This is a genomic window from Sphingomonas montana, assembly GCF_001956315.1.
GTDB lineage: Bacteria > Pseudomonadota > Alphaproteobacteria > Sphingomonadales > Sphingomonadaceae > Sphingomonas_R > Sphingomonas_R montana.
Genome location: NZ_KV887143.1, coordinates 1 through 54996, shown reverse-complemented (window position 1 = coordinate 54996; position 54996 = coordinate 1). Strand labels below are relative to the sequence as shown.

Below are 54996 nucleotides of genomic sequence, written 5' to 3'. Positions count from 1 at the left end.
GTCATGCGGGCGGACGAGGATGGGTTGCAGGACGCCGCGGACCGCGATCGACTGCGCCAGTTCCTCCAGCGCGGTCTCGTCGAAATGGCGGCGCGGCTGGCCCGGATGCGGGTGGATGGCGGCGACGGCGACGGACTGGATGCCCGGCGACCGCTGGCCGTCGGCGGCGACCGGTGCCTCGCGCTCGACCTCGCCCAGCAGGGCGGAGAGCCCGCGGCCGAGGCCGCCGGGCCGTTTCCTGACGCCGATACCGTCCGCGCTCATCCGCATCCCTCTCAAGCCGCCTTGGCAGGCGCGGGCAGCCGCCCGATCAGTTCGCGGGCCAGCGCGATATAGGCTTCCGACCCGGAACAGCGATGGTCGTAGATCAGCGCGGGCAGGCCGTGGCTGGGCGCCTCCGACAGCCGCACGTTGCGCGGGATGATGGTTTCGAACACCACATCGCCCAGGCAGGCGCGGACATCCTGCGCGACCTGTTCCGACAGGCGGTTGCGCTTGTCGTACATGGTGAGCGCGACGCCCAGGATCGACAGGCCGGGGTTGAAGCGCGAACGGATCCGTTCGAACGTCTGGAGCAGCTGGCTCAACCCTTCGAGCGCGAAGAATTCGCATTGCAGCGGGACGAGCAGCAGGCGGGCGGCGACCAGCGCGTTGATGGTGAGGAGCCCCAGCGAGGGTGGGCAATCGATGATGCACACGTCCCAGCGGGCGGGCGGGGCGGCGTTGATCGCCGCATCCAGCCGGTGGGTGCGATGTTCGAAATCGATCAGTTCGATCTCCGCCCCCGACAGGTCTACCGTGGCGGGGACGAGATCGAGCCGCGGGACCTTCGTCGCGATCGCGGCGTCGACGAGCGTGCTGTCGCCGCGCAGGACCTCGTAACTGGAGGCGCCGCGTTCGTTCTGGTAGATGCCGAGACCGGTCGAGCAATTGCCCTGCGGATCGAAATCGATGAGCAGAACGCGCCAGCCCGACGCGGCCAGCGCCGTGCCGATGTTGATCGCCGTCGTGGTCTTGCCCACGCCGCCTTTTTGGTTCGCGATGGCAATGCGGATCATCGCGACTCCTTTCGGCGGGTGGTCTGGCGGACGTCGGTCGCCACGACGATCGCGGCATCGGCGTCGGTCCGGCTGGACACGACGCGAAAGGCACCCTGCCATGTTCCGCGCACCGCATCCAGTTCCGACGATGCGGTCCGGCCCTTCGGCAGGATCCAGACGGTAGCACGATCGGAAAAGCGCACCGCGGTATCGAGCAGCTTCGGCAGCGGGGCATAGGCGCGCGCGGTGATCCGGTCGAACCGTTCGGTCGGCATCGTCTCGATCCGCCCGGCGTGGAGCGTGGCGCGGTCGCCAAGATCGAGCGCGGCGATCACGTCGGCCAGGAAGGTGGCGCGCAACCGACGGCTTTCGACCAGCCGGACCTCCGCCCCCAGGATCGCCAGCACGATGCCAGGCAGGCCCGCGCCCGACCCGATATCGAGCCAGTGGCCGCCGGGCGGGGCGAGATCGAGCAGCTGCGCGCTGTCGTCGATATGGCGCGTCTCGAACGCATCGAGGCTGGCGGCCGAGACGAGGTTCTGGCGAGCGGCCTCGTCGCGCACCATGGCGGTATAGGCGGCGAGCAGCGCCTCGGTCGTGCGGGGGGCGGTCATGCGGCCCGGCGGGGCGTCGTCGGCGCCCGGCGCGCCTGGACGAGAATCGCGGTGAGCGCCGCCGGCGTGATGCCGCGGATGCGCGCGGCGGCCTGCAGATCGGCCGGGGCGGCCATGCGGAGCCGCTCGACCATTTCCGCCGACAGGCCGCCGATCGTGGCGTAGTCGACGGTGTCGAGCGGCAGGTTCGCGCCGCCGAGCAACCGCTTCGCATCGGCGCGCTGCCGCTCGACATAGGGCGCGTAGAGCAGGTCGGCGATGACTTCGGTCACGATCGTGGCGTCCTGCGCCTGCGTGGCGGGCACAAGGCTGTTGACGGTGTCGCGCGCATGGCCTTCCGAAAAGGACTGGCGGAGCGTGGCGGCGGTGGGCGGGTGCAGCATGGCGGTGTCGATCGCGGCGCGGGTGGCCCGGTGCGCGGCGCGGCGGCGGTCCAGCGCCTGGCGCTTGGGGGCGCGGACCGCACCGGCGGCGACCGCCTGTTCGCCCAGCCGCGCCTCGGCATTGTCGGCACGCAGGTGCAGGCGGTTGTCGGCGCGCGCGGTGAGCATGCGGTAGGGTTCGGTCACGCCCTGCAACGTCAGGTCGTCCACCATGACGCCGATATAGCTGTCCGCGCGATCGAAGGAGACGGCGTCGCGCCCGCGGGCATGGGCGGCGGCGTTGAGGCCGGCGACGAGGCCCTGCCCCGCCGCTTCCTCATAACCCGTGGTACCGTTGATCTGCCCGGCGAGGAACAGGCCGGTCAGGCCGGTGACGGCGAGGCGGGTGTCCAGCGCGCGCGGATCGACATAGTCATATTCGACCGCATAGCCTGCCTCCAGGATGGCGACCTGTTCCAGACCGGCGATCGTGCGCAGGAAATCCTGCTGGATCGCGGGGGGCAGCGAGGTGGAGATGCCGTTCGGATAGACGGCGCGCGTATCGAGCCCCTCGGGTTCGAGGAAGATCTGATGACCGTCGCGATCGCCGAAGCGGAACACCTTGTCCTCGATCGACGGACAATAGCGCGGGCCGGACCCGGTGATGCGCCCGGAGAACAGCGGCGATACGTCGAGCGCACCGCGGATCACATCGTGCGTGGCCAGGTTGGTGCGGGTGACGGCGCAGTGGATCTGCGGCAGGCGCGGGGTACTGCTGTCCGGCGACATGGTCCAGACTTCGGTATCGCTCGCCTGCCGGTCGAGCCGGGCCCAGTCGATCGTGCGCCCGTCCAGCCGCGGCGGGGTGCCGGTCTTGAGCCGTGCCACGGGCAGGCCGAGATCGCGGAGATGCCGGCCGAGCCGGGTCGCGGCGCGTTCGCCCACCCGGCCGCCGGTGGTGGCGGTCAGGCCGCTGTGCAGGATACCGCCGAGGAAGGTGCCCGCGGCGATCACCACCGCGCCGGCATGCAGCAGGCCCGCACTGGTGCGGACGCCGGTGATGCGGTCGGCGGTACGGGTCAGGTCGTCCACCTCCGCCTCGACGATCGACAGTGTCGGGTAGGCGGCGAGCGCGGCGCGCACGACGGCGGCGTAGCGGACCCGGTCGGCCTGGACGCGGGGGCCCTGAACGGCGACGCCCTTGCTGCGGTTGAGCATGCGGTAGTGGATCGCGGCGGCATCCGCCGCGCGGCCCATGATCCCGTCCCAGGCGTCGACCTCGCGGACGATATGGCCCTTGCCGATGCCCCCGATCGCTGGGTTGCAGGACATTGCGCCGATCCGATCGGCCTGCATCGTCACCAGCGCGACACGCGCGCCGGACCGCGCCGCCGCCGCCGCCGCCTCGCAGCCGGCGTGGCCGCCCCCGATGACGACGACATCATAAGCCTGATCCATACCGGTCGCGTAGCAAAGCCGGGTGGGATTTGCACGCCTGGTCCAGCGATGTTCCACGTGGAACGTTATTTTCCCAGACAGAATTGCCCGAACAGGCTGTCGAGCAGCTCCTCGAACCCCGAACGGCCGGTCAGCCGGTCGAGCGCAAGCCGGGCGCGGCGCAGTGCCTCGGCCTGCAGAACGGCGTCGTGCAGGTTGGCAGCGTCGCGCATGGCGCCCTGTGCCTCGGTGAGTTCGGCGCGTTGCCGGCGGGAGATGGCGTGGCCGGCGGGAGCGGGCAGCAGGCCGGCGGCTTCCTCATGCAGCCAGGCGATGAGCGCGGGCAGTCCCCGCCCCGTCGCGCTCGATACCGCCAGCCGACCGTCCGGCACGGGATCGGTGCGGATGTCGGCGCGCGGAAACAACCAGAGCGTGCGCGGATGCGGCGGCGGCGGATCGTCGCCCAGCCAGAGAAGTAGGTCCGCATCGGCGATCCGGCCGCGGGCGCGGTCGATGCCGATCCGTTCGACCATGTCCCCGCCGTCGCGCAAACCGGCCGTGTCGGAGAAGAGAAAGGCGGTGCCGTCGATCGCGACCGGCACCTCGACCACGTCGCGGGTCGTGCCGGCAGCGGGCGAGACGATGGCGGCATCGCGGCCGGTGATGCGGTTGAGCAGGCTGGACTTGCCGGCATTGGGGGGGCCGGCCAGCACGACGGCGATCCCGTCCCGCACCCGTTCCACCGCAGGCGCGGCAAGCGCCGTCGCGATGGCGTCGGCCAAGGCGGCGGCCTGCTGCGCGATCGTGGCCGTGTCGGATGCGACGTCGTCCTCGTCGCCGAAATCGAGGCTTGCCTCGACCTGCGCCGCCAGCCGGAGGATCGCGCGCCGCCAGTCGTCGACCTGTCGCCCCAGCGTGCCATCCGCCATGGCAAGCGCGGTGCGGCGTTGCTGCTCGGTTTCGGCAGAGAGCAGGTCGCCCAGCGCCTCGGCCTCCAGCAGGTCCAATCGGCCGTTGGCGAAGGCGCGGCGGGTGAACTCGCCGGGCGCCGCGATCCGACAATCGGGAAAGCCGGACAGGACGACGAGCATCCGCGCGACCACGGCCCGGCCGCCGTGCAGGTGCAGTTCGGCCAGATCCTCGCCGGTCGCGGTCGACGGACCGGGAAACCACAGGAGCAGGCCGCGGTCGATCGTCGCGCCCTGCGCGTCCCGAAAAGTGCGCAGCGTGGCACGGCGGGGCACTGCCGGGCCACCGGCGACCGCCCGGACAACGGTGGCGGCGGACGGGCCGCTGATCCGCACGACGGCGATCCCGGCCGGGGGCGCGCCGGACGACAGCGCGAAGATCGTGTCGGGCACCGTTATTTCTTGGTGGAGGCCTTGCCCATCTGATCGGACAGCTGCTTCCAGAGCATCATCCCGGCCTCCCCCATCGGGGCCCAGCTCTTGAGCATCGACTGGAGCGAGTCCGCAGTGATCCCTTCCTCGATGTTGCGCTTCATCCGGTCGAGATAGGTGGCGTGCAACGGTTCAAGGTCCGGCAGGCCCATGAAGGTCCGCGCTTCCTGCGGCGTGCAGTCGATATCCACGGTGATCTTCATGGTCGTCCTCTTGCCCAACTGTCGCCCAACGGCATCGCATCCTGCTCGACACCTGTCGAGGGCACCGCGCCCAGGGGATGGCAGCGGACCCCGCCCCGCCCTAGATAGGCGACGATCATAGAGTGGAGAAGAGCATGGGTGACCGGATCGAAATCGCGACGCTGGACGGGGCGGCCGCGATGCCCGCCTATCGGGCCATGCCGGAGGGAAGCCCCAAAGGCGCGATCGTCGTGATCCAGGAGATTTTCGGCATCAATGCCGGGATCCGCGAGAAGGCCGATCGCTGGGCGACGCTCGGCTATCTGGCGATCGCGCCGGACCTGTTCTGGCGGATGGAGCCGGGTGTCGAACTGGACCCCGACGTGCCGGCGGAGATGGAACGCGCGTTCGACTTCTACAAGCGGTTCGATCTGGATGCGGCGATGCGCGACGTCGAGGCGACGATCAAGGCGGCGCGCGGCGATGCGGAAAAGGTCGGCGTGGTCGGATATTGCCTGGGCGGGCTGATTGCCTATCTGGCCGCGACGCGGACCGATGCGGACGCCAGCGTCGGTTATTATGGCGGCGGCATCGACACGAAGCTCAGTGAGGCGCACGCGATCGGTAAGCCGCTGATGCTGCATTTCGCGGGTGACGATCACTTCATCGATGCGGCGGCGCGGGCGGCGATCGGTGATGGGTTGGGGTCCAATTCTCGCGTCACGATCCATGATTATGCGGGTGTGGATCATGGCTTTGCCGCGACGTCCGGATCACGGCGGGTGGATGATGCGGCGCGGCTGGCCGATGGCCGGACCGAGGCGTTCTTTGCGGAGCATATTGGGTAGTGCTTAGCCCTCCCCCCACCGGGGGGAAGGTTGGGTGGGGGGTTTTGGCTGGAGGCGACCTTACCCCAAGCCGAGCCCCCCTCCCCGGCCATCCCCCCGGTGGGGAGAGGGAGCTTCACCAACCATCTTCAGCAGACACAAAAAAGGGGGCGGTGTCTCGTGACACCGCCCCCTTTTCGTTAAGCTCAGCCGAAGAGGGTCAGGACCCCGACCTGGGGGTCGATCAGACCGTCGTAGATCATCTTGCCGGCGACGTAGACGATGACCGCAAGACCGATATAGGCGATCCAGCGATAGCGTTCGATGACGCGGGCCAGCACGTTGGCGGCGATGCCCATCAGTGCGACCGACAGGATCAGGCCGAGCACCAGGATGCCGGGATGTTCGCGCGCGGCACCGGCAACGGCCAGCACGTTGTCGAGGCTCATCGACACATCGGCGAGCGCCACGGCCCAGGCGGCCTGCGCAAAGCTGCGCGGCTTTTTGAGCGTCGCTTCGTTGGTGTCACCATCCTGGGCCGACGCGCCGGGCTGAAGCTCGCGGTACATCTTCCAAGCGACCCAGAGCAGCAGGATGCCGCCGGCAAAGACGAGCCCGACGAGGGCGAGCAGCTGCGTCACGAGCAGCGCGAAGACCACGCGGAGCACGAGGGCCGCCGCGATGCCGATCAGGATGACCTTGCGGCGCTGATCCGCAGGCAGACCGGCCGCAAGCGCGCCGACGACGATCGCGTTGTCGCCGGCCAGCATGATGTCGATCAGCAGGACCTGCCCGAACGCCGCCAGCTGCGACGGCTGGGTTATGTTCGAGAAGTCGCTGACGATATGACCCCAGAGTTCCATCATGGCGTTTGTCCCTGCCCTCTCGCTTAGCTGTTCATCGAATCGAAGAAGTCTTCGTTGGTCTTCGAATCCTTCATCTTGTCGAGCAGGAATTCGACCGCGTCGGTCGTGCCCATCTGCATCAGGATCCGGCGCAGGACCCACATCTTGCTGAGCTTGGTCTTGTCGACCAGCAGCTCTTCCTTACGGGTGCCGGACTTGCCGATGTCGATCGCCGGGAAGATGCGCTTGTCGGCGATCTTGCGGTCGAGCACGATTTCCGAATTGCCGGTACCCTTGAACTCCTCGAAGATCACCTCGTCCATACGGCTGCCGGTATCGATCAGCGCCGTGGCGATGATGGACAGCGAACCGCCTTCCTCGATGTTCCGCGCCGCACCGAAGAAGCGCTTCGGCCGCTGGAGCGCATTGGCGTCGACACCGCCGGTCAGGACCTTGCCCGACGAGGGCACGACCGTATTGTAGGCGCGGCCAAGACGCGTGATCGAGTCGAGCAGGATGACGACATCCTTCTTGTGCTCCACCAGCCGCTTGGCCTTTTCGATTACCATTTCGGCGACCTGGACGTGGCGCTGCGCCGGTTCGTCGAAGGTGGAGGAGATGACCTCGCCCTTCACGCTGCGCTGCATGTCGGTGACTTCCTCGGGCCGCTCGTCGATGAGCAGGACGATCAGGAAGACCTCCGGATGATTGTCGGTGATGGCCTTCGCCATGTTCTGGAGCAGCACGGTCTTGCCGACCCGCGGCGGGGCCACGATCAGCGCGCGCTGACCCTTGCCCTGGGGCGAGACGATGTCGATGACGCGCGAGGACTTGTCCTTGACTGTCGGGTCGTGCGGATCGAGCGTGAGCTTCGATTCCGGATAGAGCGGCGTCAGATTGTCGAAATTGACGCGCGTGCGGACGACATCGGGGTCGTCGAAATTGACCGACACAAGCCGGACGAGCGCGAAATAGCGTTCGCCGTCCTTGGGCGCGCGAATCTCGCCCTCGACCGTGTCGCCGGTGCGCAGGCCGAATTTGCGGACCTGGTTGGGCGAGATGTAGATATCGTCCGGGCCGGCGAGATAGCTCGCCTCCGGGCTGCGCAGGAAGCCGAAGCCGTCCTGGAGCACCTCGATCGTGCCGACGCCCATGATCTCCTCGCCGCGATCGGCAAGGACCTTGAGGATCGCGAACATGAGGTCCTGCTTGCGCAGCGTGGAGGCGCCTTCGACACCGAGTTCGTCGCCCATCGCGACGAGCGCCGCGGGCGGGGTCTTCTTGAGGTCTTTGAAATGCATGGTGCGTTGGTCCCGATGCGGATTGGCCCACCGCGCGGCGGATCGCCTGGCGTCGGAGTCCCGGGGAGGGAGCCTCGCACGGACGGGAGGCAGCGCGGCTCGGGTAGGCGGCCGAGAGGGCCCGAGTCAAGGTTTTACGCCATGACCGTCATCCTGACGGTCGATAGGATAGCTTCAAGCCCTCAGAACGGCTTCACGATCACCAGCACGACGATGATCGCGGTGGCGATGCCGGGGACTTCGTTCATCAGGCGGAGCGCCTTGCCGGTGACCGGGCGTTCGCCACGGGCGAGGCGCTTGCCGTAGGCGACCATGTAGCCGTGATAGCCGGTCAGGCCGATTACCAGCAGGAATTTAAGGTGGAACCAACCCATCGTCCACGCGCCGATCGTGTAGGCGAGGATCAGCCCGAACACCCAGACCGCGATCATCGCCGGCGTCAGGATGATCAAGCGGAGCTTGCGTTCCCGGTCGATCCAGCGCTTTTCCTCGTCCGATCCGGGTGCCGATTCCTGATGGTAGATGTAGTAGCGCGGCAGCATGAAGAGCCCCGCGATCCAGAAAATCACGAAGATCAGATGGGCGGCCTTGATCCAGAGATAGGTCATCGCAAAGGCCGTCCCAAAAGTCATCGGCGTCGCACCTGTTCCAGCAGCCGTTCGACATGCGCGATCGNGCGATCGGCGTGTCGGGCAGGATACCATGTCCCAGGTTGAAGATATGCGGCCGTTCCGGGAACGCAGATAGGATATGGCGGGTCGCGGTTTCAAGCGGTTCGCCGCCCGCGATGAGCGCCAGCGGGTCGAGATTGCCCTGCACCGGCAGGCCGGCGGGCAGTTCGCGGTCGGCCCAGAGCGGATCGACCGTCTCGTCCAGCCCCAGCGCGTCGACCCGCGTTTCACGCGCATAGGCCGGCAGCTTCCCCCCCGCCCCCTTCGGAAAGCCGATGATCGGCACGCCCGGCCGCGCGGCCCGGACGGCATCGACGATCCGGACGGTAGGCGCGATGACCCAGCGTTCGAACTGCGCGGGCGACAGACTGCCGGCCCAGCTGTCGAACAGCTGCACCGCGTGGACGCCGGCGTCGATCTGGCCGATCAGATAGTCGATCGTGGCGGTGACGATGGCATCGATGATCGCGCCGAATGCCTGCGGGTCGCCGTAGGCCATGCGACGGGCGGGTGCCTGGTCCTTCGACCCCTGCCCCGCCACCATGTAGGTCGCGACGGTCCAGGGACTGCCGGCGAAGCCCAGGAAGGTGGTCTGGGGCGGCAGGGCGGCCGCGACGAGGGACACGGTGCGATAGACCGCGTCGAGCCGCTCCGGCACGCGTGCCAGCGCCTCCAGCGCATGGTCGGCGAGCGGGGGCGAGAGTCTGGGACCCTCGCCCACCTCGAACCGCAGATCCTGGCCGAGCGCGTGGGGGATGACGAGGATGTCGGAAAACAGGATCGCGCCGTCGAATCCGAACCGCCGGATCGGTTGCAGCGTGACGTCGGCCGCCGCGGCGCTGTCGTGGACCAGTTCGAGGAATCCGCCGCGATCGGCCCGGAGCGCGCGATATTCGGGGAGATAGCGCCCGGCCTGACGCATCAGCCAGACGGGCGGGATCGGTTGCCGGCGGCCCTGCAACACAGCCAGAAGCGGACGATCGCCGGTCGGATCGGACTCAAAAGCGAGGTCCATCTAATATCCTTTAAGAGTCTTAAGAGAGTCTGGAGGGGTAGTAGGCCCTGCTTGAATCGGGGTTTATTCGCCCCGCCCCGGATTGCCAACAGCCGTGCGGCAAGCGACTCGCGAGTCGTCGGCGAGTCGATGACTCGGCCCCCGTTATCCACAGGCCGAGTCATCCGGTGGAGCGCCTGTGGATAAGCGTGGAGAACGCGCCGGGCCAGCGGGGATGAACGCGGACCTTGAAAGCATCCCCGACCCTGGCCTACCGCAACCCCCACGGTTTTCCACAGGATCCCCCCCATCATGCGCCTGCACGTCCATCTGCTGTCCGATTCCACGGGCGAGACGCTGGAAAACGTCGCCAAGGCGGGGCTGGCCCAGTTCGACGGGGTGGAGGCGATCAAGCATTTCTGGCCGATGGTGCGGTCCGAAGGGCATCTCGACCGGGTGATGGTGGAGATCGGCAAGCATCCCGGACTCATCATCTTCACGCTCGCCAATTCGGAGGTGCGGCGAAAGCTGGAGGCGCGGTGCCGGGCGGCGGGAATCCCGGCGGTGGCGGCGCTCGATCCGGTGACGGACGCGCTGTCGCGGCTGCTGGGGCAGATCGCGAGTGCCCGGCCGGGGCGGCAGCATAATCTGGACGCGGCCTATTTCGCGCGGGTCGATGCGATCCAGTGGACGATCGCGCATGACGACGGCATCGCGTCGGAAAACTGGGAGGAGGCCGATATCCTGCTGGCCGGCGTGTCGCGCACGTCGAAGACGCCGACGTCGATCTACCTGGCCAATCGGGGGTACAAGACCGCGAACATCCCGGTGGTGCCGGTGTCGCCACCGCCCGCCAACATCTACACGCTGGAACATCCGCTGGTCGTGGGGCTGACGACCAGTCCGGACCGGCTGATCGCCATCCGGCGGAACCGGCTGCTGTCGCTGAACCAGGCGCCGGAGACGGACTATGTCGATCAGGAAGCGGTGGCGGCCGAACTGGCGTTCGCGCGGCGGATCTTCGCCGACAATGGCTGGCCGGTGATCGACGTGACGCGCCGGTCGATCGAGGAGACAGCGGCGGCGATCATCAACCTGGTGAACGAACGGCGCGGTGACGCGAGCGTGCTGGCGTAGTGGTGCCGAGCCTGATCCTGGCGTCGCGGTCCGCGGCGCGGCGCGCGATGCTGACCGCGGCCGGCGTCGCGCACGAGGCGGTCGCGGCCGGCATCGACGAGGATGCGGCGAAGGCGGCACTGGTGGGCGAAGGGGCGGACGCACGGCGGCTGGCCGATGCGCTGGCCGAGCTGAAGGCGGTGAAGATTTCGCGGCGCTACCCGGATGCGCTGGTACTGGGGTGCGACCAGACGCTGGCGCGCGACGACGGGATATTGTTCGATCAGCCGCGCGACCGGGCGGATGCGGCGGAACAGTTGCGGAGCCTGCGCGGGCGGCGGCATCGGCTGACCAGTGCGGCGGTGCTGGCGACGGGCGGTGTGCCGACATGGCGGCATGTCGGGGTGGCGACGCTGACGATGCGTGATTTCTCCGATGCGTTTCTGGAGGCCTATCTCGACGCGGAATGGCCGGCGATCGCGGGGTGCGTGGGATGTTATCGGCTGGAGGGGCCGGGCGTGCAGCTGTTTTCCCGGGTCGACCGGGATCATTTCACCGTGCTGGGTCTGCCGTTGCTGGCGCTGCTGGATCAGTTGCGGGTGCTGGGGCTGATAACGAAATGATTGCAGGGACGACATAATAGACTGCGGCGTTCCCCGCGGATGCGGGGGTCCAGCTTGGACATGCGGGCTAGCTTTTCCTATGGGTCCTGGCTGGATCCCCGCATCCGCGGGGATATGTGTCATCCCGATATTGCGAGTTCGATCATGCCCGGAACGCCTTTTGCCGAAGTGATCGGCGACCCGATCGCGCACAGCAAGTCGCCGATCATTCACCGTTTCTGGTTGCAGGCGCTGGGGATCGAGGCGGACTATGTCGCGACGCGGGTGACGGCGGACGGTCTGGCGGCGCATTTCCGGTTGCGGCGGGACGATCCCGACTGGCGCGGGAGCAATGTGACGCTGCCGCACAAGCAGGCGGTGTTCGACGTGGTCGACGACCGGGCGGGTCTGAAGACGACGCTGGGTGCGCTGAACTGCGTGTTCGGGGATGCCGATGGCGGGCTGGTCGGCACCAACACCGATGCGGGCGGGTTCCTGGAACCGCTGGACGACGTGCCGCTGGAGGGCAAGGCGGTGGCCGTCGTGGGTGCGGGCGGTGCGGCGCGCGCGGTGCTGCTGGCGCTGGCGAGCCGCGACGTGGGATCGGTTACGCTGCTGAACCGCACGCCGGACAAGGGCCGCGCGCTGCTGAACCAGTTCGGGTTGCAGGGCGACGCGGTGCCGCTCGATACCGCGTTGCCGCCGGTCGACCTGCTGGTGAATGCCAGTTCGCTGGGGATGGTCGGGCAGCCGCCGCTCGCGCTGGACCTGACCCCCCTGCCCGCCGGCGCGATCGTGTACGACATCGTCTATGCGCCGCTCGAGACGCCGCTGCTGGCGGCGGCGCGCGCGCGTGGCCTTACGACGATCGACGGGCTGACGATGCTGATCGGGCAGGCGGCGCTGGCGTTCGAGATCTTCTTCGAAGCGCATGCTCCGCGCGACCGCGACGCGGAATTGCGGGCGTTGTTGACCGCGGCATGATCGTCCTGGGGCTGACCGGGTCGATCGGCATGGGCAAGTCGGCGGTGGCAGTCATGTTCCGCGACCATGGCGTGCCGGTGTTCGATGCCGATGCGGCGGTACACCGGTTGCAGGCGGCCGGCGGCGCGCTGGTGCCCGCGATCGAAGCGGCGTTTCCGGGGACGACGGGGGCGGCCGGTGTCGATCGCGGTCGGCTGGGCCGGGCGGTGCTGGGCGATCCGGCGGCGCTGGCCCGGCTGGAGGCGATCGTCCATCCGGCGGTGGCGGCGGCGCGGCGGGATTTTTTGAACGGGCAGTCCGGGTCGGACATCGTCGTCCTCGATATTCCATTGCTGTTCGAGAAGGGTGGCGCGGAGTCGGTGGACGCGGTGGTGGTGGTTTCCGCCCCGGCCGAGGTGCAGCATGCGCGCGTGCTGGCGCGGCCCGGCATGACGGCGGACCGGTTCGCCGCGATCCTGGCGTTGCAGATGCCCGATGCGGACAAGCGTGCGCGGGCGGATTTCCTGATCGATACCGGTATTCCGATCATCGATACGGCCGCGCGGGTCGGCGCGCTGGTCGCTTGCCTCCGCGACCATGGAGTCCGATACTGTGCCGCATGCGCGAAATTGTCTTCGATACCGAAACCACCGGCCTGAACCCCAGGAACGGCGACCGGCTGGTCGAGATCGGCTGCGTCGAGCTGGTCAACCGGTGCGAGACGGGGCGGACGTTCCACGCCTGGTTCAACCCCGATCGCGACATGCCGGCGGAAGCGGAGGCGGTCCACGGCCTGTCCGCCCGGTTCCTGAGCGACAAGCCGCGGTTCCACGAAGGCGCCGCCGATTTCCTGGCGTTCATCGGCGATGCGCCGCTGATCGCGCATAATGCGACGTTCGATTTCGGGTTCCTGAATGCCGAGCTGGAGGAGTGCGGACACCCGCAAGTGTGCATGACGCGGATGATCGACACGCTGGCGATCGCGCGGACGCGGCATCCGGGGGCCAAGCACAGCCTGGATGCGCTGTGTTCGCGCTACGGCATCGATCGCAGCCACCGCGTGAAGCATGGCGCGCTGCTGGATGCGCAGTTGCTGGCGCAGCTTTACGTCGAGTTGATGGGCGGCCGGCAGATCGGCCTGATGCTGCCCGCAGAAGAGTCCGGCGCGGATGCGGCACCGGTTGGGATGCGCGACGTTGTACCGGTGACGGTGCGGCCCATGCGGTCCTTCACGGCCAGTCCGGAAGAACTGGCGCGGCATGCAGCATTCGTGGCGAAACTGGTCGATCCGTTGTGGAGCACGGTCGACGCCTGAAGGGGTGTAAACAAGGGGAACCGCATCGGTTGACCCCGGAACGCCCCGGTTCTAAGGCCGCGGCGCCCGATCCTCGGGTGACCGGCCGCAAATTGCTCTTTTGAGGAGGTCATTACGATGGAAATCCGTGTCTCAGGTCATCAGGTCGACACCGGCGCCGCATTGCGGACGCATGTGAGCGAACGGATGCAGGCGATCGCCGACAAATATTTCTCGCGATCGATTTCCGCGCACGCGACCTTCGGCGTTGGTCCGCACGGTTCCTTCACCTGCGACATCGTGGCGCATGTGATGCAGGGCGTGATCCTGAAAGGGCATGGCCAGGGCAACGAGGCCCATCCCGCATTCGACCAGGCCGCCGCGCGCGTCGAGACTCAGCTGCGCCGCTACATGCGCCGGCTAAAGGACAAGCAGGTGACGACCAGCATGGGCGGTGCCGCCGCCTATGAGGACGTCCGCATCGACGAGAATGCCGGATACACGGTGTTCCAGCCTGCACCGGACGAGGAAGAGGTCGGCGACAATCCGGTCATCATCGCCGAGACGCGCGTCGACGTGCCCGATGCGACGGTGTCGGACGCGGTCATGATGCTCGACCTGCGCAACACCGGCGCGCTGCTGTTCAAGAACCTTGGCACCGGCGCGTTCAACATGGTGTATCGCCGACCGGACGGAACGATCGGCTGGGTGGAGCCGCAGCGCGCGGCCTGACCGGCCGTTCGCTTGATCCCGATGGACTCGCTCGTCGATATTCTCGCGCCCGGTGCGGTCGCGGCCGGAATGGTCGTGCCGAACAAGAAGGTGCTGTTCCAGCAGATGGCGGCAACGGCCGCACGGCTGGTGGATGTCGACGCGCGCGTCGTCGCGGACCGGCTGTCCGATCGCGAACGGCTGGGGTCGACCGGGTTCGGAGGTGGCGTCGCGATTCCCCATGCCAAGATCGATGGGTTGCCCGGTGTCGTCGGGTTGTTCGCACGGCTGTCGACGCCGATCGATTTCGCGGCGGTGGACGACATGCCGGTCGATATCGTGTTCCTGCTGCTGTCGCCGACCGACGCCGGTGTCGAACATCTGAAGGCGCTGGCCCGCGTCAGCCGGCGGTTGCGCGACCGGGTGTTCGTGGCGAAGCTGCGCGGGGCGGCATCGGAAGATGCGCTCTATGCGCTGTTTACCGGCGGCAATGGTCGTGACCCCGCCGGCTGACGCGCCTGACGCCGGTTCCGATACAGGGACCGGGGCGGTGCCGAGTGGTGCGGAGGCGCATTACCGCGCGCTGGAGTCGCTCTATGCCGCGGCGCCGATCAACCATGCGTTCGCATCGCGCCTGGAGATCATGTCGGCCGGCTTTGCCCGCATCCGGTTCCTGATCGACCCGACGGTGTATCATGCGGCCGGTGCCGCGCATGGCACGGTCTATTTCAAGATGCTGGACGATGCGGCTTTCTATGCGGCCAATTCACTGGTCAGCGACCGGTTCCTGCTGACGACGCAGTTCAACCTGTTGCTGACCCGGCCGGTGAAGGCGGGCGAAGTTGTGGCCGAAGGACGCTGGATCAGCGGGCGGCGGCGCGTGTTCGTGGCCGATGCCCGGCTGATCGATGCGGAAGGCGAGGAGATTGCGCGCGGGACGGGCACGTTCATGAAATCGCGCATCCCGCTGGCCACGCTGCCCGGTTATGCGACCGGCGCGGCCGGCCCCGGAATCGGGGCGTGACGGCGCGGCTGACCGCGGCGATGCTGGTGTCGGCGATGGTCCGGCGGGTGCAGGCCACCGGCGGCAATGCGGTGGTCCTGGCGAAGGGCGATGCGACCGCCGGCGCGATCCTGATCCTGCTGTCGGAACGCGGCGTGGCGGGCGGGATGGTCGAACGCGTGCTGGGGCCGCACGGCTATGGCCTGATGCCGACCGGGCCGGCGGATCCGAATGCGGCAGGCGCCGTATCGGACTATGTCGCGCGGCGGCGGCAGCGTGACCCGGACCTGTGGGTGGTGGAACTGGACGGGGCGGATGCCGCGCAGGTGGCGGCGGAGACGATGGGGTGAGGGTGTTCGGGTGACGGCGCGGCCAGAAGTTTGAATTGCCGCCGGGTTGGAGCTCGATAATTCGAGGGTAAGTCTTGATCAGCTTTGGCCAATCGTGATCCCGGATCGAGTCCGGGATCACGACGTGATGGTTGGACGTGATCCAAAACAGATTTTCGGCCTTGTCGCAGGAAGGCCGTGTTTGTGGGCGTGATGCGAGAGGGCTGAGGTCGCGCGCTTCTCCCTTTCCGGCATCGGCGCCTTCTACCCGGACCGGGCGCAGGCAAGTGTTGCGGCATCGATCGCGGTGGCGGCACCGTGGAGGAGGTAGCCGTCCACCAGGCGGCTGCCGTCGCGCGCACGGGTTTCGACCCGCATGCTGGCGGCGTTGCGCATGGCCGCGATGATCCGGGCGTCGATCGCCGCGTTCGGTGCCCAGGCATCGGCACCGCCCGCCACGAGCGCGAACCGCACGTCGCCGATCGTCAGCAGGACGGGTGCGCCGGGCAGCTTGGCCTTGCGCAGCCGGATATTGACCTGTGACCGGACACCGCGCGTCGGCCAGGTCGAGATCGCAGCGAACGGTCGCCAGGCGGCATCGCGTGGCCGGCCCACGGGTTCCGCGACGGCATAGCAGCGCCGCGGACGGGGATCGGAGAAGGCGCCCCAGCCCTCGAACAGGCCCAGCGTCTCGCGCGCGACGGTCGGCGCGGGCAAGGCAGCGAGCATCAGGGCCAGCAGCGCGGGGGCAGGCCACGCCGTTCGTCGCGACCTGTTCCCCCGGCCGCGTCCACAAGGCCATGTTGCAGATATACAACGCTTTTGGTTGTTTAGCTGAGGTTCATGCAACGCCATGCGATTTCATGCACTGAGCCCCCACGCCCCACAAGGGCATGTGTCACATGGAGTATATGACATGCGTAGCGTAGCTTTTGCCGCCATCCTCGGTTCCACCATGCTGGTCGCCGCCCCCGCAATGGCACAGGTCGCAGCGCCCTTCACCGGTGCGCGCGTCGAAGGGATCGTCGGCTATGACAATGTGAAGAACGGCGACACGGACGATGCGGTGGCCTACGGCGTCGCCGCCGGTTACGACATGCAGATGAACGGCCTGGTCGTCGGCATCGAGGGCGAGGCGGCGGACAGCGACGTGCGTCAGTGCGCCGGCCGCGAGACGGTCGTGTCGCCGCGCCTGTGCGCCAAGGCGGGCCGCGACCTGTACGCCGGCGCACGCGTCGGCACCGTGGTCGGTGGTCGCACCCTGCTGTACGCGAAGGCCGGCTACACCAACGCGCAGTTCAAGCTGACCAGCGACGACGGCACGAACCAGACCACGCTGGGCAAGACCAACCTGGACGGGATCCGTGCCGGCGTCGGCGCGGAATATGCGGTCGGCCCGAACAGCTATGTGAAGGCGGAATATCGCTATTCCAACTATCAGGACGGCTTCAGCCGCAACCAGGCAGTCGCGGGCTTCGGCTTCCGCTTCTGATCGCGGAACGACGCTAAATTGAGGACAAGGGGCGGGGGGTAACCTCCGCCCCTTTTTCCTTCCCCGAACGCGCGCCCACGCTATAACGTCCGTCGGATTGGTTTGTAGAGATTTGGGGCGGACATGAAGGCGACGATCGAGCGGACCATCCTGCTGAAAAGCCTGAGTCACGTACAAAGCGTGGTGGAGCGTCGCAACACGATCCCGATCCTGTCCAACGTCCTGATCGAAGCGGCGGCGGACGGCACGCTGAAGCTGATGGCGACCGACCTGGACCTGCAGGTGGTAGAAACGATCGCGGCGGCGGTGGACCAGCCGGGTGCCACGACCGTATCGGCGCACACATTGTTCGATATCGCGCGCAAGCTGCCCGAGGGTAGCCAAGTGCAACTGACCGCGGCCGATGGTAAGATGCTGATCGTGGCGGGTCGTGCGCGGTTCAACCTGTCCACTTTGCCGCGCGACGACTTCCCGATGATCGCGGAAGGCGACCTGCCGACGAAGTTCGCGTTGCCGGCCGACACGCTGAAGCAGATCATCGACAAGACGCGTTTTGCGATCTCGACCGAGGAGACGCGCTATTATCTGAACGGTATCTTCCTGCATGTGACCGACGGCGACAGCACGACCGGTCCGGTGCTGAAGGCGGCGGCGACCGACGGCCACCGGCTGGCGCGCGTCACGGTCGCACGGCCTGAGGGGGCCGAGGCGATGCCCGATGTGATCGTGCCGCGAAAGTGCATCGCGGAGCTGCGCAAGCTGCTCGACGAGGTGGACGGTGACGTGGACATCACGCTGTCGCCGACCAAGATCCGGTTCGGGCTGAACCATGCGATCCTGACGTCGAAGCTGATCGACGGGACGTTCCCGGATTATTCGCGCGTCATCCCGACTGCGAACGACAAGCTGCTCAGGATCGACCCGAAAAGCTTCATGCAGGGCGTCGACCGGGTCGCCACGATCGCGAGCGAGAAGACCCGCGCGGTGAAGATGGCGCTGGACCGCGACAAGATCACGCTGTCCGTCACCAGCCCGGAAAACGGGACCGCGGCCGAGGAAGTGCCGGGCGAATATACTTCATCCGGGTTCGAGATCGGTTTCAACGCGCGCTACCTGCTCGACATATTGGGGCAGGTGGAAGGCGACACGATCGAGGTCCACCTGGCCGACGCCGCCGCCCCGACTTTGATCCGCGAGAATGATACGTCGTCGGCACTGTATGTGCTGATGCCGATGCGGGTTTGAGGGGAACGCGCTGAACCCTTCACTTTCATCCTGACGGGGGAGGGGTGGGCGCCGGCTTCGACTTCGGCGTGTAGCGGCCGAAGCAGTCCTCCAGCGACCAGCCCTGTTCTTCGAGCGCGCGGAGGGTGAGGGTGCCGGCGGCGCGGGCGTCCTCCAGCGCGTCGTGGTGGCGGAAGCTCAGGTTGAAGACCTTGGCCAGGTTGGCGAGACCGTGGCCGCCGCCTTCACCCTTCAGATGCGGCCAGGCGCGGCGGGCTATGGTGACGCTGTCGAGCCAGCGGCAGGCGAAGGCGGGCAGGATGTGATGGTCGCAGGCGTTGCGGAGTGCGCCGCGATCGAAGTTCCCATGCGCCAGGACGATGCGGTCGTGGAGATGCGCGTGGAGCCAGGCATGAAGGTCCGGAAAACAGGCGGCGTCGGCGACGTGCGTGTCGCGGATGCCGTGGACGCGGATGTTCATCGATTCGAACGGTTCGCGCGGGTTGACCAGTACGACCTCCGACGCGACCTCGCGCCCGTTCTCGTACACGACGATGCCGATCTGGCAGATGCTGCGCGTGTTGCGATTGGCGGTTTCGAGGTCGATCGCGACGAAGCTGTGGCTCATGCAGCTCCGCGTAGCACCGCGAACACCGGTTCGGCCAGATCGGCACGGCAGATCAGCAGGTCGGGGAGCCAGGGGTCTGCCATGTTGTAGACGAGCGGACTTCCGTCGATCCGGCTGACGTGGAGGCCGGCGGCCTGCGCGACGGCGACGGGGGCGCAGCTGTCCCACTCATATTGCCCGCCGCTGTGGAGGTAGATGTCGGCCTCGCCACGCACGACCGCCATCGCCTTTGCGCCGGCCGAGCCCATCGGGATCAGTTCGGCGTCGAGCGCCTTTGCAACCTGCAACGCCTCGGCCGCGGGGCGCGAGCGGCTGACGACCATGCGGATGCGGCCGCCGGCCTGATCGGGTGCGGTGCAACCGGCCGTGCAGATGGTGTGCGATTGCGCGGGGAGGGCGACCGCGCCGGCGGTGGCGCGGCCATCGACAGCGAGTGCGATGTGGACCGCCCAATCGGCGCGGCCGTCGCCATATTCGCGCGTGCCGTCGAGCGGATCGACGATCCAGGCGCGGGTGTTGGCAAGGCGGGTGGGGTCGGCGGCTTCCTCCTCCGACAGGATCGCATCGTCGGGGCGCGCCTCCCGCAAGGCCGCCACGATGAAGGCGTTGGCGACCGCATCGCCGGCAGCGCCCAGCGCCTTGCCGCGGAACAGGTCCGACCCACGCAGCGTCATGAGGATTTCGCCGGCGGTTTCGGCCACGCGGCGGGCGAGGGCGGCGTCGCTGAGCTGCTCGGCGATCGTGCCGGGGGTGGTGGCGTCGGTCATGCGGGCATGCCCAGCAGGCGGTCAACGATCGCTTCGGCGGCCTGTTCGGGGGTCATGTCGATCGTGTTGACGCGGATTTCGGGGTTCAACGGTTCCTCATAGGGGCTGTCGATGCCGGTGAAGTTGGCCAGTTCGCCGGCGCGTGCCTTGGCGTAGAGGCCTTTCACGTCGCGCCTTTCGGCGACGTCGAGCGGCGTGTCGATATGGACCTCCATGAACTCGCCGGGCGGGAGCATGGCGCGGACCATGTCGCGTTCCGCGCGGAACGGCGAGATGAAGGCGGTGAGCACGATCAGGCCGGCGTCGGTCATCAGCCGCGCGACCTCGCCCACGCGGCGGATATTCTCGACGCGGTCGGCATCGGTGAAGCCGAGATCGCGGTTGAGGCCGTGACGGACATTGTCGCCGTCGAGCAGGAAGCTGTGATGGCCGAGTGCCAGCAGGCGTTTTTCGACGAGGTTGGCGATGGTGGACTTGCCCGCACCGGACAGCCCGGTGAACCAGAGCAGGCGGGCACGCTGGTTCTTCTGCGCAGCGTGCGCCTCGCGCGTCACGTCGATCGCCTGCCAATGGACGTTGGCGGCGCGGCGCAGCGCGAAGTGGATGAGACCGGCGGCGACCGTGGCGTTGGTGATCTTGTCGACCAAGATGAAGCCGCCGAGGTCGCGGCTGATCGCACCGTCGGCCGCGGCATAGGGTTCGAACACGATCGGTCGGTCGGTCGACAGGTTGGCGACGCCGATTGCGTTCAGCCCGAGCGTGCGCGCGGGCAGGTGCGCCATCGTGTTGACGTTGACCTGATATTTCGGGGCCTGAATCTGGGCCGAGACGGTCTGGGTCGCCAGTTTGAGCCAGTAGCCGCGGCCGGGGAGCATCTCCTCGTCCGCCATCCAGAGGATCGTCGCCTCGAACTGGTCGGCGACCTCCGCCGGGGCATCGGCGCGGACGATGACGTCGCCGCGGCTGCAATCGACCTCGTCCGCCAGCGTCAGCATCGCGGACTGGCCGGCGACGGCGTGCGGCAGGTCTCCGCCGGCCGTGACGATGCGCGCCACGGTCGTCGTGCGGCCGGAGGGGAGGATGCGGACCGGATCGCCGGGCGCGATGCGGCCGGCGGCGATCAGGCCGGAGAAGCCACGGAAATCGAGATCGGGGCGCGCGACCCACTGGACCGGCATGCGGAACGGGCGCGCCTGATCGGCCGTCACGTCGAGCGGGACGGTTTCGAGATGCTCCATCAGCGTGGGACCACTGTACCACGGCGTGTTTTCCGACCGGCTGGCAATGTTGTCGCCCTTGAACCCGGAGATCGGGATGGGGACGAAGTCGTCGATGCCGATCGAGCCGGCGAATGCGCGATACTCGGCGACGATCGCGTCGTAGCGCGTCCGGTCATAACCGATCAGGTCCATCTTGTTCACCGCCAGCACCAGCTTGCGGATGCCGACGAGGTGGGCGAGGTAGCTGTGCCGGCGGGTCTGGGTGAGGATGCCCTTGCGCGCATCGACCAGGATGACGGCGAGGTCGGCGGTGGAGGCGCCGGTGACCATGTTGCGGGTATATTGTTCGTGGCCGGGCGTGTCGGCGACGATGAACTTGCGCCGGTCGGTCGAGAAGAAGCGATAGGCGACGTCGATCGTGATGCCCTGTTCGCGTTCCGCGGCGAGGCCGTCGACGAGCAGCGCGAAGTCGATGTCCTGGCCCTGCGTGCCGACGCGTTTCGAGTCCGCCTCGAGCGCGGCGAGCTGGTCCTCGAAGATCATCTTCGAATCATACAGGAGCCGGCCGATGAGGGTGGACTTGCCGTCGTCGACCGAACCGCAGGTGATGAAGCGGAGCAGCGATTTGTGCGCGTGCTGGTCGAGATAGCTGTCGATGTCAGAAGCGACGAGATCGGGCGCGCGGTAGGCGGTGTCGGTCATGCGTATAGTCCCGAGTTCATGCGCTGCTCGCGAAGACCGTCATCCTGACGGATGTCAGGATCCATTATCACTCGGCTAGACGGTGGAGTGCCGTTCCGCACTGTCACGCTCCCCGAGGGAACGGAGAGATGACGGGGCGTGATGCGCGCGTTCCGGAGGGTGGCCGATCGTATCGGGGTCGCGTTTCCGGGTCCGGCGGCGTGATAATGGATCCTGACTTCCGTGAGGATGACGGGGAAGGGGGCGGGATGCGCCGGTGTTGTTGCGGCGGCATCGGGCATCCTGTGGTCGGGCAGAAGGCTTCTCATCAGAAATAGCCCTCCTGCTTCTTCTTCTCCATGCTGCCGGACTGGTCGTGGTCGATGGCGCGGCCCTGGCGTTCCGAGGTCGTCGTCAGCAGCATTTCCTGGATGACCTGGGGGAGCGTGGTCGCCTCGGACTCGACCGCGCCGGTGAGCGGGTAGCAGCCGAGCGTACGGAACCGGATCGAGCGGTCGACGGGCACCTCGCCCGGGGCCAGGCGGAAGCGGTCGTCATCGACCATCAGGAGCATGCCGTCGCGTTCCACGGTGGGGCGGGGGGCGGCGAAGTAGAGCGGGACGATGGGGATCGCCTCGGCCTGGATGTACTGCCAGATATCGAGTTCGGTCCAGTTGCTGATAGGGAAGACGCGCATGCTTTCGCCCTTCGCCTTGCGCGCGTTGTAGAGCCGCCAGAGTTCGGGGCGTTGCGTCTTGGGGTCCCAGCGGTGGGTGGCGGTACGGAACGAGAAGACCCGTTCCTTGGCGCGGCTCTTCTCCTCGTCGCGCCGTGCGCCACCGAATGCCGCGTCGAAACCATATTTGTCGAGCGCCTGGCGCAGGCCTTCCGTCTTCCACATGTCGGTGTGGAGGCCGCCATGGTCGAAAGGATTGATGCCGCGCGCCTCCGCATCGGGGTTTCGGTGGACGAGCAGTTCCATGCCTGACTCCGCCGCCATCCGGTCGCGCAGCGCATACATGTCCCGGAATTTCCAGGTGGTGTCGACGTGGAGCAGCGGGAAGGGCGGCGGCGCGGGGTAGAAGGCCTTGCGCGCGAGGTGCAGCATGACCGCCGAATCCTTGCCCACCGAATACAGCATCACAGGGCGTTCGGCCTCGGCCACGACCTCGCGCAGGATGTGGATGCTTTCCGCTTCCAGCCGCTGGAGGTGGGTCAGGGTCTGCGGTGCGGGTGCGGTAGCCATGCCGCTGTATCTAGGATGGGGGCGGGGACGGGGAAGCGGGATTTGCTTTCACACGGGATAGGTGGGGGTGTTGGGGGCTTGGATCCCCGCCTGCATCGTCATTCCAGCGAATGCCGGAGCCCATTGTCACTACGCTGGGTCCGGCCACGACCGGCGTGATAATGGATCCTGACGTCCGTCAGGACGACGGTGGGAATGTCGTCAAGATGACGGCGGAGCTGTGGTGCGCGTCCGTACCGCCTGAGCCTAGTCGCGGAGCAGTTCGTTGATGCCGGTCTTGGCGCGGGTTTGAGCGTCGACGCGCTTGACGATGACGGCGCAGTAGAGCGAGGGGCCGCCGGCCAAACCGGGAAGCGTGCCGGGGACGACGACGGCGTAGGGCGGAACTTCGCCGAGGAAGACCTCGCCCGTCGCGCGGTCGACGATCTTGGTCGACGCGCCGAGATAGACGCCCATCGACAGCACCGCGCCTTCGCGGACGATCACGCCCTCGGCGACCTCCGCCCGCGCGCCGATGAAGCAGCCGTCCTCGATCACGACCGGGTTCGCCTGCAGCGGTTCGAGCACGCCGCCGATGCCGGCACCGCCGGACAGGTGGACGTTACGCCCGATCTGCGCGCAGGAGCCGACGGTGGCCCAGGCATCGACCATCGATCCCTCACCGACATGCGCGCCGATGTTGACGAAGCTGGGCATCAGCACCGCGCCCTTCGCGACATAGGCGCCTCGGCGGACGATCGCGCCGGGCACCGCGCGGAAGCCGGCGGCGCGGAACGCGGCATCGTCCCAGCCCGCGAATTTCGACGGGACCTTGTCGAACCCGGGCGACCCGGCCGATCCGCCGTCGACGATGGCGTTGTCGTTCAGCCGGAACGACAGCAGCACGGCCTTCTTCAGCCACTGGTTGACGACCCACTGGCCATCGACCGGTTCCGCGACGCGGGCGGTGCCGGTGTCGAGCATGTCGAGCGCGGTATCGACGGCGTCGCGGACGGGGCCGCGCGTGGCGAGGCCAATGTTCGCGCGATCTTCCCAGGCGGCATCGATGATGGAGGCGAGATCGGTCATGCGGCGGGTTCCTGTATGGCATGCAGCCATTCGCCGACATCGGCGATGACATGGTCGATGGTGGCGGGGTCGGCCCCGTGGCCGGCGGATTCGGAACCGTTGTCGACCCATATGGTCGTCAGCCCGAGCGCCTTGGCCGGCACGAGGTTGCGGGCCATGTCCTCCACGAACAACGCGGTCGTGGGGTCGATATCGAACGTGGCGAGCAGCGAGGCGTAGCTTTGCGGATCGGGCTTGGGCTGGTAGGCGCAGGCGTGGATGTCATGGATCGCCTCGAACGCGTCGGTGAGGCCGATCCGGGCGAGCACGCGGGCCGCATAGGTGGCGTCGCCGTTGGTGAAGATGAGCTTGCGACCGGGCAACCGCGCCATCGCCTCGACCAGCCGGCGGTCCTCGGCGATGCGGTCCATCTCGATGTCGTGGACATAGTCGAGGAATTCGCGCGGATCGATCGCGTGGCTGCGCATGAGGCCCGACAGGGTGGTGCCATGTTTGAGGAAATGCGCTTTCTGCACGCGTCGCGCCTCGGCCGCATCGACGCCGAGCAGGGTCTGGATATACTGCCCCATCCGCACGTCGATCAACGCGAACAGGTCGGTCGACGCCGGATACAGCGTGTTGTCGAGATCGAAGATCCAGGTGCGGATATGGGCGAATGCGGGATGCATGGATGCGCCCTAGCGGGCCGCGCGGCGTGCGACAACAGCGGCGCTTGGGTCACCTGTTCCACGTGGAACAGTTTCGGCAGCGCCGGGTCGCTCCACGATCAAAGCGCGGGATAATGCCGCGTTTTGTTGAGCGGTCATGAACGGTTGGGGGTGTAGTCTGCGACGTGCGGCGCGGGCCGCGGGAGGTTTTGACGATGGTCCTGAAAGCATCTGCGCGGCATGCGACGATCCTACTGCTGCTGGCCACCACGGCATGCGGCGGGGCGACGGGTAGCGGCACGGTGAGCAGTACGCCGACGCCACCGCCGGCAACCCCGACTCCGACTCCGACCCCGACCCCGCCGCCGGTGACGCAGCCCGATCCGATCACCCCCACGCCGACCCCGCCCGCCACCGGAACCGGCGAATATCAGCGATCCGCCGGTGCGGTGCAGGCGAGTGCCGGCACCGCCCATGACCGCGGCATCACGGGCACCGGGGTGGTTGCGGGCGTGATCGGCAGCGGAATCGACCCCGACAGCGCGGAATTTGCCGGGCGGATCAGCGCCGCATCGCTCGACCTTGTGGGCGCGCGCGGGATACGGGACGAGGATGGGCACGGAACGGCGGTGGCCGGCGTGCTGGGGGCGGCCCGCAACGATATCGGCGCACTGGGCATCGCTTATGGTGCGACGCTGCTGGTGCTGCGGACGGATACGGCCGGAAGCTGTGCCACCGCTGATGGATGTTCGCACAATGATTCGGCGATCGCGCGGGGCATCGACGTGGCGGTGCAGAACCGCGCGCGGGTCATCAACATCTCGCTGGGGGGGACCGAGTCGGGCGGGGCGGCCTTCCGTGCGGCGGTCAATCGCGCGACGGCGGCGGGGGTGGTGATCGTGCTGTCTGCCGGGAACGACCCGACGCCCGATCCGGACGCCTTCGCGCTGATCGCCAATGGCAGCGAGGCGCGCGGGCTGGTGGTGATCGCGGGGGCCAGCGGGCAGGATGGCCAAATCGCGTCGTTCAGCGCGCGGGCCGGATCGGGCAGCGCACATTATCTGCTGGCGCTGGGCGAGCGGGTGCGCAGCGTCGACGAAGCGGGCGGTACGTTCCTATATTCGGGCACGTCCTTCTCCGCGCCGCTGATCTCCGGCGCGGTGGCGTTGCTGGCGCAGGCATTCCCGAACCTGAGCGGTCAGCAGATCGTCGATATCCTCTATGCCACCGCGACCGACCTAGGCGCGGGCGGGGTGGATGCGGTAAACGGGCGGGGGCGGCTGAACCTTGCGTCCGCGTTCCGGCCGATCGGCGCGACCGCGCTGGCCGGCAGCGGAATGGCCGTCGCGATGACCGACAATGCGACGCTGTCTGCGGCGATGGGCGATGCGGGGCGGAGCGGCGCGTCGGCGGGGGCGGTGATGCTGGATGGCTATGGCCGGGCGTTCACGATCGATCTGGCGCGCACGCTGGCTCATACCGCACCGGAGGGGCGGCTGTACCCGGCGCTGGCCGGCGGCGTGCGGCAGGTTTCAGGCGGCGTGCCGGGGGCGATGTTCGCGGTGACGATCGCATCGCGCGGGGGCGACGTGGCGGTGGAGCGGCTGACGCTGGCGCGGAACGATGCGGCGGCGGCGCGGGCGACCGCCGGCATGGTCGCGACGCGGATCGGCGTGGGGATGACGATGGGGCTGGGTTTCGCACAGGGTGCGGCAAGCGTGGCGCGCGCGATGACGGGGCAGGGCGGCACGCCGTTCCTGGTCGCGGGCGACCCGCGCGAGGCCGCCGGATTCCGCCAGCGCACCGGATCGAGCCTGGCGGTGCGGCGCGACCAGGGTGGGCTCGGCGTGACGGTGACTGCGGAAAGCGGCGACGCGCTGGTCCTGGGACAGCGGACAGGCACGCGGCGCGTCGGGCGTTATGACCGGCAGGGTTATGCGACGGTGGGTGTCGCCATCGATCGGTGGTTCGGGCCGTTGCTGTTCGGGATGGGCGTTTCGCGGCTGACGGAACGGGCGACGGTGCTGGGCGGGCGGTTTACGGCACCACTGGGCGCGGGGGGTGCGGTCAGCGATTTCGTGGATCTGTCCGCGCGTGCGGCGCCGGGCGGCGGCTGGACGCTGGCGGGGGTCTGGCGACAGGGCTGGACGCGGGGTGCGGCAGGTAGCGTCGCGCTGAACGGAGCGCGGCTGCGGACGGGCGCGTGGAGCGTGGAGATCGGCAAGGCGGGGCTGTTCGGCGGTACGGACCGTGCCGGCCTGCGCGTGGCGCAACCGTTGCGCGTGGCGCGGGGCGGCGTCGATCTGACGCTGCCGGTCGGCTATGACTATGCGACCGGGGCGGTCGAGATGGGGGTGCGGCGGCTGGGGCTGGCCCCGAACGGGCGCGAGCTGGACGTCGAGGGATCGTTCGGGCGGGCGGCGCTGGGTGGATGGATGTCGACCAACCTGTATTGGCGGCGCGATCCGGGCAATTTCGCGGATGGGCCGGCGGACGTCGGCGGGGCGGTGCGGTTTTCGGTGGCGTTGTGAGGGGCGGCGTGGCGTTCGGTCCATTGGGATTTGATGACCGGGAGGGAGATTGATTGGCTTTGACGTTTCGTCATCCCGGACTTGATCCGGGATCCAGAACCACAAAAGCTGCGCCCGCGTCCCTGCATCCCGGATCAAGTCCGGGATGACGGGATAGAGGCCGACTTCGGTCTACCGGAACCGTAGTGATAATGGGTTCCAGCCTTAGCTGGAATGACGGGCTGGAGGTTGCGCGGCCTGATCGATGGTCTGGCATTACGCAAGCCTCAGACGGTGAAGCTCTCGCCACAGCCGCAGGCACCCTTGGCATTCGGATTGGCGAAGACGAAGCCGGCGGTGAAGTCGTCCTCGACCCAGTCCATCGTCGATCCGATGAGGTAGAGGATCGAGCCACCGTCGACGTACAGATCGCCGCCTGGGGTGGTGATCTTCTCATCGAACGGGTCGGCGCTGAACACATAGTCGACCGAGTAGGCGAGGCCGGAGCAGCCGCGGCGCGGGGTGGATAGTTTAACGCCGATGCTGCCGTCCGGCGCGCGCGCGATAAGATCAGCGATGCGGGCGTGCGCGGTGTCGGTGAGGTTGAGTGCGGCCGGGCGGGCGCGGAGCGTGGTGGCCATTACAGCATTCCCAGTTCGAGTTTCGCTTCGTCCGACATCTTCTGCGGATCCCACGGCGGATCCCAGACGAGGTTCACCTCGGCCGAGCCGACGCCCGGCACCGCGCCGACGCGCATCTCGATCTCGCCCGGCATCGATTCGGCGACGGGGCAGTTGGGCGTGGTGAGCGTCATCGACACGACGACATGGTCGCCCGCGACGTCGACACCGTAGATCAGCCCGAGGTCGTAGACGTTGACCGGGATTTCGGGGTCGTAGATTTCCTTCAACGCCTCGATCACCATTTCGTAGAGCTGGCCACCGGGTTCGCCGGGGTTCAGTTCCGCGGGCTGCTGCGCCAGGAAACCGTCGAGATAATCGCGTGGGCGCGGGGCGGGCGCTTCGTCGAGCGTCGGCTCGTCGATCGCGTCCGACACGCGCGCGCGACGTGGCGGGGGCGGGGTGTGATCCAGCTGTTCGGTCGTGAAATCGTTCATCCGAAGATCCTCGTCACCCGGTCGAGCGCGCGGGCGAGCGCGTCGACATCGGCCAGGCTGTTATAGACGCCGAAGCTGGCGCGGGCGGTGGCCGTGACGCCCAGATGCGCCATCAGCGGCTGGCAGCAATGATGGCCGGCGCGGATAGCCACCTGCTCCTCGTCCAATATGGTGCCGACATCGTGCGGATGCACCCCGCCGACCGCGAAGCTGACGATGCCGGCACTGTCCGCAGGGCCGAACAGCGTGATGCCCTTGATGGCCGACAACCGTTCGCGCGCGGCGGTGACGAGCGCGGTTTCATGCGCGTGGATGGCGGCGAGGCCGATCTCTGTCACATAGTCGATCGCGGTGTGGAGGCCGAGCGCGCCGACGATGTGCGGGGTGCCCGCCTCGAACCGACCGGGGGCGGGGGCGTAGGTGGTGCCGGCGAACGAGACCTTGTCGATCATCGCGCCGCCGCCCTGCCATGGGGGCATGGCGGACAGGATATCGCCGCGCGCCCAGAGCACGCCGATGCCGGTCGGGCCGTAGAGCTTGTGACCGGAGAAGACGTAGAAGTCGCAGTCGAGCGCCTGCACGTCGACCGCGATGCGGGCGACGGACTGGCAGCCGTCGATCAGGATCTTCGCGCCGACCGCATGGGCGAGATCGGCGGCGCGGCGGGCGTCGAGGATCGAGCCGAGCACGTTGGAGACGTGCGACAGCGCCACGAGCCTGTGCGCGGGGGTGAGGATGGTGGCGACCGCCTCGAGATCGATCCGGCCGTCTTCGGTGAGTGGCGCGACATCGATGATCGCGCCGGTGCGCGCGGCGAGCAGCTGCCACGGCACGATGTTGGCGTGATGTTCGAGCTGGCTGAGCAGGATGCGGTCGCCAGCCTTGAGCGACTGGCCCCAGCTTTGCGCGACGAGGTTGATCGCCTCGGTGGCGCCGCGGACATAGACGATCTCGTCCTGGCTGTTCGCGTTGATGAAAGTGGCGATGCGAGCGCGGGCAGCTTCGTACGCCACGGTCATGTCGGCGGAGCGCTGGTACACGCCGCGGTGGACGGTCGCGTAGGTCTCGGCATAGCCGCGGGTGATCGCGTCGATCACGACCTGTGGCTTCTGCGCGGTGGCGGCGGTGTCGAGATAGGCCCAGCCGGCGGGGATCGCCGGGAAGTCGGCGACGACGTCGAGCGGGGCGGCGTCGGCCTCGCGTACCTTGGTCATGACGGTCATGCCTCTGCCCCCAGCCATGCGTCCGCGGCGGCGCGGAACGCCTCGCGGATCGGTTCTTCCTCGATGCGATCGAACACGTTGCCGACGAAGGCACGCGTGAGCAGCGCGCGGGCGGCCTGTGGGGGCACGCCGCGGCTGGCGAGATACCAGAGCGCCTGGGCGTCGAGTTCGCCGACGGTGGCACCGTGCGCGCACTTCACGTCGTCCGCGAAGATTTCGAGTTCGGGCTTCAGGTTGATCGTCGCGGTGCGGCGCAGCAGGAGGCCGCGGAGCGACTGTTCACCGTCGGTCTTCTGCGCACCGCGCGCGACCTCGACCCGCGCGGCGAGGCTGGCGGTGGCGCGGTCATCGGCGACCGCGCGCCAGATCTGGCGGCTGACGCCGTCGAGCGCGTCGTGGCGGACGGCGATCGCGGCGTCGTGACGCTGGCGATCACGCGACAGGAGCGCGCCGCCATATTCGGCGCGCGCGGCATCGCCGTGGAGCATGATGCCGGCGTCGATCCGCGTGCCCGCATCGCCGATCGCGAGGACGGTGGCGGCGAGATGGGCGTTTGCCGCGAGCGTGACCGTCTCGCGCGTGGAGGTGAAGCCGCTGGCCTGCATCAGTCGGACGTTGCGGGTCAGGTGCGCGTCGGCGCCGAGCGCAATATCGGTCTGGCGGTTGGACCAGCCGTCGCCGGCATGCGTTTCGACGATGCTGGCGCGGGCGCCGTCGGCGAGCATGATGCGAGCCGGGACGTGGTTCGCGCCGCGGGTGGCGATGTGGACGATCTGGATCGTGTCCGCCTGCTCTGCGCCGGTGGGGACGGTGAGCGTCCAGCCGTCATGGTCCGCGGTGAGCATGCCTAGCGGGTGGGTGCCGGTGGTCTCGACGGGGCCGAGCGTGACGCGGCCGGGGGTGCTGTGCTCCGCGACGTAGCGGCCGTCGACGAAGAGCAGGCGGGGGCCTTCCGCAGCAATCCAGAGCGGGTCGACGCTGGCCGGCGTGCCGGTCGGGGTCTGGTTCGCGAGGGCGGGAAGGGCGGTGAGGTCGGACCAGCGCCAGGCTTCTTCGCGGGTGGTGGGGAGGGCCAGGGTCATGCGATCATGCTTCCCGATCGGGATGACGATTTTCCAGAACGGCGGTTGTGTCCGTGCCGTGCATCACGCCGCGATTCCCGCATAGCCGTCGCGTTCGAGTTCGAGCGCCAGATCCGCGCCGCCGGAGCGGACGATGCGGCCGTCGGCCAGGACGTGGACGAAATCGGGGCGGACATAGTCGAGCAGCCGCTGATAATGGGTGATGAGCAGCACGGCCTTGTCGGGCTTGCGCATGATGCGGTTGATGCCGTCGCCGACGATGCGGAGCGCGTCGATGTCGAGGCCCGAGTCGGTTTCGTCCAGCACCGCGAGCGCGGGGTCGATGATGCCCATCTGGACCATCTCGTTGCGCTTCTTTTCGCCGCCGGAGAAGCCGACGTTCACCGGGCGCTTCATCATGTCCATGTCGAGGCCGAGGCCGTCGGCCTGTTCGCGCGCGATCTTGAGGAAAGCGCCGCCGGACAATTCGGCCTCGCCGCGCTCCTTCTTCTGCGCGTTCAGGGCGGTGCGGAGGAACTGGACGTTGGAGATGCCGGGAATCTCGACGGGGTACTGGAAGCCCAGGAACAGCCCGGCGGCGGCGCGTTCGTGCGGTGCAAGCCCAAGCAGGTCCTTGCCCTGGAAGGTCACCGAGCCGCCGGTGATCTCGTAGCCGGGGCGGCCGCCGAGGACATAGGCAAGCGTCGACTTGCCCGCGCCGTTGGGACCCATGATCGCATGGATCTCGCCCGCGTCGAGCGAGAGGGTCAGGCCCTTGAGGATGGCCTTGCCGTCGACTTCGGCGTGGAGGTTTTCAATTTTCAGCATGACAGTCCTAGCAGTCAGTCCCACCGGTCGCACGACATAAGGTCTGTGCGGACCTAGCTATTTCATCGGCTTCCGAGCTCTTGTATCCAGCTTGCTCGACGGCTTCGCGATAACGGGAATCAACCTTAGGCTGATCATATGTATCGCGACCGCCACTCGATGAAATCTGAGAACTAGAATTACTCGGAGTAAATTCGGAGATAAGACCTAATAAAACTATTATCCCGCCAACAACGAGAAATTGCTGCAGTGCCTTCAGCGATTCCCATTTGCTTCTGATAGAATTCCATTGTCGGCGCATCACCCTACGCTCCCCTCGAGGCTGATCCCGAGCAGCTTCTGGGCCTCCACGGCGAACTCCATGGGGAGCTGCTGGAGGACTTCCTTGGCGAAACCGTTGACGATCAGGCCGACGGCGGTTTCGGGGTGGAGGCCGCGCGACATGGCGTAGAACATCTGGTCGTCGCTGATCTTCGAGGTGGTGGCCTCATGCTCGATCTGCGCGGTGGGGTTGCGGATCTCGATATAGGGGATGGTGTGCGCGCCGCACTGGTCGCCGAGCAGGAGCGAGTCGCACTGCGTGAAATTGCGGACGTTCTCCGCGGTCGGGCCGACGCGGACGAGGCCGCGATAGGTGTTGTCGGAGCGGCCGGCCGAGATGCCCTTCGCCACGATGGTCGAGCGCGACCCCTTGCCGAGATGGATCATCTTGGTGCCGGTATCGGCCTGCTGCCGGTTGTTGGTGACCGCGACCGAGTAGAATTCGCCGACGCTATTCTCGCCCGCCAGCACGCAGGACGGGTACTTCCACGTGACCGCGGAGCCGGTTTCGACCTGGGTCCAGCTGACCTTGCTGTTCTTGCCCTGGCAGAGCGCGCGCTTGGTGACGAAATTGTAGATGCCGCCCTTGCCCTCGGCATCGCCGGGATACCAGTTCTGGACGGTGCTGTACTTGATCTCTGCATCGTCGAGCACGACCAGTTCGACGACCGCGGCGTGAAGCTGGTTCTCGTCGCGCATCGGCGCGGTGCAGCCTTCGAGATAGGACACGTAGCTGCCCTTGTCGGCGACGATCAGCGTGCGTTCGAACTGGCCGGTGTTGGCCGCGTTGATCCGGAAATAGGTGCTGAGCTCCATTGGGCAGCGGACGCCCTCCGGAATGTAGACGAAGGTGCCATCGGAGAAGACCGCGCTGTTGAGCGTGGCGAAGTAGTTGTCGTGCGCGGGCACGACCTTGCCGAGCCACTGCTTGACCATGTCGGGATATTCACGGATCGCCTCGGAGATCGAGCGGAAGATGACGCCCGCCTTCTCCAGTTCCGCGCGGAAGGTGGTGGCGACCGAGACGCTGTCGAACACGGCGTCGACCGCGATGCGGCGTGGCGGTTCGGCGCCCTCGACGCCGGCAAGCAGCTTCTGCTCGGCAATCGGGATGCCGAGCTTTTCGTAGATGCGCAGGATCTCGGGATCGACCTCGTCGAGCGAACCGAGCTTCGGCTTCTCCTTGGGCGCCGCGTAGTAATAAGCGTCCTGATAGTCGATCGGCGCCATCTGGAGCTTGGCCCAGTCGGGCGTCTCCATCGTCAGCCACTTGGCATAGGCCTTCAGCCGCCAGTCGAGCATCCATTCGGGCTCGCCCTTCTTGGCGGAAATGAACCGGACGGTGTCCTCGCTCAGCCCCTTGGGCGCGAAATCCTGTTCGATGTCGGACACGAAGCCATATTTGTAGGTCGATGCTTCCTCGACGGCTTCATGCGCTTCGCGGTTGCGGACGTCGGTCATGCGATGGCTCCTGCCACAATGGGTACGGCCGGCGTCGCGGCCTCTGTCGTTCGTGTCATGGTCGTCCGGGCGGGCCCGGTGCCCGCGAGCGTGGCCAGCGAGACGCCGCCCAGCGCGGCGCGGATCGCCTCGTTCACCGCCGACCAGTGCGGCCGGACCGAACAGGCCCCTTCGAGCGCGCAGTCGTGCCGCGTCTCGTCGACGCAGGTCGTCATCGCGATCGGACCTTCCACCGCCTCGACGATCTGCCCCAGGCTGATCGCTGCGGGCGCATGCGCGAGGAGGAAGCCGCCGCCGGTGCCGCGCGCCGAGGTCAGCAACCCGGAGGCGGCAAGCCGCCCCATCAGCTTCTGCGTCGTGGGCAGCGGCACGCCGGTTTCACCCGCGAGCAGCGTCGCGGACAACCGGTCGCCCGCCGGGTGACGTGCGGCGGCCGTCAGGATGACGACGGCATAGTCGGCGAGCGAGGACAGTCGCACTGGTATCCAATCGGAGTGATTCGGTAGGATTGGGAGATAGGGTTTTTCCGGGGGGGATCAAGCGGGGTCTGGGGGTGGGCGTTTGGTCCTTGGTGGCGTTGCGGCACTGTTGTGTTTGGGGAGCGGTTGCATCCATCCCCAACCCAGTTGCACGTTCTGTCAGGTAAAACAGGCCCCCGGCCTGTTTCAGGGATTGCCGGGGGCAATCCCGACCTGACCGGACCTGCAACTCTTGAAAGGGAGGGGGCTTTTGGGCTTCCGTGTGTTCTTGACCTGTTCTAAACCGATGGCATGGCGACCGCACCTTCCTGCTTCGACGACAGCCCGTTGGTGGCGCGGGACGTGGCGCGCGGGGTGGCGCGGTTGCTGTTCCGGCAAGATGCGATGGCGTTGTGCGAGGTGCCGCTGGGCAATGGGCGGCGGGCGGACCTGATGGCGATCGGCCCGAAGGGCGAGGTGGTGATCGTGGAGGTCAAGGTGTCGCGCGCGGATCTGCGCGGGGACGCGAAGTGGCCGGAATATCTGGACTATTGCGACCGCTATTACTGGGCGGTGCCGGCGGGGTTCGACCTGGCGCCGTTCGGGGAGGATGCGTTCCTGCCCGATGTCTGCGGGCTGATCGTGGCGGACCGCTACGATGCCGAGACGGTGCGGGCGGCAGCGGTGCGGCCGATGGCGGCGGCGCGGCGGAGGGTGGAGACGTTGCGCTTCGCCAGGCGGGCGGCGCGGCGGTTGCTGGGCGGGCTGGATCCGGGGTTGGTGGGGTTGGACTGAGCGGCTTAGTAAGCAGAACGCCTACCGCCCCTGGTTGCGCCAGCGACGGACGACACGGGTGAGGATCGCGTCTTCGCCGCCCGACTCGCGCCAGAGGACGGAGAAGGCCGGGTCGTTCGAGGCGGGGCGCTTTTCCGGTTCCAGATCGTCGAGCTGGACGCGGATCGGGATCGCGACGCCTTCGCCGCAGATGATCGCTTCGCGGTTGCGCAGCGAGGGGATCGAATCGAGGAAGCCGCGCGCGCCTTCGGGCATGGCGGCCTTTACGAATGCCTGATCGCGGTCGTTGTTGAGGCGCATCGAAATGAGCGTCCCGCACTGCGACAGCACGCCTTCGGCCAGATCCGACGGGCGTTGCGTGACGAGGCCGAGCGAGACGCCATATTTGCGGCCTTCCTTGGCGATCCGTTCCAGCACCTTGCGCACCGCCTGACCGCCGCCGGTGCGGTCCGCCGGGATGTAGCGATGCGCTTCCTCGCACACCAGCAGGACCGGGCGTTGCGCCTCCCCCCGCGCCCAGATCGCATAGTCGAACACCATGCGGCTGATGACCGCGACGACGACGGCGGTGATGTCGGACGGCACGCCCGACACGTCGATGATCGAGATGGGGCGGCCGCCGCCGGGCAGGCGGAACAGCTTCGCCAGGAACGGCGCCATCGTATCGCCGACCAGCATGCCGGAGAACATGAAGGCATAGCGCGGATCCGCCTTGATCTCGTCGATCTTGGATTTCAGGCGCAGATAGGGGGCGCTGTCGGTCGCCTTGTCCATCCGTCCCATCTCCGTCTGGATCATGTTCGACAGGTCGGACAGCAGATAGGGGACCGGGCTGTCCACCGTCAGCCGCGGGATCGTTTCGGCCAGCCGGTTCTTCAGCCGGGCGGCAAGCAGGCATTTGGCGAGGATGGCCATGTCGACCTGCCGATCGGCGCCGCGCGACGTGACCAGCACCTCGGTATGTTCCTCGAAATTCATGAGCCAGTAGGGCATCGCCAGATTGCCGACGTCGAAGATCTCGCCCGTCGCATTGAACGCGGCGCTATATTCGCCGTGCGGGTCGATCATCACGATATGCCCTTCGGGCATGCGTTCGCAGATCCGGTGCAGGATCAGCGCGGTCGCGGTCGACTTGCCGGTGCCGGTGGAGCCTAGGACGGCGAAATGCTTGCCGAGGAGTGCATCGATGAACAACGCGCCGCGCACGTCGGTGGTGGGATAGATGGTCCCGACTTCGACATGCGCGCGGTCGTCGGTCGCGAACACCTGACGCATGTCGTGGCCCGACAGCGGGAAGATGCGCGCCCCGGGGACGGGGTAGCGGGTGATGCCGCGCCGGAAATTGCGGATCGCGCCGGACGCGGCGTCATGATCCGCCTCGCCCAGGAAATCGATGTCGGCGACGATGCGGTCGGCGTCCCGTTCGGACACCATCATCGAGCGGACGTTGGCGATCAGCCAGCGGTTGGCGACGACCATCTTGACGAGGCTGCCGACCTGGCCCGCCGCGGCGGTCGCGGGGTCGGGATCCAGCGCGAGCCGACCGATCAGCGCGGCGTCCAGCACGATGCGCGTCCCCGCGCCGGCGACATCGCGCAGCTGGCCGATCTCGGGCAGGTCGACCGGGCCGTCCACCACCGGCTGGGCGGTGCGGAACGCCGGGCCGCCAAGCCCACCCATCGACATGTCCATGCTCAACACCTTCCGAAACCAGCCAGCCAGACGGTAGTGGCGCGGGCGTTAAGATTCGGAAAAGGTTCCTAAATCAGCGCAGGCGGCGGAACAGCAGCGCGCCGGCCCAGCCGAGCAGCAGCGAGACGAGGACCGCGAACAGCCCGTAGAGAAAGGCGCGATCGGCGGCGGCGGCGGCGACATAGCGTTCGAAGCCCGATTTCTCGATCGCGATTTCACGCGTGGCGCCGGCCACGACACGGCCGCCCTGCAGCAGGAAGGTTTCGGCGGTGTAGGTGCCGACCGGCACGCGCGCGGGCAGGTGGATGCGCGCGCGGTAGAGGACGCCTTCGCTGATCTGGACGCCGTCCTGTTCCTCCGCATACAGGCCGGCGCGGCGCTTCAGGTCGACGAGGCCGCGTTCCAGCCGGCGCTGTTCGTCCGGCACCTTGCCGCTGGCGGGGGACAGCTGGATATTGTCGACGCCCAGTTCGTAGACGGCGGCGGTGCGATCGTCGACCAGTGTATTCAGCGGGCGGGAGGTGGCGATGGCGTAGAAGCTGGGGACCGAACGGAACCGCGCGCTGTCCGCGTTGATCCACATGCCGGCGACCTTCTGCTTTTCGCGCAGCACGATCGGTTCGGCGGGACCCTTGATGACGATCGCGATGTCGGCGTCCCGCGTCGGCAGGCGGCCGCCGGGGTAGAGGATCGCGCCGAACAGCAGCAGTTCTGCCCCGGTGAAGCTGTAGACGATGTCGATCCGGCGCTGCGACACGTCGGGCACCAGCCGCGGCGCGGACTGCGCGAGCAGGAGCGGGGCGAGGAAGGCAAGCGCGAACGCCTTCACCGGCCTCACAGCACCTGCACCGTGTAGATGTCGTCGGGCCGCCAGGTGAGGCCGAGGCCGACGCGGATCGCGACGGTCAGCACGATGAAGGCAAGGAAGAGCCGCAGATATTCCGGTTTCACCCGGTTGGCGAATCGCGCGCCGACCTGCGCGCCCGAAACGCTGCCGATCAGCAGCAGCACCGCCAGCACGATATCGACCGCATGGGTGGTGAGCGCGTGGACCATGGTGGTGGCCGCGGTGACGAACAGGATCTGGAACAGCGAGGTGCCGACGACGACCTTGGTCGACATGCCGAGCAGATAGATCATGGCGGGCACGAGCACGAACCCGCCGCCGACGCCGAGCAGGACCGTGAGCAACCCGGTGAAGAAGCCGAGCAGCAACGGTGCGACGGGCGAGATGTAGAGGCCCGAGCGGTAGAAGCGCCAGCGTCCCGGCAGGCTGGCGACCAGCGGATGATGCCGCCGCGCGCCGCCCGGCGCGGGGCGGCCGCGGCGCACCGCCCAGACCGCGGTGATCGCTTCCTTCGCCATCAGCAGGCCGATGCCACCGAGCAGGAAGACGTAGAGCAGCGCCACGACGGTATCGATCTGCCCGGACCGTTGCAGCGCGCGGAAGATGAAGCCGCCGGCCACCGATCCGCCGGCCCCGCCCGCGACCAGCACGCCGCCCATGTGAAAATCGACGCCCTTGCGCTGCATATGCGCGAACATGCCGGACACGCTGGCCCCGGTGATCTGCGTCGCGGAGGACGCCACCGCGACGGCGGGCGGGATGCCGTAGAAGATCAGCAGCGGCGTCGTCAGGAACCCGCCGCCGACGCCGAACATGCCGGACAGGATCCCGACCAGCCCGCCCAGCGCCACGATGACAGCTGCGTTGACCGACAGGCCCGCGATCGGGAGATAGATATCCATGACGGGAGCCGGGGTAGCGGGTCCGGCGGGGGGGTGGAAGCGGGTTGTGGCAAAGCGTGATCCACGTGGAACAATTTGCCGCCGGCTGGTCTTGCTCCCTCCCCCCAACCCTCCCCCGAGGGGGAGGGGGCGATGGTGTTGGCGACCGGTTCCGTATTCCGCCTTCCGGTATGAGACAGAAGGTCCCACTATCTCGCGTCGGTGGGGTGGGGTAGGACGGTCGGAATGGTCGATGGCGTGAAATGCGATGTTGCGGTGCTGGGCGCCGGGCTGGCCGGTGGGCTGGTTGCGCTGGCGCTCGCCATCCGGCGGCCGGACCTGCATGTCGTCCTGGTCGAGGAAACAGACCGGATCGGCGGGAACCATATCTGGTCGTTCTTCGACAGCGACGTGGCCGAGACGGATCGCTGGCTGGTGGAGTCGCTCGTCTCCTACGGATGGCGCGGCTATGACGTCGCGTTTCCGGGCCACGCGCGGATGCTCGGCACGCCTTATTATTCGATCGAGTCGGAACGGCTGGAGGACGCGGTCCGCGGTGCGATGCCGGCCGAGCGGATCCTGACCGGGCGGCGTGTGCTGGCCGCGAGCCCGCGCGCCGCGGTGCTGGAGGACGGGACGCGGATCGAGGCGGGCGGCGTGATCGACGCGCGCGGCGGGGCGACCCTGCGTCACCTGGATTGCGGATGGCAGAAGTTCGTCGGGCACGAGCTGGTGCTGGATGCGCCGCACGGGCTGGATCGGCCGATCGTGATGGACGCCACGGTGGAGCAGCATGACGGTTACCGCTTCGTCTACTGCCTGCCGTTCACGGCGGACCGGGTGTTCGTGGAGGACACCTATTATAGCGAGTTCGCGCATCTGCATGTCGACAGCATCGCGGCGCGGATCGCGCGCTATGCCGAGGCGCAGGGCTGGCGGGTGCGCGAGATTGCCCGGCGCGAATCGGGCGTGCTGCCGGTCGTGATGGGCGGCGATTTCGATGCGTATTGGCAATCGGGCAGCGGTGGCGTCGCCAAGGTCGGCGCGCGGGCGGCGCTCTATCACCCCACGACCGGTTATTCGTTGCCGGATGCGGTGCGGACCGCGGTGCTTATCGCGGGCGAGAGCGACCTGTCGGGCGCCGGCCTGCATGACCGGTTGCGCGCTTACGCCAAGGCGGCGTGGGATGCGCGCGGCTTCTACCGGATGCTGGACCGGATGCTGTTCCGCGCGGCGGCACCGGCGGAACGCTACCGCGTGCTGGAACGATTCTACACGCTGGATGGCGGGTTGGTGCGGCGGTTCTACGCCGGCCAGTCCACGGCCATGGACAAGTTCCGGATATTGGCGGGCAAACCGCCGGTGCCGGTGGGCCGCGCGATCGCGGCGATCGGGGAGACGCGACGATAATGGCGACGATAGCAGCGAATGCGCCGATCGGCGTCACGGTCGCGCCCGGTGCCCCGACCGTGCGGACCGGTGCGGTGACGCAGACCGCAGTCGTGATCGGTGCGGGCTTCGGCGGACTGGCGCTGGCGATCCGGCTGCAATCGGCGGGTGTGCGGACCACGCTGGTCGAGGCGCGCGACAAGGCCGGCGGGCGGGCCTATGTCTGGGAACGCGACGGGTTCACCTTCGATGCCGGGCCGACCGTCATCACCGATCCGGCCTGCCTGCAGGAATTGTGGGGCCTGAGCGGACGGCAGATGGCCGACGATATCGAACTGCTGCCGGTGACGCCCTTCTACCGCCTGAACTGGCCCGACGGGACGAATTTCGATTACTCCAACGACGATGCGTCGCTGATGCAGGAGATCGGCAAGCTCGATCCCGACGATATCGCCGGATATGCCAAGTTCCTGGATTATGCGGCCGGCGTATACCGCGAAGGGTATCTGAAGCTCGGCCATGTCGCGTTCCTCGACTTCGCGTCGATGCTGAAGGCGGCGCCCGCGCTGGCGAAATATCAGGCGTGGCGTTCGGTCTATTCGATGGTGTCGAGTTTCGTGAAGAACGAGAAGCTGCGCGAGGCGCTGTCGTTCCACACGCTGCTGGTCGGCGGCAACCCGATGACCACGAGCGCGATCTACGCGCTGATCCACAAGCTGGAGAAGGACGGCGGGGTCTGGTTCGCCAAGGGTGGGACCAACCGGCTGATCGGGGCGATGTGCACGCAGTTCGAGCGGCTGGGCGGTACGTTGCGGCTGGGCACGGCGGTGGACCGGATCGAGACGCTGGGCGACCGGGTGACGGGCGTGCGGCTGGCGGGCGGCGAGACGATCGCGGCGGATGCGGTCGCATCCAACGGCGATATCGTCCACACCTATCGCGACCTGATGAAGGACAGCCCGCGTGGGCAGCGGGCGGCGGCGAAGCTGGAACGGAAAAGCTATTCCCCGTCGCTGTTCGTGGTGCATTTCGGCATCAAGGGGACATGGCCGGGCATTCCGCACCACATGATCCTGTTCGGCCCGCGGTACCGCGAACTGCTGACCGACATTTACGACCATGGCGTGCTGTCGGAGGATTTCTCGCTGTACCTGCACCATCCGACGGTCAGCGATCCGTCGATGGCGCCGGAGGGTTGCTCGACCTTCTATGCGCTGGCGCCGGTGCCGCATCAGGGCAAGTTGCCGATCGACTGGGATATCGAAGGGCCGAAATATGCCGAGCGGATCCTGGACGAGATCGAGAAGCGGCTGATCCCCGACCTGCGCGACCGGATCGTTACGCAGTTCCACTATACGCCGAAGGATTTCGGCCGCGACCTGAGCGCGCATCTGGGCAGTGCCTTCTCGCTGGAACCGGTGCTGACCCAGTCGGCCTGGTTCCGGACGCATAACCGGGACGACGTGATCCCGAACCTGTACTTCGTGGGCGCGGGCACGCATCCGGGCGCGGGGATTCCCGGCGTGGTGGGGAGTGCGAAGGCGACGGCCGCGCTGATGCTGGAGGGGTTGCGGGTTTAGCTTTCTGCTACAGCCCCCCTTCAGGGAGGGGGTGGGAGCAACAGCACCACCCCTGCAACGGTGCTTTGGTGACGCGCTCAGCCCCACCCCAACCCCTCCCCTGAAGGGGAGGGGCTAACAGGTTTCTGGAATAGCTTATGAAACGTCTTGCCATCTACTGCGGGTCGGCGACCCCGGCCGATCCGGTCTATATCGACAGCGCACGCGCGATCGGCCGGCGGCTGGCGGAGCGTGGCATCGGGGTGGTGTATGGCGGCGGGCGGCTGGGACTGATGGGTGCGGTGGCGGACGGGGCGCTGGCGGCCGGGGGCGAGGTGATCGGGGTGATCCCCGACGCGCTGGTCGCGGCGGAGGTGGCGCATCTGGGCTGTACCGAACTGCATACCGTGCGGACGATGCACGAGCGCAAGCAGCTGTTCACCGACCTGTCGGACGGGTTCGTCACGATCCCGGGCGGGACGGGCACGATGGACGAATTGTGGGAGGCGATGAGCTGGGCGCAGCTCGGCTATCATGCCAAGCCGGTCGGGCTGCTGAACGTCGCGGGCTATTACGACCTGCTGGTCGGGTTCGTGACGAAGATGGCCGAGGTCGGGTTCCTGCGGCCGGAGCATCGCGAGATATTGGTGGTTGATACCGAGCTGGACCGGTTGATCGACCGGATGGCGGCTTATGTGCCGCCGCGGACGATCGTGGCGATGGGCGCGGCCGAGCTGTGACGGTGTCCCGCGCCGCGCTGGTCGAGCAGGCGCGGGAGAGCATTGCGAAGGGATCGAAGTCGTTCGCCGCGGCGTCCAGGCTGTTCGACCGCGCGACGCGGGAACGCGCATGGCTGCTCTATGCCTGGTGCCGGCGGTGCGACGACCTGGCCGATGGGCAGGACCTGGGGTCGGCGATCACGCACGTCGACGACCCGCATGCGCGGCTGGCGGTGATCCGCGACCTGTCGGCCCGCGCGATGGCAGGGGAGGCGACGGGGGACCCGGCGTTCGACGCGCTGGGCGTGGTGGCGGCCGAGGTCGGCCTGCCGCAGGCCTGGGTGGACGACCTGATCGCGGGGTTCGCGCTGGACGCGGACGGGTTCGGCCCGCGGACCGAGGACGATCTGCTGCGCTATTGCTACCATGTCGCGGGCGTCGTGGGGTGCATGATGGCGGTGGTGATGGGCGTGGACCCGGCCGACGACGCGACGCTGGACCGGGCGTGTGATTTGGGGCTGGCGTTCCAGCTGGCCAATATCGCGCGCGATATCGGCGAGGACGATGCCGCCGGGCGCTGTTACCTGCCGCAGGACTGGCTGGCCGAGATGGACGTGCCGCCGGGCGAGACGATGCGGCCGGTGTACCGTCCACGGATCGCGGTGCTGGGCCGGCGGCTGGCGGCGATGGCGGAACACTATGAGGCCAGCGCGCGGGCGGGGACGCCGGCGCTGGCGTTCCGCTCAGCCTGGGCGGTGCTGGCCGCGGCGGGCATCTACGGCGACATCGCACGCGAGGTGGCCCGGCGCGGGGAGCATGCGTGGGATACACGGGTGTTCACGACGAAGGCGGAGAAGCTGGGCTGGGTGGCGAAGGCGGGCGTGCAGGCGGCGCGTCGGGGACAGTGGGCCGACGCCGCGGCAAGGACGGGACTGTGGTTACGGCCGGAGCGAGAGCGTACGCTTTCAGGTCGACCAGCAATAAGCGAGGAGAGCCATAACGGCTGACAGCCCGAAGAAGGGTAAGGTCGCGCCTGGACCGAAGCCGGTGACACGCGCCGGATCGGCAGGGTCATACCAGATAACAGGCATCTGGTCGGCCCGTTTTCCTTTTGGCGTTAGAAGCCTGACATCGGCGCGCCGTTCGATGCCGCCGACCGTGTAGACGACGCGGGCGGAAACGCGGCGATAGGGGATATCCTCTTCCGTCAGCAGGCCATGCATGCTGGCAGGGCGAAACGCGCCGGCGTCGTAACGTCGTTGCATTTCGGTCAGGTCGGTACTGCATGTTCTAGCCTGTACCGCGCACCGGAAAAGCAACAGAAACAGGAGTCGCAGGACGGCCATTCCGCATAGGCCAGCCGCAACGCTGTAAAGCCAAGAGTGGATCATCGTTTGATTATGTCGCGAGGGTCTTGCAAGCCGATTAACGAGCTCTGGTGCGACATACCGAGCTGGTGCGGCTTTGGTTTGTCCCCCGTTAGGGTGCCACCCCCGCCGGCCGCGCCTCTGCCAGGATCAGCGCGAACTGGTCGTCCGGGTCGGTCCATTCGGCGATGGGTTCCCAGGCGCCGGCGCGGAGGAGGACGCGGGCGTCGCGGGGGCCGTATTTGTGGCTGTTCTCGGTATGGATGGTTTCGCCCGCCGCGATCATGAAATGGTCGCCGGCGATGGTGAAGGCGACGTCGCGCGTGGCCTCCAGATGCATTTCGATGCGGGCGTGGGCGTCGTTCCATATCGCGCGGTGGCGGAAGGCATCGACCGGCACGTCGGCGTCCAGATCGCGATTGATGCGGTGGAGGAGGTTGCGGTTGAACGCGGCGGTCACGCCCTGCGCATCGTCATAGGCGGGGACAAGAATGGCGGGGGACTTCACGCGGTCCATGCCGATCAGCAGCATCGACCCTTCGCCCAGCGTCTCCACCATCGCGCGCAGCAGGTTGACCGCCGTGCGCGCGACCATGTTGCCTATGGTAGAACCAGGGAAGAAGCCGAGCCGCGGCAGCCCGGCGATGCGGTTCGGCATCGGCGTGGGGTGCATGAAGTCGGCCTCGACCGGCACGATCGGGAGCTTGGGGAAATTCTCGGCCAGCGCGGCCGACGAGGCGCGCAGGAAATCGCCGGAGATGTCGATCGGGACATAGGCGGCCGGTTCGACCGCGGCGAGCAGGTGCGGCGTCTTGGTGGACGAGCCGGAGCCGAATTCGACGACCGCGCGGCCGGGACCGACCAGCCGCGCAATGTCGCCGGCATGGGCCGAAAGCAGCGCGGTTTCGACCCGGGTGGGGTAATATTCCGGAAGGTCGGTGATCCGTTCGAACAGTTCGGAGCCTTCGCGGTCGTAGAACCAGCGGGCGGGGATGGCGCGTGGCCGCGCGGCGAGGCCGGCCAGCACATCGGCGCGGAACGCCGGATCGGCGGCGGGCCGGTCGTGCAGCGCGGGGGCGGTGTCGCCGATCAGGCTGTCGGTGGCGGTATCGGTCATCAAAGGTCCTTGGCCAGCCGCAGGCCGGTGAACTGCCAGCGCTGATGCGGGTAGAAGAAATTGCGGTAGGAGGCGCGCAGGTGGCCGCGCGGCGTGGCGCAGCTGCCGCCCTTCAGCACCGACTGGCCCGACATGAACTTGCCGTTATATTCGCCGACCGCGCCGGGAGCGGTGCGGAAACCGGGGTAGGGCAGATAGGCCGAGCCGGTCCATTCCCACACGTCGCCGAACAACGCGCGGCAACCGGCACCGGCCGGCGCGGCGCGGGGCCGGACGGGACCGGCGGCATCGAGCTGATTGCCGCCCAGCGGATCGTGCGCGGCGGCGGCGGATTCCCATTCCGGCTCGGTCGGCAGGCGCATCCCGGCCCAGCGGGCATAGGCGTCCGCCTCATAATAGCTGATGTGGGTGACGGGGGCCGCGGGGCGAAGCGGGTGCAGACCGTCGAGCGCGAAGGCATGCCAGCCGTCGCCGACACGGCGCCAGTGGAGCGGGGCGACGATCGATTCGGCCCGCACCCAGGCCCAACCATCGGACAGCCAGTGGTCGGGCCGGTCATAGCCACCGTCAGCGATGAACCGAAGCCATTCGCTGTTGGTGATCGTGCGATCGGCCAGCGCATGCGGATGCAGCAACACGTCGTGGCGGGGCCCTTCGCAATCGAAGGCGAAGCCGGGTCCGGCATGGCCGATCTGCACGATCCCGCTGCGCCCCTCGACCCAGCGGATCGGGCCGGGCATCGCGGCGGGCGTGTCGCGCGGATGATCCCAGACGGCGGGCGCGGTCGGGTTCTGCGCGAACAGATGGAGAATGTCGGTCTGGAGCAGTTCCTGATGCTGCTGTTCATGGTGGATGCCGAGCGCGATCAGCGTGCGTGCATCGGCCCCGAGCATGGGGGCGGCGGCGGCGATCGCGGCATCGACATGCGCGCGCCAGACGAGGATGCGGTCGAGCGCCGGGCGGGTGACGAGGCCGCGGGCGGTGCGGCTGTGGCGCGCGCCCTCCGCCTCGTAATAGCTGTTGAACAGATAGGCGAAGGACGCGTCGAACGCGGTGTAGCCGGGAACATGATCGCGCAGCACGAAGGTTTCGAGAAACCAGGTGGTGTGGGCGAGATGCCATTTGGCGGGCGACGCGTCGGGCATCGATTGGACCGTGGCATCGGCGTCGGACAACGGGGTGACCAGCGCCACGCTGAGGTCGCGGCAGGCGGCGAGATCGGCAAGCAGCGGATCGACCGGAGAGAGATTTGCCAAGGTCGCCATAGATCGTCTTTCCGCCTTTGGCAGCAGAACCGGTGACGGGGGGTTTGGTTGCCGGCGGGATGGTTCGAGGGTTTGGAAGGGTTCCTGCCGGTGGCCGTTGGGACACGCTTCAAAACGGATCGCCGCCTTTGCAGGAAGACCGGCGTTCAAGCTTATCGTTCCCCGGCCTGCGCCGGGGAACAGCGACGCGGGCTCCGGACGCGCGCCTAACGCGTTGCGCCGGGTTGCCAGAGAATGTCGCCGGTTTCGCCCTGAACATGCCGGGCGAGGACGAACAGATGGTCGGACAGCCGGTTGATATAGGCGAGCGCAACCGGGTTGAGCCCGACGGTGCCGTCCGCCGCGACGCAGGCCCGTTCGGCGCGCCGGGCGATCGCGCGCGCCAGATGGATCGCGGCGGCGGCCGCGGTGCCGCCCGGAAGGATGAAGCTGCGCAGCGCGGGGAGCGTGGCGTTCATCGTGTCGATCTCGCGCTCCAGCCGGCCGACCTGATCGGCGACGATGCGCAGCGCCATCTCGCCGGGCGTGAAATCCTGACCCGGCGTGGCGAGGTCGGCACCCAGATCGAACAGCTCGTTCTGGATACGGCCGAGCATGGCGCGGGCCGCGTCCGGCATCGGGTGGGTCAGGGCGACGCCGATCGCGCTGTTCGTTTCGTCCACGTCGCCCATTGCCACCAGCCGGGCGTCGGACTTCGGCACGCGCGACCCGTCGACAAGGCCGGTTTCGCCCTGATCGCCGGTGCGGGTGTAGATCTTCGTCAGGCGGACCATGGCGGTGGTGCGATCAGCCCGGGCGGGTGAGCATGAGAAAGAGCACGACCAGCACGACGGCCAGCGCCTGGAACTGGACGCGACGCCACATCATCTTGTTCTGCCGCATGCCCGATATGTTGGGGCCGGTGCCGGTCAGGTCGGCCTGGCTGGTCCGCAGGAAGGCGACGATCCCGCGCACGAGCGAAACCAGCGCGCCGATCGCGGCAAGGACGATCAGGATGATGAGGAACGTCTGCATCAAATCAAGATAGGCCGGGCACGGGCCGCTGCCAATGGACATTGTGTCACAGGCGGGTGGGTGTCGCAGGCGGGTGCGCGCGCGCTTGATGTCCGGCGCGCAGCCCGGCGGCCAGTGCCCGGCCGTCCTGTCCGGCGGCGCGCAGGTCGGCCAGCGCGGGTGCGCCGTCGCGCTTCGCCAGCCGGCGACCGTCCGGGCCGAGTGTCAGCGGGTGATGGTGATAACGCGGAACGGGCAACCCGAGCAGCGCCTGGAGCAGCCGGTGGACATGCGTCGCGTCGAACAGGTCGACGCCGCGCACGACGTCGGTGACGCCCTGATACGCATCGTCCACCGTGACCGCCAGATGGTAGGATGCCGGCGCATCGCGGCGGGCCAGCACGACATCGCCTTGGTCCAGCGGCGTGGCACGGACGGTGCCGGCGGTCGCGTCGTGCCAGTCGACCGGCCCGGCCCGCGCCACGGCCCGCGCCATGTCGATCCGCCAGGCCACCGCGCGCGCCGGATCGGGCGGACGGCGGCGGCAGGTGCCGGGATAGGTCGGGGCGGGGCCGGAAACGGGAGCGTGCGGCGCGGTGCTGCTGGCGGCGATTTCGGCGGCGATCTCCGCGCGGGTGCAGGTGCAGGGGTAGAGCAGCCCCTGCGCGCGGAGCGTGTCGAGCGCGGCGGCATAGGCGGGCAGGCGCGTGGACTGGTGCAGGACGGGGCCGTCCCAGGCCAGGCCGAGCCAGGCGAGATCCGCCAGGATCGTCGCAACATGTTCGGCGCGCGCACGGCCGGGGTCGATATCCTCGATCCGCAGGAGGAAGCAGCCATTTTGTGCGCGGGCGAAGTCGTGCGCGCGGATCGCGGAGGCGGCGTGACCGAGGTGGAGCCGGCCGGTCGGACTTGGCGCGAAGCGGGTCGTGGGGGGCATGGTGGCATCATAACGCGCGACGGCCGCGTGGGGGAGGGGCGTGGTTGTCTTCGACGGTGCGGGGCGGTTCCGGCGTATTCATTCCGGCGGAGGCCGGAATCTCGTTTGGGGGGCGTGTGCTTTACCGAAGCAGGATCCCGGCTTTCGCAGGGATGAAGGCTGGACGCGACGGGTGTGAGGGTGGTCGGCCCGTAGTGCCGCGCAGAAGGGGGTTGACCTGGATTGGTCGTGATGGTGTCATGCGTTCGTCACGGCCTTTCGTCAGGGTCGCGATAACGGAGACGTAGGGCCTGCCGGCCATTTGCGCCCCGCGTGCGACGGGACCGGTGCGGTATGACCGATGTCTCCACCCCCTGGTGGAAGGCAGTCGTCGCACGATGTACCATCCCGATCTCCTGAAGCATCCCGACCTGTTGCGGCATCCGGACAGCTGCCCCGCGCTGGTGCTGAACGCCGACTATACGCCGCTGAGCTATTATCCGCTGAGCCTGTGGCCGTGGCAGACCGCGATCAAGGCGGTGTTCCTGGAACGCGTCGATATCGTCGACCATTATGCGCGCGAGGTGCACAGCCCGACGCATGTCATGAAGCTGCCGTCGGTCATCGCGCTCCGGCAATATGTGAAGCCGTCGCAGCACCCGGCGTTCACGCGGTTCAACCTGTTCCTGCGCGACCGGTTCGCGTGTCAATATTGCGGCGTGCAAAGCGACCTGACGTTCGACCATGTCATCCCCCGGTCGCAGGGCGGGCGGACGACGTGGGAGAATGTCGCGACCGCGTGCGCGCCGTGCAACCTGCGCAAGGGCGGGCGGACGCCGAAGCAGGCGAAGATGGCGTTGTACGTCCAGCCGATCCGCCCGACGACGTGGCAGCTGCAGGAACATGGGCGGAGCTTCCCGCCGCATTACCTGCACCAGAGCTGGCTGGACTGGTTGTACTGGGACATCGAACTGGAGGCTTGAGGGGGTTTCGACTGCCGCTGTCGGTGCCGAACCCTATGGTGCGAGTTTCGGAACTGCGCGCCATTCCGTCATCGCAGCGGAGGCTGGGATCCATTATCACGACGGCTCGGGCTAAATGCCGACGGAGTGATAATGGATCCTGACTTTCGTCAGGATGACGGTCGAGGTGTTGCGTGTCGCTGTAGCTGTCGACTTTTCCCCGTTGGGGGCCAGCTGCGGCGACGGTGCGATGGGAATAGAGTTATTCCGACTCCAACCCCTTGCCGGAAGGGAGGGGCCGGTGTCGATCAGGTCTGATCATCGCTATCGTCATCCCGGATCAAGTCCGGGATGACGGTGTTAGGCGACTGAAAAAATTAGCCGCGGTCGTCGCGGACGGGGACGATCTTGATTTCGACGCGGCGGTTCTGGGCGCGGCCGTCGACGGTGTCGTTGGACGCGACGGGCTGGCTGCTGCCGAAACCGCGCGTGGCCAGGCGCGCGGACTGGACGCCGCGGGTGGAGAGATAGTCGGCGACCGAGCGCGCACGGTTTTCGGACAGCGGCACGTTGATCTGGTCGCCGCCGGTCGAATCGGTGTGGCCGTACACGTCGACCATGGTCTGGTTATACTGCGACAGCGTCTGCGCGACCTGATCGAGCGTGCTGCGGAACTGCGGCTGGATCGCGTAGCTGTTCGTGTCGAAGGTGATGCCCGACGGAATGTTGAGCAGCAGGTCGTCGCCGTCGCGGCTGATTTCCACGCCGGTTCCCGCGGTCTGGCGGCGCAGCGCCTGTTCCTGCCGATCCATATATCCGCCGATGGCGCCGCCCGCGATGGCGCCGATGCCCGCCCCGACGATCTTCTCCGTCCGGTCGCGCCGGCCGCCCAGCACGTCGCCGGCGAGCAGACCGCCCAGGCCGCCGAGCCCGGCCCCGATCGCGGCGCGCGACACGCGCTTTTCGCCGGTGTTCGGATCGGTCACGCAGGCGGTGGTGGTGGTGAGTGCCAGCAGGGCGGCGGCGGTGATCTTGAAGCTGCGCATGGGGATCGGGTCCTCTCGACTAAGAATTTCACCGGGAAACCCCGGTTTGCCGAGCTTGTTCCGCATCCGTGCTGAACGGCGGATGATCGCCGGGCGGACCATCGCCGGATCATCAGTTGTCGGACCGGCCGGTTTCGTTCAAAGACGCATTGCGCCCATGACCGACGCTTCCCCCTTTCCGTGGATCGACCTTGCGATCATCCTGGCGCTTGTCGCGCTGAACGGCGTGTTCGCGATGTCCGAACTGGCGATCGTGTCCGCCCGCAAGCAGCGGCTGGAGGCGATGGCCCGCGCCGGCAAGCATGGTGCGCACGCCGCGCTGAAGCTGGCGAACGATCCGGGGCGGTTCCTGTCAACGGTGCAGATCGGCATCACGCTGATCGGGATCGTGTCGGGCGCCTATTCGGGATCGAGCCTGGGCGGACCCGTCGGGGAACGGCTGGCCGCCGTCGGACTGCCCGCCAGTTGGGGGTTCGGGCTGGTCATCGCGCTCACCACCTATGCCTCGCTGATCGTGGGCGAGCTGGTGCCCAAGCAGTTCGCGCTGCGGGCGCCGGAGGCGATCGCGGTGGTGATGGCGCCGGTGATGCGCGGGATGGCGTGGGTGACCGCACCGTTCGTGTGGCTGCTCGACGGGACGAGCATGCTGATCTTCCGCCTGCTGCGGCTGGACCGCGAGTCCGAGAATCACGTTACTGCCGAAGAACTTCACATGATCGTGGCCGAGGCGTCCAACGCCGGCGTGATCGAGGAGAGCGAGCGCGCGATCATCAGCGGCGTCGTGCGACTGGCCGACCGGCCGGTGCGCGAGGTGATGACGCCGCGGACCGAGGTGGAGTGGATCGACCTGAACGCCGAGCCCGAGACACTGGCGATGCGGCTGGCCGAGATGCCGCACAGCCGAATTCCGGTGGCGAACGGTTCGGTGGACGAGATCGTCGGCATCGTGCAGGCGCGCGACCTGGTCGCGGCGCTGATCGCGGGCGAGGCGATCGACCTGCGCGCGCTGACCCGCGACGCGCCGGTGGTAACCGACCGGATGGATGCGATGGACGTGCTGGGCGTGCTGCGCGAGGCGGAGGTGCCGGTGGCCCTGGTCCATGACGAATATGGCCATTTCGAAGGGCTGGTGACGCCCGCCGACCTGCTGGCCGCGATCGCCGGCGCATTCGCATCCGACCGCGACGACGACAGCGACCCGCCGATCCACGAACGCGAGGACGGCAGCTTCCTGCTGTCCGGATCGTGCGCGGCGGATGCGATGGCGGACCGGCTGGACTTCACCCTGCCCGAGGACCGCGACTATGCGACGGTGGCGGGCCACGCGCTGTCGGTGCTGCGCCATCTGCCCAAGGTCGGCGAGAAATATCGCGACCGCGACTGGACGTTCGAGGTGGTCGACATCGATGGCCGCAAGATCGACAAGGTGCTGGCGACGCGGGTGGGCAAGCGGGGGTAGCTTGCGGCCGCGTATTTTTACGTGGCGTTAGGATGCCTTGCCTATACCGGGACGGCTGTTCCGGAGTTGCCTGCATGTTCGACTTGCGTTGCGTGTTCGCGGCTCTGCTGTTCTACGCCGTTCCCGTTGCAGCGGCCGAAAATCTTACGGACGAACCCGCGGTCTACCTGCAGGCGTTCAATGAAACGTGCCGGCGGGGGTTTCCCGACCTGGACACCATCGCCCGGAACGCATTGGCGCATGGCTGGATCGAGGGATCGATGCGACCGGTGGACGGTGCGGCGGATATTTTTTCAGCCGGTCGATCGCGTCTGTTGCACCGGGGTGGGATGCTGCTGTTCCTGACGTCGCCGGGGAACGGACCGTTCGGGACGATTTGCCAGATTACCGGTGGTTCCGGCACGCGCCTTTCCGGGCGGGACGTCGCGGCCGTGATGACGCCCAGCCTGCGCGCCGGTGATCCAACGCCGGGACCAGGCAATCCGAAGGCGGACGACTATTCTGTCTGGACCGTTGCGCCGGGCATGACCGTCCAGGCGGGCGTGAGCGTTTATCGCGGCAAGGTGCGTTCGTTGTCGATGGCGGTTCGCCAGGCGAGGGCCGCCGATGCCGCGTCGATCCCTGCGGCCGTGCCTGCCGCCGCACCGATCCCGCCCTCTGAACCGCAAGCAGTGTTGTCGCTTGCCGGCGCGGCGCATTCGGGACTGCTCGGCCGCGTATCGACGCAGTATCGGAAGGCGAATCTGCTGGGTGGCTATTCCGACAAGCAGGTCGAACCCGGCGTGTGGCGGGTCAAGGCGCGGTCCAACGGTCCGGCGGGTCCGGGCTTTGCGCGGAATATGGTTGCCTACCGCGCCGCCGATATCCTGCGGGCGCAGGGCTTCACCCACATGCAGGTAATCGACCAGAGCGGCAGCGCCCAGTCGATGCGATCGGGCGGGCAGATCGGGGAAGTGATGACGTTGTGGGTATCGGGCGCGATGACCGATGCGGTTCCGCCAATGTGCCGCGCCAAGGATAGCGGCCTATGCTTTACCGTGCCGATCGCCCGGACGCTGGACCGGATCAGGCCGCTGCTTTCATTTCCGACCGGTGGCGGTTGACGGCCGATCCGCGCGCGTCGATCGGAACCCGCGTGTCCGGGCGGCGCAGCCAAATCTTCTCATCAAGCGCGACTCTCAACCGTCGTCGTCGCGGACTTGATCCGGCATCCGGATTTTCAGGCGCTGCGTTTGAGACTGCGGGTCCCGAATCAAGTCCGGGATGACGATGAGGCGGGCGGCGCTGGGCGTTTGTCGCCCGTGGCGCGCCTGTGGATTCAGCCCAGTTTCCCGAACTGCGCTTCGAAGCCGGGGCGGTCGTCCTTTGCCAGATAGTCGGCCTGTTCGATCCAGCGGTCCTTGTGGAGGCGGCCCTTGAAGGGGCCCATCTGGTCGTCGATCGCGGTCTGTTGCGCGGGGGAGAGGGCGGCAAGCTGATCAAACCGGGTGATGCCGAGTTCGGCGAGGCGGGTGGCGGCCTTGGGACCCAGGCCTTTCAGCGTGGTGAGGACGTCGGGATCGCCGACCGGTTCGGGGAGGATGACGGGCGGTGCGACCTGCGGCGCGTGGTCGGGGTGCGCATCGACGCCGAGCAGTTCGCCGAGCGTGTCCTCGATCGCGGCGGCGGCACCGTCGGCGACGCTGTCGCCTTCCTGCCCCTGCGTGCGGTCCGTGCGGCGGCCGCGCAGCAGCAGCGTGAGCAGGATCAGCAGGACGATGGCCGCCCCGATGACGAGGCCGATGGTGTTCATGTCGGGATTGGTGGTCAGCATGGCAGGCCCTGTATGGATCGATCGGTCATGGGAGCGTCGGATGGATGGTCGGGTTCAGGCGGTTTCCTGCGCGGCGTCAGGCCCGGCCCCGGACCAGGACCCTGCCTCGCGGGCGGCCTCGCGCCAGCCGATGTCGCGGCGGCAGAAGCCGGTGGGAAAATCGATCGCGTCGACCGCGGCATAGGCCTTGTCGCGCGCCGCGGTGACGGTGCGGCCGGTGGCGGTAACGGCCAGCACGCGGCCGCCATTGGCCACGAGACCGGCGTCGGGCAACCCGGTATTTACGAGGGCGGTTCCTGCGTGGAAGACGGTGGCACCGGTCAGCGCCGCCGCATCCAGCCCGGCGATCGCGCCGCCGCGTGCGGGCGTGCCGGGATAGCCGTCCGCCGCCAGCACCACGGTCAGCGCGCTGTCGTGCGACAGGCGGGGATGGGGGGCGTCGGCCAGCGTGCCGGTGGCGGTGGCGAGGAGCAGGGGCAGCAGGTCGCCCTCGATCCGCGGCATCAGCACCTGCGTTTCCGGATCGCCGAAGCGGGCGTTGTATTCGATCAGCTGCGGCCCGGTGGGGGTGAGCATCAGCCCAGCGTAGAGCACGCCGGAATAGGGCGTGCCGGCATCGGCCATCGCCTGCACGGTGGGCAGGATGATTTCCGCCATCGCCCTGGCTTCCAGTTCCGGGGTCAGGATGCGGGCGGGGCTGTAGGCACCCATGCCGCCGGTGTTAGGGCCGGTGTCGCCTTCGCCGACGCGCTTGTGATCCTGCGCCGAGCCGATCGCGACGGTGGTGGTGCCGTCGGTCAGCGCGAACAGGCTGGCTTCCTCGCCGGTCAGGAAGGCTTCGATCACGACCTCCGCACCTGCCGCGCCGAAGCCGCCGTCGAACATCATGGCCAGCGCGTCGTTCGCCTCCGCAAAGGTCGATGCGATGACGACGCCCTTGCCCGCGGCCAGCCCGTCCGCCTTGATGACGACGGGCAGGCTGAAGCCGGACAGCGCGATCGCCGCCTCCGTGCGCGACGTGCAGCGGACATAGGCGGCGGTCGGGATACCGGCGCGGGCGCAAAGGTCCTTGGTGAAACCCTTCGACCCTTCCAGCGCGGCGGCGGCGCGCGACGGGCCGAATACGGGCACGTCATGCGCGCGCAGCGTGTCGGCGAGGCCGTCGACCAGTGGCGCCTCCGGCCCGATCACGACGAGGCCGATGGCCTGACGCGCGCAGAAGGCGACGACGGCGGCGTGATCGGTCGCATCGAGCGCATGGCAGGTCGCGTGGTTCGCGATACCGGGGTTGCCAGGCGCTGCATGCAGGCTACCGAGCAGCGGTGATTGCGCGAGCTTCCACGCGAGCGCATGTTCGCGACCCCCGGACCCCAGCAACAGGACGTTCATGGCTTCCCCTTTCGATGGCCTCCTAGCCGAGCCGGTGCCCGGCGACAACGCGGCCGCCGTTTCCGTGTCCGAACTGTCCGGTGCGTTGAAACGCAGCGTGGAGGGCGCGTTCGGCCATGTCCGCGTGCGCGGCGAGATTTCCGGGTGGAAGCGCCATTCGTCGGGCCATTGCTACCTGGCGCTGAAGGACGACCGCGCGGTGATCGACGGCGTGGTGTGGAAGGGGCAGGCGGCCACGCTGCGCTTCCGGCCCGAGGACGGGATGGAGGTGATCGCCACCGGCAAGCTGACGACCTATCCCGGACGGTCGAAATATCAGATCGTGATCGAGCGGATGGAGATTGCCGGGGCGGGCGCGCTGATGGCGCTGCTGGACCAGCGGCGGCGGATACTGGCGGCCGAGGGGCTGTTCGGGGACGAGCGCAAGGTGGCGCTGCCGTTCCTGCCGCGGACGATCGGCGTGGTGACGTCGCCCACCGGGGCGGTGATCCGCGACATATTGCACCGGTTGCGCGACCGGTGCCCGACGCATGTGCTGGTGTGGCCGGTGGCGGTGCAGGGCGAGGCGGCGGCGGGTCAGGTGGCCCGCGCGATCGCCGGGTTCGATGCGATTGCGGAGGGTGGGTCCATTCCGCGGCCGGAACTGGTGATCGTGGCGCGCGGCGGCGGGTCGATCGAGGATCTGTGGGCGTTCAACGAGGATGTGGTGGTGCGCGCGATCGCGGACTGCCGGATCCCGATCATCTCCGCCGTGGGGCACGAGACCGACACGACGCTGGCCGATTTCGCCGCGGACCGCCGCGCGCCGACGCCGACCGCGGCGGCCGAGATGGCGGTGCCGGTGCGCGCCGAACTGCTGGAGGCGGTGCGCAGCCTGTCGAACCGCACGCTGCGCTGCGCCACGCGCTACCGCGAGCGGGCGGACGAACGGTTGACGGCGACGGCGCGGCGGTTGCCGACCGCGGAGACTTTGCTCAGCCCGCAGCGGCAGCGGCTGGACGAGCTGGGCGACCGGTTGCCCCGCGCGCTGGGGCGGCGGCTGGCGGTGGCGCGCGGGGATCTGGCGCATGCGTCGGGGGCTTTGCGGCCGGCGTTGCTGCGCCACCGGGTGGAGCGGGCGGGCACGCGGCTGGCGGCGGCGCGG

Annotated in this window: 58 protein-coding genes (1 of these 58 only partly in view); 22 read left to right on the top strand and 36 right to left on the bottom strand. The window is 68.0% G+C overall.

Features of this window, described 5'->3' with window-relative positions:
- The 6 genes in view from BKY59_RS03755 to BKY59_RS03730 are tightly spaced (at most 11 nt apart) and all read right to left on the bottom strand, a layout consistent with a single transcriptional unit that may run on beyond the window.
- On the bottom strand, positions 1-264 hold the 5' portion of the coding sequence (locus tag BKY59_RS03755) for a ParB/RepB/Spo0J family partition protein (RefSeq protein WP_076068764.1). 645 nt of this gene lie to the left of the window's left edge; only the first 264 of its 909 coding nucleotides appear in the window; the start codon lies at positions 262-264; the stop codon falls past the left edge of the window.
- A gap of 11 nt (positions 265-275) precedes the next feature.
- A complete protein-coding gene (locus BKY59_RS03750) occupies positions 276-1058 on the bottom strand; it encodes a ParA family protein (protein WP_076068763.1) in 783 nt (260 codons plus the stop codon).
- Positions 1055-1654: a 16S rRNA (guanine(527)-N(7))-methyltransferase RsmG gene (locus BKY59_RS03745; protein WP_076068762.1), complete on the bottom strand. Its 600-nt coding sequence runs from the start codon at positions 1652-1654 to the stop codon at positions 1055-1057. Before BKY59_RS03745 ends, BKY59_RS03750 begins: the two co-directional genes overlap by 4 nt.
- Positions 1651-3531, bottom strand: a complete 1881-nt coding sequence (mnmG, locus tag BKY59_RS03740; protein WP_338056504.1) for a tRNA uridine-5-carboxymethylaminomethyl(34) synthesis enzyme MnmG — start codon at positions 3529-3531, stop codon at positions 1651-1653. Before mnmG ends, BKY59_RS03745 begins: the two co-directional genes overlap by 4 nt.
- 8 nt (positions 3532-3539) lie before the next feature.
- Positions 3540-4814, bottom strand: coding sequence for a tRNA uridine-5-carboxymethylaminomethyl(34) synthesis GTPase MnmE (gene mnmE, locus BKY59_RS03735; protein WP_076068760.1), 1275 nt, complete (start codon positions 4812-4814; stop codon positions 3540-3542).
- Positions 4815-4816: 2 nt separating this feature from the next.
- Positions 4817-5056 carry a DUF6489 family protein gene (locus BKY59_RS03730; RefSeq protein ID WP_076068759.1) on the bottom strand — a complete coding sequence of 80 codons (240 nt, stop codon included), beginning with the start codon at positions 5054-5056 and terminating at the stop codon, positions 4817-4819.
- Between the two features lie 134 nt (positions 5057-5190).
- Between BKY59_RS03730 and BKY59_RS03725 the strand changes: the two genes are divergently transcribed.
- Positions 5191-5883 carry a dienelactone hydrolase family protein gene (locus tag BKY59_RS03725; protein ID WP_076068758.1) on the top strand — a complete coding sequence of 231 codons (693 nt, stop codon included), beginning with the start codon at positions 5191-5193 and terminating at the stop codon, positions 5881-5883.
- A 185-nt stretch (positions 5884-6068) separates the two neighbouring features.
- On the opposite strand, the gene BKY59_RS03720 is transcribed toward BKY59_RS03725, so the two are convergent.
- The 4 genes from BKY59_RS03720 to hemE all read right to left on the bottom strand — a co-directional run.
- The gene (locus BKY59_RS03720; protein ID WP_076068757.1) at positions 6069-6728 is read right to left on the bottom strand and encodes a TerC family protein; all 660 of its coding nucleotides are present in this window, start codon (positions 6726-6728) and stop codon (positions 6069-6071) included.
- A 23-nt stretch (positions 6729-6751) separates the two neighbouring features.
- A complete protein-coding gene (rho, locus tag BKY59_RS03715; protein WP_076068756.1) occupies positions 6752-8008 on the bottom strand; it encodes a transcription termination factor Rho in 1257 nt (418 codons plus the stop codon).
- A 182-nt stretch (positions 8009-8190) separates the two neighbouring features.
- Positions 8191-8640 (bottom strand): CopD family protein, encoded by a 450-nt coding sequence (locus BKY59_RS03710; protein ID WP_240499946.1) that lies wholly within the window; start codon positions 8638-8640, stop codon positions 8191-8193.
- Between the two features lie 44 nt (positions 8641-8684).
- Positions 8685-9694: uroporphyrinogen decarboxylase (gene hemE / locus BKY59_RS03705; RefSeq protein WP_240499945.1), on the bottom strand; the 1010-nt coding region annotated here is incomplete at its 3' end.
- A 288-nt stretch (positions 9695-9982) separates the two neighbouring features.
- Between hemE and BKY59_RS03700 the strand changes: the two genes are divergently transcribed.
- The 9 genes from BKY59_RS03700 (at position 9983) to BKY59_RS03660 (ending at position 15712) form a co-directional block, all read left to right on the top strand.
- The gene (locus tag BKY59_RS03700) at positions 9983-10810 is read left to right on the top strand and encodes a pyruvate, water dikinase regulatory protein (RefSeq protein ID WP_076068754.1); all 828 of its coding nucleotides are present in this window, start codon (positions 9983-9985) and stop codon (positions 10808-10810) included.
- Positions 10811-10812: 2 nt separating this feature from the next.
- Positions 10813-11412 carry a Maf family protein gene (locus BKY59_RS03695; protein ID WP_129586185.1) on the top strand — a complete coding sequence of 200 codons (600 nt, stop codon included), beginning with the start codon at positions 10813-10815 and terminating at the stop codon, positions 11410-11412.
- 144 nt (positions 11413-11556) lie between these two features.
- Positions 11557-12375, top strand: coding sequence for a shikimate dehydrogenase (gene aroE, locus BKY59_RS03690; RefSeq protein WP_076068965.1), 819 nt, complete (start codon positions 11557-11559; stop codon positions 12373-12375).
- Positions 12372-13013 (top strand): dephospho-CoA kinase, encoded by a 642-nt coding sequence (coaE, locus tag BKY59_RS03685; RefSeq protein ID WP_076068753.1) that lies wholly within the window; start codon positions 12372-12374, stop codon positions 13011-13013. The genes aroE and coaE overlap by 4 nt, the downstream gene beginning before the upstream one ends.
- A complete protein-coding gene (dnaQ, locus tag BKY59_RS03680; RefSeq protein ID WP_076068752.1) occupies positions 12974-13669 on the top strand; it encodes a DNA polymerase III subunit epsilon in 696 nt (231 codons plus the stop codon). The genes coaE and dnaQ overlap by 40 nt, the downstream gene beginning before the upstream one ends.
- Before the next feature lie 117 nt (positions 13670-13786).
- The gene (hpf, locus tag BKY59_RS03675; protein ID WP_076068751.1) at positions 13787-14380 is read left to right on the top strand and encodes a ribosome hibernation-promoting factor, HPF/YfiA family; all 594 of its coding nucleotides are present in this window, start codon (positions 13787-13789) and stop codon (positions 14378-14380) included.
- 21 nt (positions 14381-14401) lie between these two features.
- Positions 14402-14872 carry a PTS sugar transporter subunit IIA gene (locus BKY59_RS03670; protein WP_076068750.1) on the top strand — a complete coding sequence of 157 codons (471 nt, stop codon included), beginning with the start codon at positions 14402-14404 and terminating at the stop codon, positions 14870-14872.
- Entirely contained in the window at positions 14829-15383 is a 555-nt protein-coding gene (locus BKY59_RS03665) for a PaaI family thioesterase (RefSeq protein WP_083671854.1), read from the top strand. The genes BKY59_RS03670 and BKY59_RS03665 overlap by 44 nt, the downstream gene beginning before the upstream one ends.
- Entirely contained in the window at positions 15380-15712 is a 333-nt protein-coding gene (locus BKY59_RS03660; RefSeq protein ID WP_240499943.1) for a DUF1491 family protein, read from the top strand. Before BKY59_RS03665 ends, BKY59_RS03660 begins: the two co-directional genes overlap by 4 nt.
- Positions 15713-15955: 243 nt before the next feature.
- Here BKY59_RS03660 and BKY59_RS03655 read toward each other — a convergent pair whose 3' ends face one another.
- Positions 15956-16408, bottom strand: a complete 453-nt coding sequence (locus BKY59_RS03655) for a hypothetical protein (RefSeq protein ID WP_338056503.1) — start codon at positions 16406-16408, stop codon at positions 15956-15958.
- Positions 16409-16607: 199 nt separating this feature from the next.
- Between BKY59_RS03655 and BKY59_RS03650 the strand changes: the two genes are divergently transcribed.
- The gene (locus BKY59_RS03650) at positions 16608-17183 is read left to right on the top strand and encodes an outer membrane protein (protein WP_076068748.1); all 576 of its coding nucleotides are present in this window, start codon (positions 16608-16610) and stop codon (positions 17181-17183) included.
- 123 nt (positions 17184-17306) lie between these two features.
- Positions 17307-18428 carry a DNA polymerase III subunit beta gene (dnaN, locus tag BKY59_RS03645; RefSeq protein ID WP_076068747.1) on the top strand — a complete coding sequence of 374 codons (1122 nt, stop codon included), beginning with the start codon at positions 17307-17309 and terminating at the stop codon, positions 18426-18428.
- Positions 18429-18453: 25 nt separating this feature from the next.
- Here dnaN and BKY59_RS03640 read toward each other — a convergent pair whose 3' ends face one another.
- The 6 genes from BKY59_RS03640 to BKY59_RS03615 all read right to left on the bottom strand — a co-directional run bounded on the left by BKY59_RS03640 (position 18454) and on the right by BKY59_RS03615 (position 24685).
- The gene (locus BKY59_RS03640) at positions 18454-19035 is read right to left on the bottom strand and encodes an exonuclease domain-containing protein (RefSeq protein ID WP_076068746.1); all 582 of its coding nucleotides are present in this window, start codon (positions 19033-19035) and stop codon (positions 18454-18456) included.
- Positions 19032-19802 (bottom strand): 3'(2'),5'-bisphosphate nucleotidase CysQ, encoded by a 771-nt coding sequence (locus BKY59_RS03635; protein ID WP_206362008.1) that lies wholly within the window; start codon positions 19800-19802, stop codon positions 19032-19034. The genes BKY59_RS03640 and BKY59_RS03635 overlap by 4 nt, the downstream gene beginning before the upstream one ends.
- Positions 19799-21724, bottom strand: coding sequence for a sulfate adenylyltransferase subunit CysN (cysN, locus tag BKY59_RS03630; protein ID WP_076068745.1), 1926 nt, complete (start codon positions 21722-21724; stop codon positions 19799-19801). Before cysN ends, BKY59_RS03635 begins: the two co-directional genes overlap by 4 nt.
- A gap of 307 nt (positions 21725-22031) precedes the next feature.
- Entirely contained in the window at positions 22032-22949 is a 918-nt protein-coding gene (gene cysD, locus BKY59_RS03625; protein WP_076068744.1) for a sulfate adenylyltransferase subunit CysD, read from the bottom strand.
- A gap of 246 nt (positions 22950-23195) precedes the next feature.
- Complete coding sequence (dapD, locus tag BKY59_RS03620; protein WP_076068743.1) at positions 23196-24017, bottom strand: 2,3,4,5-tetrahydropyridine-2,6-dicarboxylate N-succinyltransferase; 822 nt, start codon at positions 24015-24017, stop codon at positions 23196-23198.
- Positions 24014-24685, bottom strand: coding sequence for a pyrimidine 5'-nucleotidase (locus tag BKY59_RS03615; protein ID WP_076068742.1), 672 nt, complete (start codon positions 24683-24685; stop codon positions 24014-24016). The genes dapD and BKY59_RS03615 overlap by 4 nt, the downstream gene beginning before the upstream one ends.
- A gap of 194 nt (positions 24686-24879) precedes the next feature.
- On the opposite strand from BKY59_RS03615, the gene BKY59_RS03610 reads away from it, so the two are divergent.
- Entirely contained in the window at positions 24880-27195 is a 2316-nt protein-coding gene (locus tag BKY59_RS03610) for a S8 family peptidase (RefSeq protein WP_076068741.1), read from the top strand.
- 266 nt (positions 27196-27461) lie between these two features.
- Here BKY59_RS03610 and BKY59_RS03605 read toward each other — a convergent pair whose 3' ends face one another.
- The 7 genes from BKY59_RS03605 to BKY59_RS03575 all read right to left on the bottom strand — a co-directional run bounded on the left by BKY59_RS03605 (position 27462) and on the right by BKY59_RS03575 (position 33664).
- Positions 27462-27815 carry a HesB/IscA family protein gene (locus BKY59_RS03605; protein WP_076068740.1) on the bottom strand — a complete coding sequence of 118 codons (354 nt, stop codon included), beginning with the start codon at positions 27813-27815 and terminating at the stop codon, positions 27462-27464.
- On the bottom strand, positions 27815-28291 hold the full coding sequence (locus BKY59_RS03600; RefSeq protein WP_076068739.1) for an SUF system Fe-S cluster assembly protein: 477 nt from the start codon (positions 28289-28291) through the stop codon (positions 27815-27817). The genes BKY59_RS03605 and BKY59_RS03600 overlap by 1 nt, the downstream gene beginning before the upstream one ends.
- A complete protein-coding gene (locus BKY59_RS03595) occupies positions 28288-29514 on the bottom strand; it encodes a cysteine desulfurase (protein ID WP_076068738.1) in 1227 nt (408 codons plus the stop codon). The genes BKY59_RS03600 and BKY59_RS03595 overlap by 4 nt, the downstream gene beginning before the upstream one ends.
- Entirely contained in the window at positions 29511-30596 is a 1086-nt protein-coding gene (locus tag BKY59_RS03590; protein WP_076068737.1) for a SufB/SufD family protein, read from the bottom strand. The genes BKY59_RS03595 and BKY59_RS03590 overlap by 4 nt, the downstream gene beginning before the upstream one ends.
- Before the next feature lie 63 nt (positions 30597-30659).
- Entirely contained in the window at positions 30660-31403 is a 744-nt protein-coding gene (gene sufC, locus BKY59_RS03585) for a Fe-S cluster assembly ATPase SufC (RefSeq protein WP_076068736.1), read from the bottom strand.
- A 300-nt stretch (positions 31404-31703) separates the two neighbouring features.
- Positions 31704-33185 carry a Fe-S cluster assembly protein SufB gene (sufB, locus tag BKY59_RS03580; RefSeq protein WP_076068735.1) on the bottom strand — a complete coding sequence of 494 codons (1482 nt, stop codon included), beginning with the start codon at positions 33183-33185 and terminating at the stop codon, positions 31704-31706.
- Positions 33182-33664 carry an SUF system Fe-S cluster assembly regulator gene (locus BKY59_RS03575; RefSeq protein WP_076068734.1) on the bottom strand — a complete coding sequence of 161 codons (483 nt, stop codon included), beginning with the start codon at positions 33662-33664 and terminating at the stop codon, positions 33182-33184. The genes sufB and BKY59_RS03575 overlap by 4 nt, the downstream gene beginning before the upstream one ends.
- 291 nt (positions 33665-33955) lie before the next feature.
- Between BKY59_RS03575 and BKY59_RS03570 the strand changes: the two genes are divergently transcribed.
- Complete coding sequence (locus tag BKY59_RS03570) at positions 33956-34438, top strand: MmcB family DNA repair protein (RefSeq protein WP_076068733.1); 483 nt, start codon at positions 33956-33958, stop codon at positions 34436-34438.
- Between the two features lie 21 nt (positions 34439-34459).
- On the opposite strand, the gene BKY59_RS03565 is transcribed toward BKY59_RS03570, so the two are convergent.
- From BKY59_RS03565 to BKY59_RS03555, 3 genes are all read right to left on the bottom strand, one after another.
- On the bottom strand, positions 34460-36130 hold the full coding sequence (locus tag BKY59_RS03565) for an ATP-binding protein (protein ID WP_129586184.1): 1671 nt from the start codon (positions 36128-36130) through the stop codon (positions 34460-34462).
- Between the two features lie 73 nt (positions 36131-36203).
- The gene (locus BKY59_RS03560; RefSeq protein WP_076068732.1) at positions 36204-36959 is read right to left on the bottom strand and encodes a TIGR02186 family protein; all 756 of its coding nucleotides are present in this window, start codon (positions 36957-36959) and stop codon (positions 36204-36206) included.
- A gap of 5 nt (positions 36960-36964) precedes the next feature.
- Positions 36965-37879 (bottom strand): sulfite exporter TauE/SafE family protein, encoded by a 915-nt coding sequence (locus tag BKY59_RS03555; RefSeq protein ID WP_076068731.1) that lies wholly within the window; start codon positions 37877-37879, stop codon positions 36965-36967.
- A gap of 225 nt (positions 37880-38104) precedes the next feature.
- On the opposite strand from BKY59_RS03555, the gene crtY reads away from it, so the two are divergent.
- The 4 genes from crtY (at position 38105) to BKY59_RS03535 (ending at position 42532) form a co-directional block, all read left to right on the top strand.
- Positions 38105-39268: a lycopene beta-cyclase CrtY gene (crtY, locus tag BKY59_RS03550; RefSeq protein ID WP_076068730.1), complete on the top strand. Its 1164-nt coding sequence runs from the start codon at positions 38105-38107 to the stop codon at positions 39266-39268.
- Positions 39269-39342: 74 nt separating this feature from the next.
- Positions 39343-40827 (top strand): phytoene desaturase, encoded by a 1485-nt coding sequence (locus BKY59_RS03545; RefSeq protein WP_076068954.1) that lies wholly within the window; start codon positions 39343-39345, stop codon positions 40825-40827.
- A 137-nt stretch (positions 40828-40964) separates the two neighbouring features.
- Positions 40965-41546: an LOG family protein gene (locus BKY59_RS03540; protein WP_076068729.1), complete on the top strand. Its 582-nt coding sequence runs from the start codon at positions 40965-40967 to the stop codon at positions 41544-41546.
- A complete protein-coding gene (locus tag BKY59_RS03535) occupies positions 41543-42532 on the top strand; it encodes a phytoene/squalene synthase family protein (RefSeq protein ID WP_083671853.1) in 990 nt (329 codons plus the stop codon). Before BKY59_RS03540 ends, BKY59_RS03535 begins: the two co-directional genes overlap by 4 nt.
- Here BKY59_RS03535 and BKY59_RS17225 read toward each other — a convergent pair.
- The 6 genes from BKY59_RS17225 to gluQRS all read right to left on the bottom strand — a co-directional run bounded on the left by BKY59_RS17225 (position 42491) and on the right by gluQRS (position 47204).
- Complete coding sequence (locus tag BKY59_RS17225; RefSeq protein ID WP_129586183.1) at positions 42491-42790, bottom strand: hypothetical protein; 300 nt, start codon at positions 42788-42790, stop codon at positions 42491-42493. The genes BKY59_RS03535 and BKY59_RS17225 overlap by 42 nt on opposite strands.
- 214 nt (positions 42791-43004) lie before the next feature.
- The gene (gene egtD, locus BKY59_RS03530; protein ID WP_083671852.1) at positions 43005-44009 is read right to left on the bottom strand and encodes an L-histidine N(alpha)-methyltransferase; all 1005 of its coding nucleotides are present in this window, start codon (positions 44007-44009) and stop codon (positions 43005-43007) included.
- Entirely contained in the window at positions 44009-45274 is a 1266-nt protein-coding gene (gene egtB, locus BKY59_RS03525) for an ergothioneine biosynthesis protein EgtB (RefSeq protein WP_076068728.1), read from the bottom strand. The genes egtD and egtB overlap by 1 nt, the downstream gene beginning before the upstream one ends.
- Positions 45275-45480: 206 nt before the next feature.
- Positions 45481-46047: a cob(I)yrinic acid a,c-diamide adenosyltransferase gene (locus BKY59_RS03520; RefSeq protein ID WP_076068727.1), complete on the bottom strand. Its 567-nt coding sequence runs from the start codon at positions 46045-46047 to the stop codon at positions 45481-45483.
- Between the two features lie 13 nt (positions 46048-46060).
- On the bottom strand, positions 46061-46288 hold the full coding sequence (locus tag BKY59_RS03515; RefSeq protein ID WP_076068726.1) for an HIG1 domain-containing protein: 228 nt from the start codon (positions 46286-46288) through the stop codon (positions 46061-46063).
- Positions 46289-46334: 46 nt separating this feature from the next.
- Complete coding sequence (gene gluQRS / locus BKY59_RS03510; RefSeq protein WP_076068725.1) at positions 46335-47204, bottom strand: tRNA glutamyl-Q(34) synthetase GluQRS; 870 nt, start codon at positions 47202-47204, stop codon at positions 46335-46337.
- A gap of 395 nt (positions 47205-47599) precedes the next feature.
- Here gluQRS and BKY59_RS03505 point away from each other — a divergent pair, with 395 nt between their 5' ends.
- Positions 47600-48166 (top strand): HNH endonuclease, encoded by a 567-nt coding sequence (locus BKY59_RS03505; RefSeq protein WP_076068948.1) that lies wholly within the window; start codon positions 47600-47602, stop codon positions 48164-48166.
- Positions 48167-48522: 356 nt separating this feature from the next.
- Here BKY59_RS03505 and BKY59_RS03500 read toward each other — a convergent pair whose 3' ends face one another.
- Positions 48523-49191: a YiaD family glycine zipper/OmpA-like lipoprotein gene (locus tag BKY59_RS03500; protein WP_076068724.1), complete on the bottom strand. Its 669-nt coding sequence runs from the start codon at positions 49189-49191 to the stop codon at positions 48523-48525.
- A gap of 157 nt (positions 49192-49348) precedes the next feature.
- Between BKY59_RS03500 and BKY59_RS03495 the strand changes: the two genes are divergently transcribed.
- Both BKY59_RS03495 and BKY59_RS03490 read left to right on the top strand, forming a co-directional pair.
- Entirely contained in the window at positions 49349-50650 is a 1302-nt protein-coding gene (locus BKY59_RS03495) for a hemolysin family protein (RefSeq protein WP_076068723.1), read from the top strand.
- A gap of 74 nt (positions 50651-50724) precedes the next feature.
- The gene (locus tag BKY59_RS03490) at positions 50725-51753 is read left to right on the top strand and encodes a hypothetical protein (protein WP_076068722.1); all 1029 of its coding nucleotides are present in this window, start codon (positions 50725-50727) and stop codon (positions 51751-51753) included.
- Between the two features lie 215 nt (positions 51754-51968).
- Here BKY59_RS03490 and BKY59_RS03485 read toward each other — a convergent pair whose 3' ends face one another.
- Complete coding sequence (locus BKY59_RS03485; RefSeq protein ID WP_240499942.1) at positions 51969-52463, bottom strand: hypothetical protein; 495 nt, start codon at positions 52461-52463, stop codon at positions 51969-51971.
- 54 nt (positions 52464-52517) lie between these two features.
- Positions 52518-53852 carry a phosphoribosylamine--glycine ligase gene (gene purD, locus BKY59_RS03480; protein ID WP_076068721.1) on the bottom strand — a complete coding sequence of 445 codons (1335 nt, stop codon included), beginning with the start codon at positions 53850-53852 and terminating at the stop codon, positions 52518-52520.
- Here purD and xseA point away from each other — a divergent pair.
- Positions 53851-54996, top strand: a 1146-nt coding sequence (xseA, locus tag BKY59_RS03475; protein WP_076068945.1) for an exodeoxyribonuclease VII large subunit, incomplete at its 3' end; no start/stop codon positions are given. The two genes, purD and xseA, sit on opposite strands and share 2 nt — an antisense overlap.

What these genes read in the sequence shown, in the direction of transcription:
- BKY59_RS03665 (WP_083671854.1), top strand. Translation starts at nt 14,829, where the DNA reads ATGCGCTGTTTACCGGCGGCAATGGTCGTGACCCCGCCGGCTGACGCG.
- BKY59_RS03590 (WP_076068737.1), bottom strand. Translation starts at nt 30,596, where the DNA reads ATGACCCTGGCCCTCCCCACCACCCGCGAAGAAGCCTGGCGCTGGTCC.
- BKY59_RS03555 (WP_076068731.1), bottom strand. Translation starts at nt 37,879, where the DNA reads ATGGATATCTATCTCCCGATCGCGGGCCTGTCGGTCAACGCAGCTGTC.
- cysN (WP_076068745.1), bottom strand. Translation starts at nt 21,724, where the DNA reads ATGACCGACACCGCCTACCGCGCGCCCGATCTCGTCGCTTCTGACATC.
- BKY59_RS03670 (WP_076068750.1), top strand. Translation starts at nt 14,402, where the DNA reads ATGGACTCGCTCGTCGATATTCTCGCGCCCGGTGCGGTCGCGGCCGGA.
- BKY59_RS03520 (WP_076068727.1), bottom strand. Translation starts at nt 46,047, where the DNA reads ATGGTCCGCCTGACGAAGATCTACACCCGCACCGGCGATCAGGGCGAA.
- BKY59_RS03730 (WP_076068759.1), bottom strand. Translation starts at nt 5,056, where the DNA reads ATGAAGATCACCGTGGATATCGACTGCACGCCGCAGGAAGCGCGGACC.
- BKY59_RS03745 (WP_076068762.1), bottom strand. Translation starts at nt 1,654, where the DNA reads ATGACCGCCCCCCGCACGACCGAGGCGCTGCTCGCCGCCTATACCGCC.
- BKY59_RS03595 (WP_076068738.1), bottom strand. Translation starts at nt 29,514, where the DNA reads ATGACCGTCATGACCAAGGTACGCGAGGCCGACGCCGCCCCGCTCGAC.
- BKY59_RS03490 (WP_076068722.1), top strand. Translation starts at nt 50,725, where the DNA reads ATGTTCGACTTGCGTTGCGTGTTCGCGGCTCTGCTGTTCTACGCCGTT.
- BKY59_RS03635 (WP_206362008.1), bottom strand. Translation starts at nt 19,802, where the DNA reads ATGACCGACGCCACCACCCCCGGCACGATCGCCGAGCAGCTCAGCGAC.
- gluQRS (WP_076068725.1), bottom strand. Translation starts at nt 47,204, where the DNA reads ATGCCCCCCACGACCCGCTTCGCGCCAAGTCCGACCGGCCGGCTCCAC.
- BKY59_RS03565 (WP_129586184.1), bottom strand. Translation starts at nt 36,130, where the DNA reads ATGGACATGTCGATGGGTGGGCTTGGCGGCCCGGCGTTCCGCACCGCC.
- BKY59_RS03650 (WP_076068748.1), top strand. Translation starts at nt 16,608, where the DNA reads ATGCGTAGCGTAGCTTTTGCCGCCATCCTCGGTTCCACCATGCTGGTC.
- BKY59_RS03710 (WP_240499946.1), bottom strand. Translation starts at nt 8,640, where the DNA reads ATGACTTTTGGGACGGCCTTTGCGATGACCTATCTCTGGATCAAGGCC.
- dnaN (WP_076068747.1), top strand. Translation starts at nt 17,307, where the DNA reads ATGAAGGCGACGATCGAGCGGACCATCCTGCTGAAAAGCCTGAGTCAC.
- BKY59_RS03605 (WP_076068740.1), bottom strand. Translation starts at nt 27,815, where the DNA reads ATGGCCACCACGCTCCGCGCCCGCCCGGCCGCACTCAACCTCACCGAC.
- dapD (WP_076068743.1), bottom strand. Translation starts at nt 24,017, where the DNA reads ATGACCGATCTCGCCTCCATCATCGATGCCGCCTGGGAAGATCGCGCG.
- BKY59_RS03540 (WP_076068729.1), top strand. Translation starts at nt 40,965, where the DNA reads ATGAAACGTCTTGCCATCTACTGCGGGTCGGCGACCCCGGCCGATCCG.
- BKY59_RS03485 (WP_240499942.1), bottom strand. Translation starts at nt 52,463, where the DNA reads ATGCTGACCACCAATCCCGACATGAACACCATCGGCCTCGTCATCGGG.
- sufC (WP_076068736.1), bottom strand. Translation starts at nt 31,403, where the DNA reads ATGCTGAAAATTGAAAACCTCCACGCCGAAGTCGACGGCAAGGCCATC.
- egtD (WP_083671852.1), bottom strand. Translation starts at nt 44,009, where the DNA reads ATGACCGATACCGCCACCGACAGCCTGATCGGCGACACCGCCCCCGCG.
- BKY59_RS03600 (WP_076068739.1), bottom strand. Translation starts at nt 28,291, where the DNA reads ATGAACGATTTCACGACCGAACAGCTGGATCACACCCCGCCCCCGCCA.
- BKY59_RS03640 (WP_076068746.1), bottom strand. Translation starts at nt 19,035, where the DNA reads ATGAGCCACAGCTTCGTCGCGATCGACCTCGAAACCGCCAATCGCAAC.
- rho (WP_076068756.1), bottom strand. Translation starts at nt 8,008, where the DNA reads ATGCATTTCAAAGACCTCAAGAAGACCCCGCCCGCGGCGCTCGTCGCG.
- BKY59_RS03495 (WP_076068723.1), top strand. Translation starts at nt 49,349, where the DNA reads ATGACCGACGCTTCCCCCTTTCCGTGGATCGACCTTGCGATCATCCTG.
- BKY59_RS03570 (WP_076068733.1), top strand. Translation starts at nt 33,956, where the DNA reads ATGGCGACCGCACCTTCCTGCTTCGACGACAGCCCGTTGGTGGCGCGG.
- BKY59_RS03515 (WP_076068726.1), bottom strand. Translation starts at nt 46,288, where the DNA reads ATGCAGACGTTCCTCATCATCCTGATCGTCCTTGCCGCGATCGGCGCG.
- crtY (WP_076068730.1), top strand. Translation starts at nt 38,105, where the DNA reads ATGGTCGATGGCGTGAAATGCGATGTTGCGGTGCTGGGCGCCGGGCTG.
- sufB (WP_076068735.1), bottom strand. Translation starts at nt 33,185, where the DNA reads ATGACCGACGTCCGCAACCGCGAAGCGCATGAAGCCGTCGAGGAAGCA.
- cysD (WP_076068744.1), bottom strand. Translation starts at nt 22,949, where the DNA reads ATGGCTACCGCACCCGCACCGCAGACCCTGACCCACCTCCAGCGGCTG.
- BKY59_RS03610 (WP_076068741.1), top strand. Translation starts at nt 24,880, where the DNA reads ATGGTCCTGAAAGCATCTGCGCGGCATGCGACGATCCTACTGCTGCTG.
- BKY59_RS03750 (WP_076068763.1), bottom strand. Translation starts at nt 1,058, where the DNA reads ATGATCCGCATTGCCATCGCGAACCAAAAAGGCGGCGTGGGCAAGACC.
- coaE (WP_076068753.1), top strand. Translation starts at nt 12,372, where the DNA reads ATGATCGTCCTGGGGCTGACCGGGTCGATCGGCATGGGCAAGTCGGCG.
- purD (WP_076068721.1), bottom strand. Translation starts at nt 53,852, where the DNA reads ATGAACGTCCTGTTGCTGGGGTCCGGGGGTCGCGAACATGCGCTCGCG.
- BKY59_RS03615 (WP_076068742.1), bottom strand. Translation starts at nt 24,685, where the DNA reads ATGCATCCCGCATTCGCCCATATCCGCACCTGGATCTTCGATCTCGAC.
- aroE (WP_076068965.1), top strand. Translation starts at nt 11,557, where the DNA reads ATGCCCGGAACGCCTTTTGCCGAAGTGATCGGCGACCCGATCGCGCAC.
- dnaQ (WP_076068752.1), top strand. Translation starts at nt 12,974, where the DNA reads ATGCGCGAAATTGTCTTCGATACCGAAACCACCGGCCTGAACCCCAGG.
- hpf (WP_076068751.1), top strand. Translation starts at nt 13,787, where the DNA reads ATGGAAATCCGTGTCTCAGGTCATCAGGTCGACACCGGCGCCGCATTG.
- BKY59_RS17225 (WP_129586183.1), bottom strand. Translation starts at nt 42,790, where the DNA reads ATGCAACGACGTTACGACGCCGGCGCGTTTCGCCCTGCCAGCATGCAT.
- egtB (WP_076068728.1), bottom strand. Translation starts at nt 45,274, where the DNA reads ATGGCGACCTTGGCAAATCTCTCTCCGGTCGATCCGCTGCTTGCCGAT.
- BKY59_RS03720 (WP_076068757.1), bottom strand. Translation starts at nt 6,728, where the DNA reads ATGATGGAACTCTGGGGTCATATCGTCAGCGACTTCTCGAACATAACC.
- BKY59_RS03500 (WP_076068724.1), bottom strand. Translation starts at nt 49,191, where the DNA reads ATGCGCAGCTTCAAGATCACCGCCGCCGCCCTGCTGGCACTCACCACC.
- BKY59_RS03725 (WP_076068758.1), top strand. Translation starts at nt 5,191, where the DNA reads ATGGGTGACCGGATCGAAATCGCGACGCTGGACGGGGCGGCCGCGATG.